Consider the following 57,671-nt stretch of genomic DNA (forward strand, 5'->3'; position numbering starts at 1 on the left):
TGTCATTACATACTACGTATATCGGTCTACGAAGTTGAAACGGCCCCGGTAGTTCTTTTAATTTTTCGAGCGCAATCCATACAAGCATTAATAATACTGTTGAATCTTTTCCTCCACTGAATCCTATAATCCATGGTCGGGTCGACTCATCAGCATACGCATACTGATCGAGAATCTCATCTATTACATATTCAACACGTTTATTTCTTATTTTAGGCTTTTTACATCCCATAATAAATCATACACTTTGTTTATCCGATGAAAATCCGCTCATTTCTTATCCGAAAAAATCTTCCAATTGTTCTAAAGAATGCACTCGATAAACGCGCCTTTCCATTTTCCTCTCCAAGTTTGTCTTTCCTGTCAAATTCTCACGCCCCGTCGAAACGATTCGTAAAACTTTTCTGTCTTCCGTAAAAACTCGTACACCTCCGTTTTCACCTATTTTAGAGATGCATCCAACTTAATCAGTTCGGCGGTTTCGGGGACGTCCTTGATGATTTGGGAGGGGAGCGGGCCGACGCCGATGTAGCGCAGGTTCGGGAGCGCGGGCGCGTCGGCGAGCTCGACGATGGTCTTCATCACGAAGGCGACGTAGCGCTTGGCGTTCGCGGGAAGATCGGCGAACGAGCGCACGCCGGAAATGTCCTCCGTCCAACCCGGGAGCGCCTCGTACACGGGAACGAGGGTCTGGCGCAGCGCGTCGTTGCGCGGGACGTGGCGGTAGATTTTTCCGTCGGGGCCCTTGTAGGCGACGCACACGAGCAGGTCGCCGCCCCGCCATTCGTCCGCGGGCGAGAGCGCGTCGAGCTTGTTGATGACGAGGTCCTGATAGCCGCCGTAGCGGAGCGCGTCCGCCTTTTCGACGCAGTCGCACCAGCCGACCATGCGCTGGCGCCCGGAGACGACGCCGAACTCGAGCTTCTTCAGGCGGCGGCACAGCGGGTGTTCGTCGTCCATCTGCGTGAGGAAGACGTGCGTGCCGACCTTCGTGTCGTAGGCCTTGCAGCAGCCCATCGTGTGGACGAGCTGGGCGGGAATTCCCGCGGACTGGAAAAATTCCGGCGTGAACGTGTGCGAGGCGGTGACGTTCGGCGGGAAGCCGTGGCGTTTGTCGAGCCAGTAGGCCTGGCCGAACTCGCCGATGACGTATTCGCCGCGCTTCATCGTGTCGAGCACGAGATCGCGCACGTCGCAGATCGCGGGAACGAGCTCCCGTCCCGCCGTCCAATAGACTTCGACGACCTTTTCGCGGTTGAAGCGGAAGGGCGTTCCCGCGTCGAACTGCGTGAAGTCGAAATCCGCCTCGGCGAAGACGCCGTCCCTGATCGCGGGCGCGTTCCCGCGGACTTCCGCCGCCGTGAGTTTTTTGAAAAATTCGCTCCACAGCTCCGGCGCGACGCGGCAGACGTGCTCGATCGTGCGTTCGGCGCGGTCGAGGCGCGCGTTCATTTTTTCGACGAAAATTTCCTTCGGGCCGAGAAAATCCGCGTAGGTGATCTGCCACTGTCCGACTTCGTCGCAGTACGCGGGCGTGATGCCGCGCCCCGTCGAGCCGCGCGGCAGGTGCTTGAGCACGTTCACGCGGTAATCCTCGAACGCGAGGTCGAGCATGCGGTGCGAGACGTCGCTGAGCATCGTGCGCTCGTCGATGCGCAGGCGCGGGTAAATCGGAATGCCCATTTTTTCGAGCGGGCGCGCCTCCCAGTGGAACTTGCGCGGGTCGGCGACGACGCCGGCGCCGATCGCGAGCACGGCGACGTCCTTTTCGATCACGCCCGCGGGCAGCAGGTTCAGCTTGAGCCCGCCGACCGTGTGCCCGGAATTCGCCCCGCCGTTCACCTTCATCACGACGGAGACGACGCCGCGCTTGCCGGTCTCGGCCTGAAGTTCGCGGATGACTTCGGGAATGAGGCGTCCCTTGCCTTCGTCTCCGGTGCTGATTCCGGTGTCGGCGATGAGTTGGCTGCGAAATTTTGTGAGTGCCATGGCGATTCAAAAAAAATGGTTTGTTCGGAGAAAATAAACGTGTTCCCGCAAAGATAGATGAAAACCCCCGCCGTGTGAATTCTATTTTCGCTCGCGCGGCGGGAAACTCCCGCGTTCCCGCGCGTTTTTGTCGTTGCGCCGGCGCGGCTTCTTTGGAAAATGAGAGACCTCACGTTTTTCCCCCATGATTTACGATTCCAAAAAATTCCTTCTCATCGCCGGTCCCTGCTCCCTCGAAAACGAATTCATCTGCCGTTGCGTCGCGCAGAAGCTCGACGTGCTTCGGCAGAAGTTCCCGCAGCTCAACATCGTCTTCAAGGGCTCGTTCGACAAGGCGAACCGCACCTCCATCAACGGCGCGCGCGGTCCCGGGCTCGAAGCCGGGCTGGAGCTGCTCGCCATGGTCAAACGCGAGTTCAAATTCCCCGTCCTCACCGATGTGCACCTGCCGGAACAGTGCGAAAAGGTCCGCCAGGTCTGCGACGTGCTCCAGATTCCCGCCTTCCTCTGCCGGCAGACGGACCTGCTCGTCGCCGCCGCGCACACCGGCCGCTGCGTCAACGTCAAGAAAGGCCAGTTCCTCTCCCCGCAGGAAATGCGCTACGTGAACGACAAGCTTTCCATCGCGGGCGCGCGCGAAATCTGGCTCACCGACCGCGGCACCGCGTTCGGCTACCAGAATCTCGTCGTGGACATGCGCTCCTTCCCGATCATGAACCGCCTCAACCGCCCCACGATCATGGACGCCACGCACAGCGTGCAGCTGCCGGGCGCGCTGCTGGGTTCCTCCGGCGGGCAGCGCGAATTCGTCCCCGCCCTCGCCCGCGCCGCCGTCGCCGCGGGAGCGTCCGGCCTCTTCCTCGAGACGCACCCCGAACCGGCGAAGGCGATTTCCGACTCCGCGACGCAGCTCCCGCTCACGGCGCTCGACGACCTGCTCGACGATTGCCTCAAGATCTGGGAACTCGTCGGCAAATCCGTCTCCAAGGTCGGCTGAAGAGCCTCGAGGACGTTCCCGCAGGAATTTTGCCGGAAGCGGCGGAAGCGCGAAGACTTCCGCCGCTTCCGGCAAAATCGTTTTTTGAAAACGCTCTTCGCCCCTCGTCCGGAATTTGACATGCTGTCAAACTTTTTTGGCTTTACCCGTCAAACAATATATGTCAGCTTTGTCAGACTTTCATTACGATTTTGTTAAAAATCTTCACTCAAAAACCAAAAGATCCTATGAAATCAGTCCTCCTCCCGACCGCGCTCCTCGCGGCAGCAATGACCGTTCCCGCGATCGCCGCGACGCCGACTTCCGGCGAAGCGCAGAATCTTCCGCCGGCGAAGACGGAAATGTCCGTCGCCGCCCTTCAGAAGATGCAGCAGACGATCGAAGCCGACGAAGCCATCATCGACGAACTCGAGCTCAGCTCGTGGACGCTCGAAGACCTCCCGCCGGACGAACAGTTCCGCGACATCGCCGCGGCGATCAACCGCAAATTCCCCGAAGGCGAAGGCCGCCGCGACGCGATCGCCAAAGTCTTCGGCGACGACTACGTGGACACCATGGCGGGAACGCTGGACAGCCCGGAAAAGACCGAATCCGTCGAAAAGCTGCTCGGCGAGGCGCACAAGCTCTTCCTCAGCTACGAAAACCGCAACGACGTCTCCGACTGGGGCTGGGGCGAAGCCTGGGGCGTCACGATCGCGCCGGACATCGGCACGCTCGGTCTCGGCATTCAGGTCGGCTACGAGTTCAACAAGTATTTCAAGATCCGCGCGCACTACGGCAGCGGCAAGATCAGCCACAAAGGAACGCTCTCCGACGCGACCTACGACACCTCGTGGAAAAACAACAACAATTTCGGTGTCTTCTTCGACTGGCACCCGCGCGGATCGCAGTTCCACGTCACGGCGGGTCTGATCCGCATGGATCCCCGCGTCCGCATCGAAGCGAAATATCACGGCACCTCCACGGCCTACCACACGCCGGTCGGAGGCGTTCCGACACCCGCGCGATACGACGTCTACTCCGACTATCTGATGGACGGCGAATGGGAAAACGACATTCAGCCTTATCTCGGTTTCGGCTGGTCCACGGACGGCGGACAGGCGCGCACGTTGTTCTTCACCATCGACATCGGCATCGCTTACCTTGGGGAAGGCTCCTACAAGGAATCCGGTCGTCCTAAATTCTATCGCGACGGCACGTGGATCGGTTCCGATCCGGGAGATTGGGCTGCCGGCGCCGCCGTTCCCGAGGCCGGCGACACGGACGCCATGAAAACCCTCAACAACCTCGACAAAAACGTCCGCGATGTCGTCAGCACTGTCGCAGATTTCCTCAACGACATGTATGTCTATCCGGTGATTCAGTTCGGCGGCGGCATCCGCTTCTGAGCGTTCCCGCGAACGTCCGCAAAAAAGCGTTCCCGCAGTTTTCGCGGGAACGCTTTTTTCGTGTCCGACGCGGCGGAGCGCCTCAGGCTCCGGGCTTCGCGGCGCGGAGGGTTGCTTCGGCGGCAACGCGGCGGGCGAGCGCGTCCGCGGCGAGCACGTCGTTCAGGTCGGCGGGTTCGCGGGCGGGGATTTTCGCCAGCGCGCCTTCGATGATTTCCGGAATCGCGAGATAGGGAATTTTTTCGTCGAGGAAGGCGGCGACCGCGACTTCGTTCGCGGCGTTGAAGACGGCGGGAGCGACGCCGCCCGCGCGGGAACAGGCGCGCGCAAGCCGCAGGCACTTGTATTTTTCGTAGTCCGGCGCGCGGAACTCGAGCGAGAGCGCCCGCGAAAAATCGAGCGACGGGCGCGTTCCCGCCGGGCGTTCCGGCCAGAAGATGCAGTGCTGAATCGGGAACGTCATCGACGGCGGCGCGAGCTGCGCGAGGATCGAGCCGTCCGTGAACTTCACCATCGAATGCACGACGCTCTGCGGATGCACGACGATGTCGATGCGCGATTCGGGAACGTCGAAAAGCCACGTCGCCTCGATGAGCTCGAGCCCTTTGTTCGCCATGCTCGAGGAATCGACGGTGACCTTCGGCCCCATGCTCCAGTTGGGATTCGTCAGCGCGTCGGCGGGCGAGACCTTCGCCATCTGCTCGAGCGTGAGGTCGCGGAAGGCGCCGCCGCTCGCGGTGAGGATGATGCGGTCCACGCGCCGCGCGGGCTCGGAGCCGATGCACTGGAAAATCGCGTTGTGCTCGCTGTCCATCGGCAGAATCTTCACGCCGCGTTCCCGCGCCGCCGCCATGACGAAGCGCCCCGCGAGCACGAGGATTTCCTTGCTCGCGACGGCGACGTCCTTGCCCGCGCGGATCGCCGCGAGCGTCGGTTTCAGCCCGAGCGTGCCGACGACGGCGGTGATCACGAGATTCGCCTCGGCGAGCGTCGCGATTTCCTCCAGCCCCTCGGCACCGACGAAAAAGCGCGTTCCCGTGGGGAAGTCTCCGGAGGCGCGCGCTTCCGCGGCGGCGGTTTCGTCGAAGATCGCGACGTTCCTCACGCCGTATTTTTTCGCGATCGCGGCGAGTTCGCGCCAGCGCACGTTCGCGGCGACGCCGACGAGCTCGACGGCGTCGCGGTGCGCGTCGACGACTTCGAGCGTGCTTTTTCCGATGGAGCCCGTCGCGCCCAGTAGAATGATTTTTCGCATGGAGGAAGAAAGGTTATGAAGGTTATGAGGTGGTGAGTTTCCGGATTTTCGGCGTCCGCCTCACGCCAGGCGGACCTGCCCCGTGCCGTCGATGAGATATTTGTAGGTCGTGAGCGCCTCCAGCCCCATCGGCCCGCGCGCGTGGAGTTTCTGCGTGGAAATGCCGATTTCGGCGCCGAAGCCGAACTGCCCGCCGTCGGTGAACGCCGTCGAGGCGTTCGCGTAAACGCAGGCGGCGTCCGCTTCGCGTTGGAAACGCGCGATCGCGGCGGGATCCTCGGCGACGATCGCCTCGCTGTGGCGCGAGCCGAAGCGCGCGACGTGCGCAAGCGCCTCGTCGATCGAGGCGACGACGCGGACGCTCATCTTGTAGTCCAGAAATTCGGTGCCGAAGCTCTCCGGCGTCGCGCGGCGCAGCAGGCGTTCCGGATACGTTCCCGCGAGCGCGGCGAAAGCCGTCTCGTCGGCGAAGATCTCGACGTTCTTTTCGGCGAGCTTTCCGCAGAGCTCGGGAAGATCCGCGACGCGCGCGGCGTGGACGAGCAGACAGTCCAGCGCGTTGCAGACGCCGACGCGGCGCGTCTTCGCGTTGAAGACGATTTCGCGCCCTTTCGCGACGTCGCCCGACGCGTCGAAATACGCGTGGCAGATGCCCGCGCCCGTCTCGATGACGGGAACGCGCGCGTTCTCGCGCACGAAATCGATCAGCGCGCGCGAGCCGCGGGGAATCGCCAGATCGACGCGCCCGACCGCGTGCAGCAGCGCGAAGGTCGCCTCGCGCGGCGTCGGCAGCAGCGCGCACGCCGCCGCGGGAACGCCGCTCCGCTCCAGCGTTTCGCGGACGATTCCGGCGAGCGCGGCGTTCGTCGCCTCCGCGTCGCGGGAGCCCTTCAGCAGGCAGACGTTCCCGCTCTTCAGGCACAGCGAAAAGACGTCGAGCGTCACGTTCGGGCGCGCTTCGTAAATTACGCCGATCACGCCGACGGGCACCGTCCATCTGCGGATGCGCAGGCCGTTCGGGCGGACGTCCTCGTAAATCACCTTGCCGAGCGGCGACGGGAGCGCGGCGACGCGACGCATGTCTTCGGCGATCGCGGCGAGGCGTTCCCGCGTCAGCAGCAGGCGGTCGTATTTCGGATCGTCGCGCGACATGCGCGCGCAGTCCTCGGCGTTGGCGGCGAGAATCGTTTCCGCGCGCGCCTCGACGGCGTCGGCGACGGCGCGGATCGCCGCCGAGCGCGTCGCGTCGTCCGCGCACGCGATCTTCACGCACGCGGCGCGGGCTTCGTCGAAAATTTTTTCGCAGATTTCTTCGATGGTCGGCATGGCGTTTCAGTCCAGGAAAAGGTAGTCGTAATGAACGATCTCGCGCGCTTCGGCGTGCGGATTTTCGAGCAGCGAAAGCAGCTCCGCGCCGCTGCAGAGCGCCTTGCCGTAGCCGATGACGGCGCCGTCCGCGTTCAGCACGCGCACGAGCTCGTCGCGGAAGAATTCGCCGCAGCAGCGCACGACGTCGTCGGAGCGCAGGCTGCGCGGGCGCCCGGCGCGAAGCTCGGCGAGCGCGGCGTCGGAGACGACGATTTCGCGGCGCGCGGGCGCGTCGGCTCCGCGCGGCGGCTTCGGCGCGGGAACGAAGCGCGTGCAGAGCGTTCCCGCGGGATCGTCGAGGAGGCGCAGCAGAATGTTCTCCGCCTTGCCGTCGGCGATGACGACGGGAATGCCCTCGGCGGCGACGCGGCGCGCGATGCCGCATTTCGTCAGCATTCCGCCGCGCCCGAACTGCGACTTGCCGCGCGTCACGCAGACGGAAAGGTCGGCGTCGTCGGGACGGATTTCGCGGATCACGCGCGAGCCCGGCGCCGCGGGATCGCCGTCGAAGATGCCGGCGACGTTCGAGAGAATGACGAGCATGTCGGACTCCGTCATCCGCGCGACGAGGCCGGAAAGCTCGTCGTTGTCCGTGAACATCAGCTCGGTGACGGAAATCGTGTCGTTCTCGTTCACGACGGGCACGACGCCGTTGGCGAGCATCACTTCCATGCAGCGCTTCTGGTTATCGTAGTGCGAGCGCGTCGCGAAAAATTCCTTCGTCGTGAGCACCTGCCCGCAGGCGCTGCCGTTCCCGCGGAAGAAGTCGAAATAGCGGTTCATCAGCTTCGCCTGGCCGACGGCGGAAAAGAGCTGGCGCGCGGAGACCGCGTCCAGCGAATCCGCGGGAACGCTCAGCTCGCTGCGCCCCGACGCGACCGCGCCGGAGGAGACGACGACGACCTGCACGCCGCGCCGGTTCAGCGCGACGACCTGATCGACGAGCGCGGACATGCGCGTGACGTCGAGCGTGCCGTCGGCGCGCGCGAGCACGTTGGAACCGATTTTTACCGTGATGCGTTTCATGCTGAAAGAGTTTGCATTCCTGTTTTCGGTGTTCTCTTGTCACCTGTCGCTTGCTTTTCCCGCCGCGGCGCGCAGACCGGCGACGACCGCGCTCGTGAAGCCCGCCGCCTCCATCGCGTTGAGCCCGCGGATGGTCACGCCGCCGGGCGTCGTCACGCGGTCGATTTCCGCTTCGGGGTGCGCCCCGCTCCGCTCCAGCACGGCGACGGCGCCGCGCAGCGTGCGCAGCACGATTTCGCGCGCCTCGTCCGGATAGAAGCCGAGCTCGACGCCGCCCTCGCACGCCGCGCGGACGTAGCGCATCGCGAAGGCGATTCCGCACGACGCGAGCGCGGCGGCAGCCGCCATCTTCGCTTCGGGAACGACGCGCGTCTCGCCGAGCGCGTCCAGGATTCCGCGGAGCTCGGCGAGGCGTTCCCGCGGCGCGCCCTCCGCCGCCGAGACGAACGTCGCGCTTTCGCCGCAGACGGCGGCGGTGTTGGGCATGACGCGGAAAACCGCGCGTCGGCGCGTCGGATCGTCTCCGCCGAGCGCCCGTTCGAGCTCGCCGAGCGAAACGCCGGCGGCGACGCTCGCGACGGCGGCGTCCGCGGGAAGCGCGTCGCGGATTTCGCGGCAGACGGCTTCGACGAGCCACGGCTTCACGCAGAGAAAGACCCAATCCGCGTCGGCGACGGCGGCGGCGTTGTCGAGCGAGACGCCGACGCCGGGCACGTCGCGCGCGAGCGCGTCGAGCGTCGAGCGCGTCCGCGCGGTGCAGATGATTTGCGCGGCGGGAACGATTCCCTTTCCGGCGAGGCCGCGGGCGATCGCTCCGCCCATGTTTCCGCTTCCGATGACGGCGATTTTCATAACGCCGCGAGGCTACCACTTCGCCCGCCTCCCCGCAAGAACTTCGCTCCGCGCGCGCCGGGCGCGAAGCGCGTTCCCGCCTCGGTCTAAATCACGTTCAGCATCGGGGCGCGGCGGCCGGGGCGCGGGAACTGCAGCGTCACGAGCGTGCCTTCGCCCGGCGTGCTGTCGATGCCGACCTGCCCGCCGTGTTCCCGCATGATGCGCATCACGATCATCATGCCGAGCCCGTGCCCGCCCTTCTTCGTCGTGAAGAACGGCTCGTAGATCCGCGAAATCGCGTCGCGCTCGATGCCGCAGCCCGTGTCGCGCACGCGCAGATAGACGAAAGCGTCGTCGCAGTCCGCCGCGAGATCGAGCGAGCCGCCGTCCTGCATCGCCTCCATCGCGTTCTTCGTCACGTTGAAGATCAGCTGCCGCAGCTGCGACTCGTCGCCGAGCACGACCGGCAGCTCCTTGCCCTGGCGCACCGAACAGCGGATGTTCCGGTTCTCCAGCTCCGCCTTCTGCACCGCGAGCACGTCGAAGACGATTTCCATGAGATTCGTCTTCGCGAGCATCGGTTTCTGCGGGCGGATCGCGCCGAGAAAATTCTTCAGAATCTCGTCGAGGCGCCCGATTTCCTCGAGGCAGACGCCGACGGAGTTTTTGAGCGCCTTCGTCTTCTCCGCGGGAACGTCGAGCTTCGCGAGCTTGCGCTTCATCAGCTCCAGATGGATCTTCATCGAGTTCAGCGGATTGCCGATTTCGTGCGCGACGCTCGCCGCGAGCGTGAAGACCGAATTGATCCGCTCGCTCTCGAGCATCGCCTCCGTGTTCTCGCGCTCGTCCGTGACGTCGCGCACGATCACGCCGAAGCGCGCCGCGTCCCCGCCGAGCATCAGCCGGGAAATCTGCAGGCGCACCCAGCGGTGCTCGGGATAAAAGATCTCGACGTCGCGGGCGACGTTCGGCGCGGGACCGTCCTCGCGCAGAAAATCGAGCGAGCGCCCCAGGTCCGGCACGAGCTTCCACAGCACGGCGGTGCCGACGTCCTTCGGGTTCAGCCCGATGATCGCCGCGCCCGCGCGGTTCGCGTAATCGACCGTTCCCGCCGCGTCGATGACCAGAATGCCTTCCTCGACCGCGTCGAAGACCGTCTCGAGCAGCGAGCGTTCGCGCGCGAGCCGCTGCACGAGAATCGTCAGATTCGTGGAATCCAAATCGTCAAGGCGTCCCAGAATCCGCTCGATGGAGGACGAGCGGCGGGACGCGCCGTTCTGTTTTTCTGAAATCATGCTGAAGACGGGGGTTTGCTTCAATCGTGCCGACTCGCGCCGTTCCCGCAAACTTTTTTTGACGCGAGTCGGCGAAAGAAAGGTGATGAAGTTATGAAGTTATGGAGGTTGATTGCGTTTCGCTTCGCGAAGCCGAGCGCAAAGAACTTTCATAACCTCCATAACCTCATCACCTCCATCACCTTCATAACCCCATCACCTTCCGCTCGAAGCGCGTTCTTTGCGTTTGAACTTCGGGACGCAGGGAAATACGCTCGGCGCCATGAAACTTCGCAGCGATTTTCCCGAAACGATCCGCAACGTCTTCTTCGACTTCGGCGGCGTGATCATGGACGTCGAGCTCTCCCGCACGGTGGAGGCCTTCCGCGCCATGGGCGTGACGCGCCTGAGCGTCGAGGAGACCCAGGTCGGCGCGGGAACGTTCTTCGAGGACCACGAGCGCGGCACGCTCTCGAGCGACGCCTTTCTCGCCAGGCTGCGGGAACGCATTCCCGGAGGCGACGCGATGCCCGCGGAGAAGATCTGGAGCGCGTGGAACCTGCTGCTCGGCGAATTCCTGCCCGAGCGCGTCGCCCTGCTGCGGACGCTCGCGCGGGAACGCCGCTACCGCATCTTCGTGCTCAGCAACACGAACCCGCCGCACCGCGCGCGCTTCCGCGAAATCTTCCGCGAGACCTGCGGCGGCGAATTCGACGCGCTTTTCGAAAAGACCTTCTACTCCGACGAGCTGCTCGCCGTGAAGCCCGAGCCGGAAATCTACGACCGCGCGGCGGCGCTCGCCGGCGTCCTTCCCGCGGAGACGCTCTTCATCGACGACAACCCGAAAAACGTCGCCGGAGCCCGCGCGCGCGGCTGGAACGCCTACCACCTGCGCGTCGGCGAAGAAAGCATCCTCGACCTCTTCGTCGAATGAACAGCCGCGACGGAGGACGACGCGCTGTGTTTTCTTCGCGCTTCAATTTCCCGATGACGCCCAACCGCTGGACGCGCGCGCTGCGCGAGGCCCGGGCGGAAGGCCGCGCCCTGCTCGACCTCGCGGTCTCCAACCCGACCGCCGCCGGGCTTTCGTGGGACGCGGGAACGCTCGCCGCCGCGCTCGCCGCGCCCGAAATCGCGCGCTACGACCCGAACCCGCGCGGAAGCCCCGCCGCCCGCGAGGCCGTCGCCGCGTTTTACGCCGAGACGCACGGCGCGCGCGTCGATCCCGCGGAAATCCATCTCACGGCGAGCACGAGCGAAGCCTACGCCTGGCTGCTGAAGCTGCTCTGCGAGCCCGGCGACGCCGTCGCGATGCCCGTGCCCTCGTACCCGCTCATCCCGTTTCTGTGCCGTATGGAAAATACGGATACGCGCGAATACGCGCTCGTCCGGGACGACGCGCGGGAACGCTGGACGCCGGATTTCGACTCGCTCGCGCGCGCCGCGGACGACCCGCGCGTGAAGGCGATCTTCTGCGTGAACCCGAACAACCCGACCGGCTCCGTGTTCTCCGCGGAAGAACGCGCGCGCCTCGAAGCCTTCGCGCGGGAACGCGGCCTGCCGCTCGTCGTCGACGAAGTCTTTCTCGAATACATGTGCGACGGCGCGGCGGCGGAAAGCTTCGCGACGGCGGAAGGCGGCTCGGTCTTCGTCCTCGGCGGACTTTCCAAGACGGCGGCGCTCCCGCAGATCAAGGCGGGATGGATTCTCACGCGCGGCGACGCGGATTTCCGCCGCGAAGCGACGAGGCGCCTCGACTTCGTCGCCGACACGTTTCTTTCCGTGAGCACGCCCGCGCAGGCGGCACTCCCGGCGCTGCTGCGCGACGCGCCCGCCGTGCGGGAACGCGTCCGCGCGCGTCTCGACGCGAACGAGGCGCGGCTCGCCGCGTGGTGCGCGCGTTCCCGCGACCTGAAGCTGCTGCGCCGCGAAGGCGGCTGGTACGGCGTCGTGCGCCTGCCGCGAGGCGTCGAAGAGGAATCGCTCGCGACGGATCTGCTGCGCCGCGAAGGCGTCGTCGCGCACCCGGGCTATTTCTACGATCTGGAATGCGCGCCCGCGCCGCACCTGGTGTTTTCGCTGCTCGCGCCGGAAGCGGCTTTCGACGCGGCGTTCCCGCGCCTCGACGCCGCCCTGCTCCGCAACTGAACGCGCTCCCGACGATCACTTTTTTTTTGCCTCGCGCGGGCGCGTGCTGTTTCATTTTCGGCATGAGCTCACCTTTCCTCATCATCGCCGTGGACGGCGGCGCCGCGTCCGGAAAATCCTCGACGTCGCGCGCGCTCGCGGCGCGCTTCAACCTGCTCCACGTGGACACGGGAGCGCACTACCGCACGATCGCGCTTTCGCTGCTGGAAAACGGCGTGACGTCGCCCGAAGCCTTCGCCGCCGCGGGAGACGGCGTGCTCGCCGCGCTGAAGACGGGCACGCGGATCGACGGCAACGAGGCGCAGATGAGCATCGGCGGGCGCGTTCCCGCGAGCGCGGAAATCCGCAACGACGCCGTGAACGCGGTCGTGTCCAAATTCGCCGCGATCCCCGCCGTGCGTCGTTTTCTTTTCGACTACCAGCGCGCGCAGGCGGACGTCGCGCGGGAACACGGATTCGCCGGGCTCATCATGGACGGCCGCGACATCGGCTCCGTCATTTTCCCCGACGCGGATCTGCGCGTTTTCCTGACGGCGGACGCCGCCGCGCGGGAACGCCGCCGCGCCGCGGAAGGCATCGCCGACTCAATCGCCGAGCGCGACCGCCTCGATTCCGCGCGCAAGACGGCGCCGCTCGCCTGCCCCGAAGGCGCGACGCTGATCGACAGCACCTTCCTGAATCTGGAGCAGGTCGTCGAAAAGATCTCCGCGATGATCCTCGAAAAAATCCGCGCCGAGGCCTGAACGCTCTCACCCAAAAAAATCCCCCGAAAACCATGAAAGAACTTTTCACCGACAAACTCGTTTACTCGCTGATTTACTATTCCGCCCGCGCGTTCATGAACACGTTCGGCCGGCTCGACGTCTACGGCGAAGAAAACATCCCCGAAGGCGGCTGCCTCTTCGCGGGCAACCACATGAGCTTCATCGATCCGCCGCTGATCGGCTGCTGCATTCCGCACGAGATGTTCTTTCTCGCGCGCAAGACGCTGAACGACAATCCCGTGCTCGCGCGCGTGCTGCCCCACTGCAACGTGATTCCCGTGGACCGCGACGGCGGCTCGGACGTCGCGGCATTCAAGAAGATGTTCCGCGTGCTGCGCGAAGGCCACGCGATTCTGGTGTTCCCGGAAGGCACGCGCAGCAAGGACGGCAAGCTCGGCAAGGCGCAGGGCGGCGCGGGGCTGATCGCGTGCAAGGCGCGTGTTCCCGTCGTGCCGGTGCGGCTTTTCGGCACGAATCAGGTGCTGCAGCGCGGAACCTTCCTGCCGAAGCGCGCGAACCTGGCGGTCTGCTTCGGCAAGCCGATGTCTCCGGAGGAATTCGATCCCGGCAAGGACTGCCCCGACCGTTTCCGCGAGGCCTCCCGCCGCGTCATGGCGCGCATCGCCGCCATGAAGGAACCCGCCCCCTCGAAATACTGAGCCGCGGCGGGAACGCCCGGCGCGTCAGCGCGAGATCCTGAAGCCGAGCGCGAGGATGAGGCGGATCGTCTCCAGCGCCGTGTTGCGGTCGAAGGTTTTTTCGTCTTCGGAGAGCTCTTCGTAGGGGATCAGGCACGGATGGAGCTTCCGCGCGTCGTCGCGCGTCTCGCCCCAACGCCAGCCCTGTTCGAGGCGCGTCCGCGCCCAGACTTCGTGCGTGTTCTTCGAGAGCATTTCGGCGAGCTCGGCGAGTTCGCGCGGAATTTCGACCGCGCGCGTGTCCGCCGGCGCGGGAACGTATTCATTTTTCGGATTCATTCTTCCTCCTCCGAAATTCTGATGAATTCGTAGCCTTCGTCCTTGAGCAGGACGGGCGCGTTCACGATCGGCGCGATGTCCTTCCTCAAGACGGCGAACGGGAGCGCGCTCGTCTTCCGAATGCAGTTGTGGAGACGATAGAGCTTGTCCTGCACCGTGTCGCCGCTTTCGTCGTCGGGGAACGGCTTGTCCCAGAAGCGCGTTCCCGAGAGGGTGCGTTCGGCGAGCCAGCGCCGGTGCTCCATGTCGGCGATCCGGGATTCCGCTTCTCCGGTGAAGGAGGGAAGCGCCTCGCCCCCGCCCGCGGAATTTTTCTGCCGCTTCCGCGCGAAGAATCCCAGCATGCGCAGGTAAATTCTGTAGGAATCCACCTGAAAGCGGTTGCTCCAGCGCTTGTATTCTTCCAGTTTCAGCCACGACGCGTGCATTCCCTCCTTCAGCTCCTTTTTTTCGTCTTGAGAAAGGTTCACGAGATCCTGCCATTTGCCGTAAAGGGCGTTCACGAGCTTGGGCATGTCGTCCCGGATGAATTCCGATTCGAATTCCGGATTGGCGTAGCCGAAGCGGCGGACGTATTTGTAGCGGTCGCCGTCGCGGTCGAGCTTGCGGGAAATTTCGCTGCGCCGCGCCTGGCGGATCAGCACGGTGTTCCCGCCCGGCTTCATGCTCCGATGCTTCGCGTCGTCGTCGCGGTGCTCGAAGACGACGTCCGGCAGGCTGAGCCCCGCGGCGAGCGCGGCGTCGTCGCTTTCGAAACAGATCGCGACGGTGAGCAGGCAATGCCGTTCCCGCGCGCTCGACGAAATCAGCTCGCGGACCTCGGGAGACTCCACCGACGCGCAGACGAAATCGACGTCCACGTCGTAGATCTGCGCGAGATTCGGATAATTCGCTTCGAAGAAAAGCTTGCGCGCGGGATCGCGGTCGACGACGGTGACGCGCGTCTTCGGACCGCCGGCGTTCTCGTCGAAGTTCGCGTAATGGCAGATGCGGAGCGCCTCGAGCACGAGCGCGAGCCCCATCTGATTCAGCCCGACGACGACGAGGTGCACGTGATGCGGGTCGTCTGCCGCGCGGATCGCCAGATAGTCCAGATCGCGGTAATGATACGCGCCGCCGTCGCGCTGTCCGAAAAATCCCCACAGCCGCCGCGCCCAGGTTTCGTAGAAATTGAAGATGCGCGGCGCGACGTGAAGAAAGACGTCGCCGCGGTCGCCGCGGTCGAAGTTGTCCAGTTTCTGAATCGCGCTGTAGGTGGAGACGCTGCAGATCTGCACGTTCACGGGAATGCGTTTCACGGAAGCGCACGCGTTCCCGCGGCGCCTGCCGACGATGTCGTCGAGGAGGCGCATCGCGGACATGTTGCGCACGTCGCGCCCGGAAAGGTCGTCCGCGTCGCCGAGCACGAAAATCTCCCGCGCGTTCCACGGCGCCAAATCGCGCAGACATTCCTTCGAGTCCAGGTCGCCGTAGTAGAAGACGATTCCGCGTCGGTTTTCCCTCTCGCTCGCGAGTTCGGAAAGCAGGCGTTCCCGCGCGCTCTCGACGTCCGCATGCGTCATAATCACAATGTATTCGCCCGCGTAGGCGCCGAACTCTCCCTTGAAGATCGCGCAGATCAGCGCCTCCGTCTCCTCGCCGTTGCCGATGATGACGAAGTGATCCCGGAAGAAGCCGCGGCGATAGCGGAAGAGCCCGCGCGTCCGCTCGTCGCTGATGCTCAGAAACAGGTTCGTGACCGCGGAGATGAAGACGCCGCCGAAGAAGACCAGTCCCGCCAGACGCACGAAAAACGCGGCGGCGAAAAGCCGCGAGGACGAGCCGTAGCGATCTTCGCCGAGGTCGGGAATCCAGTCCGTCCCCGACGTGAATTCGCCCCAGCATTCCGCGAGATGCTTCCAGCCGACGGCGCCGCCGACCAGACAATACAGCGCGAACAGCGCCGCGAAAATCAGCACGGCCCAGCCCGCAAGCTTCAGCACGGTCCGCCAATACCGCCCCGTCGTCAGCACGGACGCCGGAAACGCGCAGGAGCGGAGAATTTTTGAAAACGCACTTTTCGGAGAAATCATGGGAAGATTAAAACTATAATAAGTAGTTTAACCATGAAACGCGCCGCGCGGACTTTTGGCAAGCGCGGAAAGCGGATAGTGGATAGTGGATAATGGACAATTGATAATGAATAGTTGATAGTGAATAATGGATACGTGATGCGGGTTTGCGGCGTCCGCGGGACACATGGGAGCGGAGACGTCCACGTCTCCGTCGCGGGGCGCGGGAACGCCGCGCGAAGAAAATGCGTCTCCTTGCGTCCGGATGGCGCGGGAACGAAGGCAGGAATGCCTTCGCCCCCAAAAAGTAGGTTTTAACCTGCGGGGAAAACGCGAAGCCCCATGCGCGCCGTAAGTGCGCGATTGCGGGAACGCGCGGACGCAAAAAAAAACGCGGGAACGCCGCAAAGCGTTCCCGCGTCTTTCGAATGCGGAATCGTCGAGATTACGCGCCGACGACGTTGCAGACCTTCTCGTCCGCGTTGTAGCGGAGCTCGACGGCTTCGCCGGTCGTCAGATTCGTCGCCTTGACGGAACCGTCCGCCTGCTTCGCGAGCAGGTATTCCGTGCCGTCCGCGTCGGAAATCGTCGTTTCGGCGAGGAGCGGGTTTTCGCCCGTCCAGAACTGAATCGAGTTGAAGATGATGACGTCGAGGAAGCCGCCGATGCCGTAGCAGATGCCGCCCGGGATGATGAAGAGGATTTCGTTCACCCACTTGTTCTTGGAGATTTCCCCGGTGTTGTACTTGTAGACCGTCTTGACGCACGCGAAAGTGCCGGACGTCTTGTTGGAATCACCGAGGCAGCCCGAGAGAACGAGCGCGGAAGCAACGGCCGTGGCGATGATGGCAATTTTCTTTTTCATGTTTTTTTGTTTTTATAGGTTTGTTGTTTCAGTTAACGAAGAAAATGCTTCAGATCAGCGGGTAGCCCGTGAACGGCGAGGGCTCGCCCTTGTTGCGGCGGCGGATGGATTCGAGATACTCGTCGCGGAACTTCGCGATGCCGCCCTGCACCGGCCAGGCTTCGCCTTCGCCGTGCGCGCAGATCGTGCGCCCGCAGATGGTGTCCGCCACGTCCTTGAGCGTGTCGATGTCCTCGGGCGCGCCGTTCCCGTCGCAGATGCGCTTGGTGATGCGCGCCATCCACATCGAGCCTTCGCGGCAGGGCGTGCACTGGCCGCAGGATTCGTGCTTGTAGAACGCGTTGAGGTTCGCGAGCGCCTGGATCATCTCGACGGAATCGTCGAACACGATCATGCCGCCCGTGCCGATGGAGGAGCCGCACGCCATGAGGCTCGCGGCGTCGAGCGGCACGTCTTCGAGCGAGACTTCCTTCTCGTTGCCGGCGGCGTCCTTGATCTTGTATTTTTCGTCGAAGCGCAGCGGCTTCATCGACGAGCCGCCGGGAATGATCGCCTTGAACTTGCGCCCCGGAAGCGGGCCGCCGCACATGTCGTTGAGCAGTTCGCCGACCGTGACCGTTCCCGTGGCGATTTCGAAGACGCCCGGCTTCGCGACGAGCCCGGAAACGTTCATGATGCGCGTTCCCGCGTCGCCCTTCACGCCGATCTTCGCGTAGTTTTCGCCGCCCATGTCGATCGCGTTCAGACACTGGCAGACGGTCTCGACGTTGTTCACGACCGTCGGGCAGTTGTAAAGGCCGAGCACCGCCGGGAAGTAAGGCGGCTTGATGCGCGGCTGGCCGCGCTTGCCTTCGAGCGCTTCGAGCAGGCCCGTCTCCTCGCCGCAGACGTACGCGCCCGCGCCGCGGTGCACGACGATTTCAAGCGAGAAGCCGCTGCCGAGAATGTTCTCGCCGACGAGATTCTTCGCGCGCGCCTCCTCGATCGCCTTTTCGAGAATCTTCGCGCCGTGAATGAACTCGCCGCGGATGAAGATGAACGCCTGCTTCGCCTGCGTCGCGTAGGAGCAGAGCACGATGCCCTCGATGAGCTGGTGCGGGTCGTAGTAGATGACCCAGCGGTCCTTGTGCGTGCCGGGCTCGGATTCGTCCGCGTTGACGACGAAGTAGATCGGCTTGCCGGACTTGCGGTCGAGGAATTTCCACTTCATGCCCGCGGGGAAGCCCGCGCCGCCGCGGCCCTTGATGCCCGCCTTTTCGACCTCGGCGCAGAGCGCGGCGGGATCGCCCGCCTTCATCGCCTTCTTCAGCGTCTCGTAGCCGCCGTTTCTGATGTAGCAGTCGATGTCGGTCGTGTAGCCCGGCGTCCCGATGCGTTTGTAAATGATGCGTGTTTCTTTTGCGTGAGGCATGAGAAATGAAATTTTGCGCGCATGCTAACACCTTCCCGCGGATTTGGGAAGCGGAAAGAGCGCCGCGCGAGGCGCGCTTCGCGCGGAAGGTGATGAGGTTATGAAGTTGATTGCGTTCGGCTTCGCCGAAAGGATTTCCGAAAAACTCTTTCGCGCAGCGAAACGCAAAGAACCTTCATAACCTCCATAACTCCATCACTTCGCTACCTCCAGCGGCGGGAACGCTTCAAAAAAATCTTCAATGCGCGGAGGGTTTTCTTTATGATGAGGCGATAAATTGAACAGCATGAACGAACATCCTTTTCTCTCTTACGAAACAGTCCGCGATATCGCGAAGCGCTTCGGCACGCCGATTTACGTTTACGACGAAAATTCGCTGCGGTGCAACGCAGAGGCGTGCCTCGCGTTCCCGAACGCGTTCGGGCTCACGGTCCGTTTCGCGATGAAGGCCTGCCCGACCGCCGCCGTGCTCCGGCTCTTCGATTCGATGGGGCTGCATTTCGACGCCTCTTCGATCTATGAAGTGCGCCGCGCGATGCGCGCCGGAATCGCGCCGGAAAAGATTTCGCTCTCGACGCAGGAGCTGCCGGAGGATTTCGCCGACGAGATCAAGGCGGGCATCCGCTTCAACGCGTGTTCGCTCGACCAACTCGACCGTTACGGCAAGGCGTTTCCGGGCACGCGCGTCGGCGTGCGCTTCAATCCGGGCATCGGCTCGGGCGCGACGGGCAAGACGAACGTCGGCGGTCCGGATTCCTCTTTCGGCGTCTGGCACGAATACGCGGACGCGGTGAAATGCATTTTGGGCAAGCACGGGCTGACGCTGGAGCGCATCCACACGCACATCGGTTCGGGCAGCGATCCCGCCGTGTGGCAGCGCGCCGCGATTTCCTCGCTCGACATGGTACGGCGCTTCCCGACCGTGGAGACGCTGGACTTCGGCGGCGGCTACAAGGTCGCGCGCGTTCCCGGCGAAAAGACGACCGACCTGCAGGCGTGCGGCGCTCCCGTGCGCGACGCGATCGCGAAGCTCGCCGAAGAGACCGGTCGCCGGCTCCACTTCGAGATCGAGCCGGGCACGTATCTCGTCGCGAACGCGGGCTCGATCGTCGCGCGCGTGCAGGACGTGACGGACACGGGCAAGTTCGGCCGCAGCTTCATCAAGCTCGACATGGGCATGACCGACCTGCTCCGCCCGAGCCTCTACGGCGCGCAGCATCCGACGATGCTCGTGCCGAGTCTGCTGCGCCCGAACACGCCGCCGCGCCCGGTCGTGAACTACGTGCTCGTGGGGCACTGCTGCGAGTCCGGCGACCTCGTCTCGTGCGCGCCCGGCGAGCCGGAAAAGCTCGCGACGCGCGCGTTTCATCAGGTGGAAATCGGCGATCTGTGCGTCATCGGCGGCGCGGGAGCGTACTGCGCGGGCATGTCCGCGAAGAACTACAACAGCTTCCCCGAAGCGGCGGAAGTCCTGATCGGCGCCGACGGGAACGCGCGGCTGATCCGCCGCCGCCAGACGCTCGACCAGATCGTGCAGAACGAAATTTTCTGAACCGGCGCGGGAACGCCATTCGCTCATGGATCCTTCCGAAATCAATCTGCGCACGCATCACACGCTCGCCTGCATCTGGGACTTCGACAAGACGCTGACTCCCGGCTACATGCAGGTGCCGCTGTTCGAGGAATACGGCATCGACGAGACGAAATTCTGGATCGAGGTGAACCGCCTGCCGGAGCTCTACGCGCGGCGCGGCATCCACGTCTCCAAGGACACGGTCTATCTGAACCACCTGCTCAGCTACGTCAAGAACGGGCCGCTGCGCGGGCTCACGAACAAGAAGCTCCGCGAGCTCGGCGCGCGCATCCCGCTCTGCCCCGGCGTTCCCGAGGTGTTCGGCAAGCTCCGCGACTACGCGAAGAAGCTCGGCGAAGAGCGCAGTCTCGACATCGATCTCGAGCACTACATCGTGAGCACCGGCCTCGCGGAGATGATCCGCGGGAGCGCCGTCGCGCCGCACGTAGACGGCATTTACGGCTGCGAGTTCATCGAACAGCCGCTCCCGCCGCACTACACGGAGCAGGACGAGCTCGCGCTCGAACTGCCGTCGGAGATTTCCCAGATCGGCGTCATGGTGGACAACACGATCAAGACGCGCTTCATTTTCGAAATCAACAAGGGCTCGAACAAGAATCCCGAAATCGACGTGAACGCCGTCGTGCGCCCGCAGGACCGCCGCGTGCCGTTCGAAAACATGGTGTACGTCGCGGACGGCCCGAGCGACGTTCCCGTGTTCTCCGTCGTGCGCAAGGGCGGCGGCTTCGCCTACGCGGTGTACTCGCGCGAGTCCCGCGCCGAGCGCCGCCAGAACGACACGCTGCAGGAATGCAAGCGCGTGAACGGCTACGGCCCGAACGACTACCGCGACACGGACTTCACGTTCGACTGGCTCTGCATGCGCCTCGAAGACATGGTGAACCGCATCCGCAAGGAGCGCGACTACGCGCTGCAGTCGCAGATCGCCCAGCCGCCGCGCCACCTGCACGCGGGCGCGCTCGCCGGAAGCGCCGCCGCGCGCCCGCAGACCGATCCCGAACCGCCCCCGCCGCAACAACCGTCGCTTTTCTGAAAAAATGCCCGCTCCCAAAAAACGCCCGCGTTCCCGCAACGGCCGCGACGCGGACAACGGCAGGCGCCCGCCCGCGGACGCCGCCGCCGTCTCCGCGCCCAAAGGCGGCCTCGCCGCCGAGCCGCGCCCGGCGCTCTTTCTCGTCTTTCTGCTGCTGGGCGCGTTCACGCTCACGGCTCTGGCGTCGTTCTCGCCCCGCCAGGAATTTTTCTTCAGCGAAAGCCTGCTCGACGGCTTCGTGCTCGAAAGCCCGCTCACGGACGGCAATCTGTGCGGCAAGCTCGGCGCGACCTTCGCCGTGCTCGCCTTCAACTTCTTCGGCGTCGGCGCGTTCATGCTGCCGTTCTTCGCGTTTCTCATCGCGTTCTGGATGCTGCGTTCCCGCGCGGACGCCTCAATGTACTGGAAGTGCACGCTGATGTTCTTCCTGCTCGCCTCGGGAACGCTGCTGCTGACGCTTTTCTTCGACGAGACGACACGCTTCGCCGTCATGCCCGAGGGCGTCGGCGGCGGCTTCGGCAGGCTGCTTTTCGGCGATCTCTGTCGCCCGCTCCTCGGCGTCGCGGGAACGGCGTGCCTCGGCGCGGTCGTGTACCTGCTCTGCCTGACGTCGCTGCTCGTCGCGCCGCCGCAGCGCATTCTCGCGAAGCTCACGGACGCCGTCGCCGCCGCGCTGAGCCGCCGCCGCGAACGCGCGCGCGCGCTCCGCGAAGAGCGCCGCCGCCTGATCGAGGCGCGACGCCGCAACGCGCTCGCGCTCCGCGAACAGCTGCGCGAGGCGCAGATCGAAGCCAGCAGCGCCGTGCCCATGCGCGCGGGCGCGCCCGTCGCCGTGCTTCCCGAAAAATCTTCCGACGACGACGAAATCGATTTTTCCGACGTTCCCGTCCGCGAAAACGCCGTGCCCGAATGCGCCGCGGGAATGCCCGAAAGCGCTCCCGAACCCGAAGCGCCCGCGGAGACGGACGCCGCCGACGCGGAAGAGGAACGCGCTCCCGAGCCGGAAAAAATCCTCGGCACGCTGCGCCCGTTCCCGCGCGAAGAGACGGAAGCCCCCGCGCCCGTTCCCGCCGCCGAAGCCGAAACCGCCTCTCCCGAGGAGACGCCGCCGCCGCGCGAAACGCCCGTTCCCGCGCCCGCCGCGAAGGAAGCGCCCGCCGAATTCCGCGTCATCGAGAACGACGCGATCGAGCGCGCGGAGCTCGCCGATGAACCGCTCCGCCGCGGCGCGTACAAGTTCCCGCCGATGGAGCTGCTCAAGGCGCCGCCGGAGGAAAAGATTTCCGAAGCCAGCCACGAGGAATTCCGCGAACGCGGCGAGCAGATTGTCTCCGCGCTCGCGAAGTTCAAGATCTCGTCGGAGCTCACCACCGTCCAGGTCGGTCCGACGATCACGCGCTACGAAATCACGCCGCAGGACGACGTCCGCGTCGAAAAGATTCTCAGCCTGCAGAACAACATCGCGATGCGGCTGAAGGTGCAGAGCGCGCGCCTCGCGCTCGTTCCCGAGCACGGCACGGTCGGCATCGAGGTGCCGAACCGCAAGCCGAAGCCCGTCTTCATCCGCGAAATTCTCGAATCCAAGGCCTGGCATGAAAACGACATGGAAATCCCGATCGTGCTCGGCAAGGACGTCACCGGCAAGCCCGTGCTGATGGATCTGGCGAAAATGCCGCACGGACTCATCGCGGGCTCCACGGGCTCGGGCAAATCCGTCTGCATCAACGGCATCGTCACCTCGATTCTTTATTCCGCGTCCCCGGAGGACGTGCGCCTCGTCATGGTGGACCCGAAGGCGGTCGAACTGCAGATGTACAACAAGGTGCCGCACATGCTCATTCCCGTCATCACCGACGCGAAGAAGGTGGCCGGCGCGCTCAAGTGGCTCATCAACGAAATGGAGCGCCGCTACCAGTTGCTGAAGGCGGCGAACGTCCGCAACATCGTCGGCTTCAACGCCAAACTCATCAAGGACCGCGAAGAAGCCGCCGCCGCGCGGGAACGCGCCGCCGCGATCGAAAAGGAACTTTCCGCCGAAGAGCGCGCCGCGATCGCCGAAGGCGAGGAAACGCGCGCGGAGCTCTCCGTCCCGCGCGACGAAGGCGTGCTCGACGAGCTCGCCGCCAAGCGGAAAATGTCCTACATCGTCTGCATCATAGACGAATTCGCGGACCTCATGCAGGTCGTCGGACCCGAAATCGACTCCGCCATCCAACGCCTCACGGCGAAGGCGCGCGCGGCGGGAATCCATCTCATTCTCGCGACGCAGCGGCCGGACGCGAAGGTCGTCACCGGCGTCATCAAGGCGAACCTGCCCGTGCGCGTCGCGTTCAAGGTCACGTCCGCCGTGAACAGCAAGATCATTCTCGACGAAGTCGGCGCCGAATCGCTCATCGGCAAGGGCGACATGCTCATCCTCCCGCCGGGAACGTCCGTCCTGAGCCGCGCGCAGGGTTCCTTCGTCTCCGAAAACGAAATCGACGCCATCGTCAATTACCTGTACGACGAGAACGGCGCACCCCAATACGCGCAGGAGGTGCAGGAGGCCATCGACCGCGCCGCCGAAGAGGCGGAGGCGGAAAAGAACGGCGGCAAGGGCGCCGACGAGGACGACGTGGACATCAACGACGACGAGGCGCTCGCCGACAAGGCGTGGGAGATCATCCGCACGACCAAGCGCGCGTCCACGTCGTGGCTGCAGACGAAGCTGCGCATCGGCTACGGCCGCGCCACGCGCGTCATGGACGTTCTCGAGGAACGCGGCTGGATCGGCCCGCCGCAGACCGGCTCGAAGACGCGAGACATCCTCCGCGACGACTGATCCCGCCGCCGGAGCGGAAAAGACGGGGCGCGGCGTTTTCGTCGCGCCCCGCTTCGCGTTCCCGCGGAGCGCGCTAACGCAAATCTAACAATTCCCGAATCGCTTCCGAATTTTTTCCGCGCATAATCGCGGAAGAAAGAATTTGTTATGGCGACGAAAATCCTCATCGTTGAAGACGACGAAGCGATCCGCGACGTGATCCGCTTCACGCTGGAAAACAACGGCTACAAGAACGTGCTGACCGCCGGCGACGGCGAGGCGGGGCTCGCGCTCGCGCGGCGGGAGCTGCCCTCGCTCGTGCTTCTGGACCTGATGATGCCGAAGCTGGACGGGCTGAGCGTGTGCCGCGAGCTGAAGCGGGACGAGGCGACGCGCGGCATTCCCGTGATCATGCTCACCGCCAAGGGCGAGGAAAGCGACATCGTGCTCGGGCTCGAGATGGGCGCGAACGACTACGTCACCAAGCCGTTCAGCAACAAGGTGCTCGTCGCGCGCGTCCGCGCCCAGCTGCGCCAGGGATTCGAGATGGACCACAGCGGCGAAATCCGCTGCGACGCGCTCGTGATGAACACGCTGGAGCACACGGCGAAGCTCGACGGAAAGCCGATCGAGCTCACGTTCACGGAATACGGCATTCTGCAGCTGCTCGCGAAGCGTCCGGGGCGCGTCTTCACGCGCGACCAGATCGTCTCCAAGGTGAAAGGCGACGACTATCCCGTGACCGACCGCGCGATCGACGTGCAGATCGTCGGGCTGCGGCGCAAGCTCGGCGCCTGGGGCGCGAACATCGAGACCGTGCGCGGCGTCGGCTACCGCATGAAGCACTGCGAGCTCTGAGCGCGTGGGAACGCATTTTCCAAAAAAAACGGAGATCTCCGGCATGAAGAATCGGGACAAAATTCTTTTCGCGGTGCCGCTGCTCGCGGCGCTCGGCGTCGCGGCGCTCGCGTGCGCGCTTTTCTGGCACACGTCCGAATTCGAACGGGCTTATCTGCGCGAGGCGCAGGGCGAGCTGCTCGACGGCGAATCGCGGCTCGCGGAAGCCGCCGTCCGCCCGGCGCTGGAACGCGGCGACGTGCTCGCCGCCGTCGAATTCTGCAACGGCTTCAAGGACGCGAAGACGCGCCTCACGCTCGTGAACGCCGCGGGCGAGGTGCTCGCGGACTCTTCCGTCGAAGGCGAAGCGACGATGGACAACCACCGTTCCCGCCCGGAGATCGACGCCGCGCTCGCGGGAACGCCGAACTCGACGCAGCGCTACAGCGCGACGCTCGACGCGTGGATGATCTACGCGGCGATTCCCGTCCGCACGACCGCGGGCGATCTCTACGCGCTGCGCGTCGCGAAGAGCTCGCACGACGTCTCCCGCGTGCTTTCGCTGGGCAAGGCGAACACGGCGCTCGCGCTCGTGCTCGGCGGCGCGATCGTGCTGCTGCTCACGTCCTACATCCTACTGAAGGTGCGCCGCCCGCTGGAAACGCTGCAGCGGGAAGCCTCCGCGATCGCGGCGGGCGAGCTGAAACGCAAGATTGTCGTGCCCGAAAGCGGCATCGCGCGCGAGCTCGCGCAGACGATTTCGCGCATGGCGGAACAGCTCAAGACGCAGATCCGCGAAATCACGGCGGAGCGCAACGAACGCGAATTCATCTTCAATTCGCTGACCGAGGGCGCGATGCAGATCGAACGCGACGGGAACGTCGTGCTCTGCAACGAGGAGGCGAGAAAACTCTTCGCGCCCTACCCCAACGCGCAGAAAATCAACATCTTCCGCTGCGGCTCGCCGGACCTGATCCGGCTCGTCCACAAGGCGTTCCTGACGGGCGCGAAGATCGACCGCGAAATCGAGACGGAAACGAACGGCCTGCGCCGCACGCTGCTCGCGCAGGGCGGCATCATCGAGCGCGGCGGCGAGCGCTTCCTGCTGCTCACCGTCACGGATCTGACGAATCTGCGCCGCCTCGAATCCTTCCGCAGCGACTTCATCGCCAACGTCTCCCACGAAATCAAGACGCCGCTGACGAGCATCCTCAGCGCCGTCGAATCGCTGCAGGACGGCGCGCTGCGCTCGCCCGAAAACGCCGCGAAGTTCCTGAAGATTCTCCACGGGCAGTCGAAGCGCCTCAACGCGCTCGTGCGCGACATTCTCAGCCTCGCCGCGCTCGAACGCCGCGAAGTCTCCGGCGAAAAGGAATTCACGCCCGTGCAGCTGGACGCGACGCTCGAAAACGCCGTGAACGCGTGCCGCGACCTCGCGGACGCCGCGGGATTCCGCCTCGAAATCACGCGCAACGACGCCGTCGAGCTCAACGGCGACTCCCAGCTCATCGAACAGGCGATCGTGAATCTCGTCGGCAACGCCGTGAAATACAGCGGCGGCGACCGCGCGGAAATCTCGCTCGAGCGCCGCGGGAACGTCGCCGTCGTCTCCGTGCGCGATTTCGGCGTCGGCATCGCGGCGGAGCACCTGCCGCGCCTTTTCGAGCGCTTCTACCGCGTGCACAAGGAACGCTCGCAGAAGCTCGGCGGCACGGGACTCGGCCTCGCGATCGTGAAGCACGTCGCGCAGCTGCACGGCGGGAACGCCGCCGTCGAAAGCACGCCCGGCGCGGGAACGTGCTTCCGCATCGAGCTCCCGCTCTGAGTCCCGCGCTCAGACGGAGACGGGAAAATCCGTTTCGAAGTTCGGACGGAAAAAGCCCGCCGTCGTTTCGCCGGAAACGCGCAGCGCCCACGTTCCCGCCGCGCGAAGATTCTCGGGAACGGCGAACGGCGCCTCGCCCGAACGCAGCCCCGCGCGGGAACGCGTTTCGGCGACGACGATTTCCTCGTCGATCTTCATTTCCGGTCTGCCGTTCACGACGGTCCCGCTCGGCTCCAAAAGCACGAGCGCGATTTTCAGCGAACGCATCTTCGCGGGATCGCCACGCACGACGCGCCACGACACGAGCGCGTTTCCGCCGCGCGGCAGCGGTCCCGAGGGCGCGAGCGTCAGCGCGTAGCGCGGATTGAAAGAACCGGCGATCGCCCGCAGCGCCGCGGCCGCGAGACCGATTCCGACGAGCACGAACGGAATCAGGAAAAAGTGCACGGAGGAAAATCCGGTTTCTTCGAAACGAGAAAACGCGAAGACGAGAAACACGGAAATCAGCGTGTTCCACATCACGGCGAAGACGATCATGGCGAACGGGCTCGAAGAAGACGCCGCCGGCTCGAGCTCGCCGAGCGCGCGGGAACGCTCCCGCGGCCTCCTTTCGCGGGAACGCCCGCCGATGTGCGGAAGCACGGCGAAACCCGCGCCGAAGACCGCGAACGCCGCGCCGAAAAGAGGCGTGATCATCTTCCTCGCCGCGAAGCCGCCTTCGGGCCGTTTCAGCGAACACTCGCCCGGATTTTCCGGATCGTGCCAGCAGTTTTTCAGCTTACGGAAGCGCTCCAGCCGCGCCGCCTCGGCGGCACGATCGTTCGACGAGACGTCGCCCGTGAAAAAGATTTTGTCGCCGCGGAACGTCTTTCCGCCGACGGAAAACTCGAAGACGATTTCCGGCGCATACGTCGTCCCGCCTTTTTCGCTCGTGTGCCTTTTCAGCTTCGAGGAAACGATGCGGCAGGGCGCGGGAACCCACGTCGCCGCGGCGTCGTTTTCGGCGAGGCAAGTCTTCACGCCGGACGCGATGAAGCAGATTCCGACGACGCAGAAAACCGCCCCGAAAACACTGAAGACGATTTTCGGAGCGAGCGACGGATTTTCCGCCGCGCGCTCCGCCTCCTCCGCGTTTTCCTCGCCGCGGAAAGGATTCGGCGCGGAGGCGGCATCCGGCGCGTCCTCCGCCGGCGCTTCGGCGGGAACGCTCCCGCACGGCGGCGCGGTGAAGACGAGATGCAGCACGCGGACCGCTAAAATCGCGAAGCGGAGAAAAAACGCGACTACGCCGAGACCGAACGCTACCGCGAGAACGAGGAACAGCACGTTGCCCTTCGAGCCTTCCGCGCCGAACAGCCCGACGAAATCTTCCCCTAACCTGCAAACGGCCGCGACGCCGAAACCCGTCGCGAAAAGCGCGGGAACGAGCGGAAGTCCGGCGATGAACGCGCGCGCGATGCGCGTCCGCGCCGCGAGATACTCGCGACGGACGTCCTCGAAACTTTCGCGGCCTTTCCCGCGCGAAGAAAAAGAGAAACGCATAGGCGGAGCATCATGCCTTCAAAGCCGCGAAAACTGAAACCGAAAACGCGGCGAAGCCCCGTCGCGGAAAAAAATTATTTGAACAAACGTTCGACAAAGATAAAATCGGACGCATGAATCTGATTCAAAAACACAGGAACGCGCTCGCGGACGCGGCAGTCTTCGTCGGCTGCGTCGCGGCGACGGCGCTGATCGCGAACCTGACGCTGTGGGCGGATCTTCGCCTCGGCATCATCCGCAGCGAAATGTCGTTCACCGAAAACGCGCAGCTGCTCTTCGTCGCGCTCACGATCTTCACGTTCGTCCGCTTCATGCGGGAACGGCCGGAGTTCCGGCACGCGTGCGCGCTCGTCGTCGGCTTCTTCTGCGCGATCTTCGTCCGGGAATGCGACGGCTATCTGGACGCGGTCGTGCACGGCTTCTGGGTCGTTCCCGCGCTGTGCGCGACGGCGGTCGCGCTGTTCTTCGGGCTTCGGGACCGGCGCGCCTGTCTGCGGGAGGGGCTGGCGCTGCTCGCCTCGCCGATGCTCGTGGTCGTCGCCGGGGTCGTGCTGCTGCTCGTCTGGTCGCGTCTTTTCGGCATGAGCGGCTTCTGGCGCGCGCTGATGGGCGAAAGCTACATGCGGGAAGTCAAGGTCGTCGCGGAGGAAGGGGCGGAACTGCTTTCCTACGGCGTGATTCTCACGGGCGCGATTCTGCTGCGGCGCCGGTTCCGGCGGCGCGTTCCCGCGGAGGCGTGAAAAAAGACCTGTCCGACGAGCGGACAGGCCTTTCGGGGAAAAAACAAGCGTAAAGCTTATTTCGTCTTGGCGGCGACGGCCTTGAGCGCGGAACCGGCCTTGAATTTGACCGACTTCGACGCCTTGATCTTGATCTTCTCACCCGTCTTCGGATTGACGCCCTGACGCGCGGCGCGCGCGGCGACCGAGAACGTGCCGAAGCCGATGATCTGGACGGCCTTGTCCGCCTTGATGCCGGCCTTGATCGCGTCAAGAACGGCTTCGACGGCGCGTTCCGCGGCGGCTTTGGAGGTATCTCCGCCGAGGCTCGCTTTTACTTTTTCGATGAGTTCACCTTTGTTCATAATTATGATGGTAAGTATTGTTGTAGGTCGTTAACGTTTTGTTAACGCAGATAAATACAGGCTTGAACGGCGATTGCGTCAACAGTTTTCCTCCGCGGGAACGCAAAAAAAATAATGCGCCGGGCGCGAAAAAAACGCTTGTGCTCCGCCCGTCTTCATGCTTGCGCGCGTTCCCGCTCTCCGCCTCGCGCGGAAAGACGAAAACGCCGCGAATCCCTTTAAAATACGGGCATTCGCGGCGTCTCTCGCGCGGGAACGCGTGCGCGCTCACTCGAAAGGCTTTTCCTTCGTCTCGGTCGGAATCACGTTGTCCGTCGGCAGCAGGAACGCCGCCTCCTTGTTCTTCACCCAGACGTTCTGGTCCTTGAAGAACTTGGCGGGAACGAACTCGCACGCTTCGGAAATGCTCTTCACGGGGTTGCGGCGGCCTTTGCGCGTGCGGTTGTATTCGTAGGCGGCGACGATGATCTTTTCGGTCGCGGTGAACTCGCTGTCCTCCTCGGGAATCTGCACGACGTAGCCCGTGAGCTCGACGCCGTCGAGCGCGCCTTCGGGGTCGCACGCGACGAAGACGAACTTCTTCTTCGCGGCGGGAACCTTGTTCTCCTTGTTCTCGAGCTGCTCGAGCTTGATCTCCTCCTGAATCTCGGAGATGATCTTCGCCGTCATGCGCGCGTCCACCTTGTTGCGCGTGAGCACGAGCTGTAAAATGTCCAGATCTACTTTTGCCATGACCGAGCATCACAACCTTTTTTCGCGGGAACGGCAAAATTTTTTTCCCGTGTCTCCCTTCCTTTGCCGTTCACAAGCCGCGCGTTTCGTGCTTCCATAACGGGCATGACGATTTCGGAAAAAATCAGACAATGCGCCGCGCGCGTCGAAGCCGCGTTCGCGCTTCACGTTCCCGCGGAGGACGCGCGCCCCGCGCCGATTCACCGCGCGATGCTCTACAGCCTGCGCGCCGGCGGGAAACGCGTCCGCCCCGTGCTCCTGCTCGCGGCGTTCGAGGCGTTCCCGTCCGACAACGATCCGCTGCCCGCCGCCGTCGCGATCGAGTGCCTGCACACGTATTCGCTGATTCACGACGACCTGCCGTGCATGGACGATTCCGACCTGCGCCGCGGCAAGCCCACCTGCCACAAGCAGTTCGACGAACCGCTCGCGCTCCTCGCCGGCGACGCGCTGCTCACGCACGCGCTGACGCTGCTCGCCGACGCCTACGCGTCGAAGCCGGAGCTCGCCGTCGCGCTCGTCCGCACGCTCGGCGACGCCGCGGGCTCCCGCCGGCTCATCGGCGGCCAGGTGGAGGACATGCTCGGCGAGCGCGGCGAGGCTTCCGCCGAGCGCCTCGACTTCATCCACGAAAACAAGACCGCCGCGCTGATTTCCGCCGCGCTGGAGATGGGATTCCGCCTCGGGAACGCGCCCGCCGAAGCCGTCGCCGCCGTGCGCGGAATCGGCCGCGACGTCGGCGTCGCCTTTCAGATCGTCGACGACGTGCTCGACGAGACCAGCGACGCCGAAACGATGGGCAAGCCCGTGCGCGCCGACGTCGGCAACCGCAAGCTGACGTATCCGCGCTTCCACGGCATGGAAAAATCGCGGGAACGCGCGCGGGAGCTTTCCGAGCGCGCCGTCGCCGCCTGCGAAAAGCTCGGCGGGAACACGGAATTCCTCGTCGGCATCATCCGCGCGATGGCGGAGCGCGTCCGCTGACGCAGGCGGGAACGCGACGCGCGAAACGCATCCGAAATTCAATTACACGAAAAAGACATGGCGACCTCGCGCAGTCTCTGGACGCAGAAGATCCTCGGCGGCGGCAAGCCCGGCGGGAACGCCGCCTCGCCGCGCACGAATCTCGTGGACCGCCTTCCCGAAAGCCGCAGCCGCGCGCGCTCCGCGCCGGCGCTTCCCGGCGCGCGGACGCCCTTCGAAGGCTTCGTGCTCGGCGTCGACCCGAGTCTGCGCGGGAGCGGCTTCGCCGTCGTCGAATTCGCGCGCGGAAGCGAGCCCAGGCTGCATTTTTCGCGCACGCTCCGGCTCGCCCGCGAGCTGCCGTTCGCGGACTGCCTCGGCGAAATCTACAAGCTCTGCTCCGACTGCTGCTACGAATATCCCGTGCGCCACGTCTCGCTCGAAGAGACGATCTACGTCAACAACTTCAAGGTCGCGCAGGTGCTGGGCGCGGCGCGCGGCGCGGCGATCGCCGCCGCGAACGTGATCGGCATCCCGATCTTCGAATACCCGCCGCTGCGCATCAAGCAGGCGGTCGTCGGCTTCGGGCGCGCGGGCAAGGCGCAGGTCGCGGGCATGACGAAGCAGATTCTCCGCCTCGCCGAATCGCTCCCGTTCGACGAGTCCGACGCCGCCGCCGCCGCGCTCTGCCACGCCTACACGTTCCGCGAAGCGCCGTCGCCGCGCGGCTGACGAAAACGCCATGGCGACCTATCGCGGCAGAATCGCTCCGACGCCGACCGGGCTGCTCCATCTCGGGCACGCGCGGACGTTCGCGCTCGCCGCGCGGCGCTGCCGCGAAGCCGCGGGAACGCTCGTCCTGCGCATCGAAGATCTGGATACGCTGCGCTGCAGAAAGGAGTTCGCCGACGCCGCGATCGAGGACCTGCGCCTGCTCGGAATCGCGTGGGACGAAGGTCCCGACGTCAGCGGCCCGTGCGCGCCCTACGTGCAGTCCGAAAACCTGCCGTATTTTCTGAAAATCTGGGAACGCCTGAAGAACGCCGGCGCGATTTATCCCTGCCGCCGTTCCCGCAAGGACGTCGCCGCCGCCGCGCGCGCGCCGCACGCGGAGGACGAGACCGCCGAGCCGATCTTTCCGCCCGAATGGCGCCCGCCCGCGGGCACGGGAACGGAGCTCGACGCGCCCGGCGATTACAACTGGCGCTTCCGCGTGCCCGACGGCGAGGCGATCGAGTTCTTCGACGCGCTCCAGGGGCCGCAGCGCTTCGTCGCGGGAGAGGATTTCGGCGATTTCGTCGTGTGGCGGCGCGACGGCGTTCCCGCGTACGAGCTCGCCGTCGTCGCCGACGACGTCCGCATGGGAATCACGGAAGTCGTGCGCGGCGCGGATCTGCTGAAATCGACGGCGCGGCAGATCCTGATCTACCGCGCGCTCGGCGCCGCCGTTCCCGCGTGGGCGCACGCGCCGCTCGTGCTCGACGAGCACGGCCGCCGCCTCGCCAAGCGCTCCGACGCGCTCTCGCTCCGCGCCCTCCGCGCCCGCGGCGAAAAGATAATCTGACGCGCGCCTCCGACGTTCCCGCGCAGACGCGGAGAGCGCGCCCGCCCGCGCGCGCCTACGCGCTTGCGCCGGGGCGGGGAAAAGCTTAGAATCTCTCTTTTCAAAATTATTCGTCATGAGTCAAGATTCCGAAAAACCCAAGTTCATCAACGAAAAATCCGTTCCCGCGGGAACGCCCATGCGCGGCGCCGACGTCGTCGTCCGTTGCCTTGAAAAGCTGGGCGTGGACACGGTTTTCGCGTATCCGGGCGGCTCGGCGATAGAGCTCAACCAGGCGCTCACGCGCTCGACGAAGATCCGCACGATTCTGCCGCGCCACGAACAGGGCGGCGGCTTCATGGCGGGCGGCTACGCGCGTTCCACGGGCAAGTGCGGCGTGTGCTTCGCGACGAGCGGACCGGGCGCGACGAATCTCGTCACGACGATCGCCGACGCGTTCATGGACAGCATTCCCGTCGTCTTCATCACGGGGCAGGTGTTCTCGCAGTTCATCGGCAAGCAGGCGTTTCAGGAAACGGACTTCTACGGCATGACGCTGCCCGTCGTGAAGCACAGCTTCCTCGTGCTGAAGGCGGAGGATCTGCCGCGCGTGATGTTCCGCGCGTTCAAGATCGCGACGAGCGGGCGCCCCGGCCCCGTCGTCGTGGACATTCCGAAGGACGTGCAGCAGGCGATGTTCGTGCCGCAGTTCCCCGCCTCGACGGACGACCTCGCGCCGCGCATTCCCGGCAAGCTGCACGCGATGGACGACGAGCTGAAGCTCGTGCTCGACCTCATTTCCTCGGCGAAGAAGCCCGTGCTCTACATCGGCGGCGGCGTGATCTCGTCCGAATCCTCCGAGCTGCTGCGCGAGTTCGCGCGCCTCACGGGCATTCCCGTCGCCTCGACGCTGATGGGCGTCGGCGCGTTCCCGGCGGAAGATCCGCAGTCGCTCTACTGGTTCGGCATGCACGGCACCGTCGTCGGCAACTGGGCGGTCTATTATTCAGACCTGCTCATCGCGATGGGCGCGCGCTTCGACGACCGCATCACGGGAACGGTCGAAAAATTCGCGCCCAACGCCACGATCGTCCATTTCGACATCGACCGCTCCGAGCACAACAAGAACAAGAAGGTGCAGTTCCCGATCGAGGGCGAGCTGCACGACGCGCTCACGCGCCTCATCGACCTCATCAAACGCACGGGCTTCCGCAAGCCCGACCTTTCCGCGTGGTACGCGACCATCGACGGCTGGAAGAAGGAACACGGCTTCCCGTTCCGCTACGACCGCGGCGACTGCCCGCACATTCTCCCGCAGGAGGCGGTCGAGACGCTCTACGAAGAGACGAAGGGCGAGGCGATCGTCTGCACGGGCGTCGGCCAGCACCAGATGTGGACGCCGCAGTATTACAAGTTCAACAAGCCGCGCACGTTCATCTCCTCGCTCGGCGCGGGAACGATGGGCTTCGGCTTCGCGGCCGCGTGCGGCGTCGCCGCGGCGCATCCGGACAAGACCGTCGTCAACGTGGACGGCGACGGCTCCGTGCTGATGAACATTCAGGAACTCGGCACGATGGCGATCGAAAAGCTCGCCGTCAAAACGATGATTCTCAACAACCAGCACCTCGGCATGGTCGCGCAGTGGGAAGACTGCTTCTACGGCTCCAACCGCGGGCAGACTCTGCTCGGCGACGTGAACAACGTCGGCTCGCCCGACAATCCCGGCGGGCTCTACCCGGACTTCGTGACGATCGCCAAGGGCTTCGGCGTCAAGGGCCGCCGCGTGATGAAGCGCGAGGAGCTCCGCGACGCGATCCGCGAGATGCTCGACACGCCCGGACCGTTCGTGCTCGACGTCGTCGTGCCCTACGGGCCGCACGTGCTGCCGTTCATCCCGCAGAAATGCTCCGCGCTCGACATCATGACGACGCAGAAGGTGGACGCCTGCCGCCAGTGCGGCAAGTGCCCGTGGCAGATCAAGTGAACGCGCCCGCGCGCCCGCGCCGAAAACCGCCGGTCTCCTCCGGCGGTTTTTCGTTTTGCGGAGACGCGGCTTTTGCGTTCAAATGGACGCAGAATCCGCCATGGAAAAAATTCTCGTCATCAAACCCTCGTCGCTCGGCGACATTCTCCACGCGCTGCAGGTCGTCGAAACTCTGCGCGAAAACCGCGGACGCGGGAACGTCGAAATCACCTGGCTCGTGCGCGACATCTTCGAGCCGCTGCTGAACGTGTGCGCGACGGTGGACCGCACGATCGTCTTCGAGCGCGGCAAGGGGCTGCGCGGCATCTGGGAAACGGGCATGCGGCTGCGGCGGGAACGCTTCGACCTCGTGCTCGACATGCAGGGGCTGGCGCGCTCGGCGTTCTGGGCGCTCTGCGCGCGCGCGCCGAGAAAAATCGGACGCGGCGACGGGCGCGAAGGCTCGCGGCTCTGTTTCCGCGAGCTCGCGGGAGCGCCCGCGGCGGGCTTCGGAAACGCGCACGCGGTGGAAATCCTGCTCCAGTTTCTCCCGAAACTCGGACTGCCCGCGGAGCCGCGCGGCAAGGTCGAATTCCCCGGCGCGAAACTTTCCGACGCGATTGCCGAACGCCTCGCCGCGACGGGAACGGACGAGGCGCCGATTCTGCTTTTCCCGGATTCGCGCCGCGCCGAAAAGGAATGGAAGGGCTTCGTCGCGCTGACGCCGCTGCTGCTGGAACGCTTCCCGAAGACGCCCGTCGTCTGGGTCGGACAGAGCGCGCTGCGGAGCGATCCCGCGTGGGACGCGAACCCGCGCTTCGTGAATCTGATGGGCAAGACGCGCCTCGCGGACGTGATCGCGCTGATCGCGCGCGCACGCCGCTGCGTCACGAACGACAGCGGGCCGATGCACATCGCGGCGGCGATGGGCGTTCCCGTGCTCGGGCTTTTCGGGCCGACTTCGCCGCGCCTCTACGGGCCGTTCCCGCTCTCGCGCCCCGGCAACCGCGTGCTCGTCGCGCCCGACGGCGACCTCGCGAAGCTCTCCCCGCAGACCGTCCTCGAAGCCGTCTGAGGTAAAAGCCGTCCGCCCTTCCCTTTCGCACAAACTTTCCCGAGGATCTCGCGGATTTCACGGGAGGGTAAGCGTCCCGCTTGCTCCCGAAATCCTTCCCGCAGAAACTTCCCGCCAGGACGCAAAGGCACAAAGAAAAACCGCGAAGTCAAAGAAAGTTAAAGAAAAGTTTTTAAAGGGGAAGCGACATGGTTCCACGCTTCGCTTACTTGTCGCTTTTCGGAATCCGCGAACGCAAACTTCCCTTTAAGCTTTACCCCTTTAAGCTTTAAGCTCTTTAACACAGAGGAACGAAGAAACAGGGGAACGCAGGGCAAGCGTCCCGCTTGCCCTGCGAAAAACCGCGAACGGAAACTTCACCGCCCCGACGGGGCGAAACAAACATAACCCCATGCGCGCGACAACGCGCGCGCTTGGGGAAAAACCGCATATGCGCCGCGCCTGAAAGGCGCAACCGCCCGAAACGTTCGACGTTTTCCCGGTACGCCGTTCCCGCGGGAGTGAATCCAATCCCTTAAAATCCCCGAAATCCCTGTTCCTTTGCGCGCGCCGCCGCGACGGAGACGCGGACGTCTCCGCTCCCAAGGCGCACAAAAAAACGTCCCCGAGGATTTCTCCCCGGGGACGCACACACTAACTAACACACACTATGAAAAAATGGATGAGAAAAAGTCGAGGAGTAGAGAAGATTTAAAAAGTTGAAAAGTAATTACCTTTTAAACTCCTCCACTCCTAAACTTTTAAGCTTTCTTCCGGCGACGGCGCGTTCCCGCGAGCGCGAGCGCCCCGAGCCCCGCCAACAGCCCGAACACCGACGGCTCCGGAATCGTCAGCGTCAGCTGCAGCGTGTTGCCGTCAAGCGTCCACTTCGCACTGTTGAGCCACGCTTCGTCTCCGTTGAGGAGCTCCCACGCGTCCGCCATCCTCGTCGTCACGTCATCTCCGGAAAGCGTGGTCCCGTAAATCGAGAACACCGCCGCCGTCATGATGGCGAACGTCCGCTCTTCCGCGCCCGCGGGAAGATCGACGCCCGCGAAATCAATCACGAGCTTCGCGCCTTCCGCAATCGTCACAGTCGTGCTGTTTGCCGTCGAAACGGTCACGTTCATGCCGGCTTTCACCTGCAGTTTCGCATCGCTGTTCACCGTCACCGGCCCCGTCCCGAGCGCGCTCGTGTTCGCCGCGATCAGCGTTCCCGCCTCGACCGTCGTCCCACCCGTGTAGGTGTTCGCCTGCGTCAGCTTCAGCGAACCAGTTCCTTGCTTCTTGAGAATGGCGGAAACGATTTTATTGTCGGCTTGAACATCCGCAGCTCCGTAATTGTAAACGACGGAGCAGTTGTTCCCCCACTCGATGTTGCCTTTTCCGGAAACGGAGCTCTGTCCTTCGGAAAGTTGAGGCGTTCCAGAAAAAGTCAGAACGACGTTGGTATTGGCGCCCGAAGTCTTTCCAGTGTTGGAAAACTTTCCCTCGAACTCGGAAACGTTTCCGGTGAAAGTGAACGCCGTTCCCGTGCCCCACGCCATCACGATATCGCCGGTGCCGGTAATCTTTCCCGCGAAAGTCACGGCGCCGGTCGAAGTTCCGTTCGTGACCTTGTAGCCGTAATTTTTACCGTTCGTAGTCGAATTGACGAGATGCAGATTGGCATTCACCGTTTCGGCGAATTCGGCGAAAACGCCGTCCACGCCCGAGAACTCAATCGTCGACCCCGTCGTGCCGTAATTCGCCATGAAAAACGCAGTATGAGTAATCGTTCTGTCCTTGAACGCCACCGTTCCCATCCAATTGTTGAACTTTGTCGAATCGGACAGACTCAGCGTTCCCGTCGAGCCGAGGTCGATTCTTCCCGAGCCGGAAAGCTGCGTCGCGGAAACCGCAACCGAGCTCGTCAGCGTGCCGTCCACGCTCAGCGCACTCGACGTCGTCACGGCAGCATTGACGTTCAGCGTGCCGCCGTTCTGCACGACGAAACCGCCGCCAAGGCTACCGAGCACGCCGCCGTTCAGATTCATCGTCGCTCCGCTTTCGACCGACACTGCGCCCGTAGAGAAAATCTTTCCGCCGCCCGACGCCGCGTCGAACGTATACGTTCCCGAAGAAACCTTCATCGTATCGACTGTGACGTTCCCCTCCACGGAAACCGTTCCCGCATTGGAGCTCGTGAACTCGACGCTGTCGCCGACCTGGAAAGTCTCGGCGCTCCCGGACGTCGTCACACTCCAACCGCTTCCGTTCGCCTTCCACGTGCCGGAATCTCCGCCCGCCCAAGTGAGCGCGAGCGCGTTCTGCGTCACGGAATCGATCGCGAGCACGCCGTCGGTGTTGGAAACCGTTAAATTCGTTCGATTTCCGAAAACATTGCCGTTCAGGAGGAAGTTCGCCAAAGAGGGCGTCGCGGAGCCGTCGCCGAACGTCACCGTTCCCGCCGAAATCAGCATTCCGGTTTCAAGAGCGCTGAGATTGAAAATCGTTCCCGCGTCGAGCGTCACGGCGCCCGTCACGGCGAACGCCGCCGTGCCCGCGTTCAGCGCGCCGGTCGAAAGAATCGCCGCGCCGTTCGTCGTCAGTGTACCGCCGATCGCCACGGAGCCGCTTGTCAATCCGCGCGCAAGCGTCGCGCCGTCCGCGACGACAACGTTGCCCCTGCCGAGCGCGGACGCGTTGCCCGCGACAAGCGTGCCCGCAGAAACAGTCGTCTGCCCCGTGTACATGTTCGTGCCCGCGAGCGTCACCGTGCCCAAGCCAGTTTTCGTAAGCTCGCCCGCACCGGAAATCACGTTGGAAACCGTTCCCGTCGCAGCGGCGAGTTCGAGCGTTCCCGCGTTTGCGATTGCCCCCGAGCCGAGCGCGCCCGCGCTCGCCGCGACGAGCTTGCCGGCGGAAATCTCCAGCGAGCGATATGTGTTCCTGCCGGAAAGCGTCAGCGTTCCAGCGCCCTGCTTGACGATTTTCGCGTTGGTGTTGTTTGTCTTTACGATATCGCCGCTCACCGCCAAATCCGCGGCAACGTCAAACGTCAGCGTATCCTTTATCCGAATGTTGGCGGAAATCTGCGATCTGGTCGCCCCGACTTCCGTGGCGATTGTGCCGCTACCAAAATAATCCAAGGAGACGGTCTGATTATTATTCTGCCCCCCCGTTCCCGTAATCGTGCCGCCCGAAAGAACGATTTTCTTTCCGGATCCCATCGACCAACGCGCGTCCAAATGCAACGTGCCGAGAACGTTGAGAATCTGAGATGCAGCAGAATTATGCCACGTGACGGCATCCGTCGTCGCGCTGTAGAGCGTCGCGCCCGAGGCGATGACGACGTTACCGTTGAGCTTTTCGACGCCCGTGACGTTCGTCACGCCGCCGGAAATATTCAGTGTTCCGCCGTTATTGAGCGTGCCCGAAAACACGTTCGCGCCCGTAAGCGTTCCAGCGCCGCTTGCTCCGACGGAAATCGTGCCGCCTTCGGCGATTTCGAGCGTCGCGCCCGAGGAAATCGTGCCCGAGTAGGTCAGCGCACTCGCGCCGGTTTTCTTGACCACGCCGGAAGTGATGTTGGTCGCGAGAGTCTTTGCGGCCGCAAGATTCACGGTCGCCGTCTTGCCCATGGCGACGGCGATGGAAGTCGCGGCGAGCGAGCCGTCCGTGCCGACGGCGAAAGTGTAATTGTCCGCGACGGAAATCGTTCCCGCCCTGACGTCGGAATCGATCGCCACGGTCTTCGCGAGCGCGTCGTCCGAGCCGAAATAGACGTTCCCGTCGTTCACGAACGCAGAAGCGTTCCCGGACAAAGTCCAATTCGTGTTCGTGTCCGTCGTGTTCCACGCATTGTTTGAGCCCGTTCCCGCCCAGAAATACGACGTCGAGCTCGTGTCCGTCCCCGTCGCGACGATGGACATCGCGCTCGTCATATCGGAGGGTTCGAGCTTGGAATTGAACCAGTAAAGATTGGAATACTGCACGCCTGCAAGCCTCTTGGCCAAGCCGATGGAAGTGATGTTGCCGGAGCCCTTGAGACCGCTGTAGGTCTTCACCCCGTCCTTCCCGTAAACATAAAGATTCGTTCCGCCGTTATCGAACGAAATGCCGATGGTGATCAGACCATTGACGGCCCAATCGCTATCAATCGCAATCGGCGTATTGCTAGTATCGTTATCCCAAACCTCGTTCTCCCAAGCCCCGGCGAGCCCTCCGCTTTTCAGAGCCGCGCCCGTGGTTCCGGTATTCGTGCCCGCAAGAAGAACCGCGTCGCTGTTCGAACTGGAAAAAACGCTCGCGTCCACCGTGAATATCGCGGAATAAGTGTAGCGGTTGGTGTTTCCGCTCGGCATATTCGTCGTAAGCGACGCGCCGGACGTTCCCGCGGAAATCGTCGCCTGCGTGCCGGTCGAAGTATAAATGCCGGTATCCGATCCCGAGATGCCGGAGAGACTCCAGCCAAGATCGGTGATGCTGTTGATCGTCTCCGTATCAAAGGAATCGATGAACAGCGTCGCGTCCGTCAGCGAGGTCGCATACGCGGGAACGGCGCTCATCGCGGCGGCGGCGAGGAGGGAGGTGATAAACAGTTTTGAGGGTTTCATTGCGTGATTGTGGATTTGTGCGGTTATTCTGTAAGTTTTGGGCGCGATTATGTGCGGTTTCAGAGACCGAGGAGAAGACGCCGTCCAGACCGCTTGAACAAAAGGATTTGCCCCAAAATCGAATTGCGCGGGATTCGGCAGCATTTCGAGGCGTCCGCGAACGCGGGCGAACAAGGGCTGACCGCGGGGCGACGGCACCTTCCCGAAATCTGCGCTCATCCGCGACATCTGCGGCTAAAAATTTGCACAGCGTCACGGAAAAAAAATTCGTGAAATTCGTGCAATTCGTGGACTTAAAATTCTTTGCGTCTTTGCGCCTTGGCGGGAAAACTTGCATGGAAAGGCTTTCGAGGAAGCGGCAAGAACGTCGCATTTGCTGGAAATTCCGGATCTTTCCGTGTATTCCGTGGTCAAAAACTCCCTTGCCTCGGTCTCTGAAACCGAGGGGTAAACGCCGCGAAGCCCTTTATTCATCAAGGTTTGCCACGACAAATAAATATCAGTCTTGTTTTTGAACACGGGAACGGCGTTCTTTCCCTGATAAAATCTGGGCTCGGAGGCGAAATCGGCGGGGAAACTTGCTGCGGACGGATTTTCGAGGAAGCGACAAGAATGTCGCCTCTCCACTAATAAACTTTTCTTTAATATAAGATTTAAAATCTTTGCGTCTTGTCGCCTTGGCGGGAAAATTTTCTTCGGGAGATTTCAAGGGCAAGCGGGACGCTCGCCCTCCTTTGCGTTCCCGCCGAAAAATCCCTGAAAATCCCCGTAATCCCTGTTGATTTCGGGAGGCGCGCGAGACGCTCAGCTCCCGTAAAAACCTGCGGGAGCGGGAAGCTCAGAACCACTTCTTCACGCGGAAGAAAATCACGGAACCGATGAAGAAGAGCGCCATGAGGCCGCCGACGACGTAAACGCCCGCCTCGGATTCCAGCCCGGGAATGTGCGTGAAGTTCATGCCGAAGAATCCGGTGATGAACGTCGTCGGGATGAACATGAAGGTGATGACGGTGAGGAAGCGGATGATCTCGCTGGTGCGCCGCTCGTGCTCGGAGTGGTAGAAATCCTGCAGTTCCTGGAGAATGATGCGGGAATGCTCGATGCGGTCGAACGCCCGCAGCGTGTGGTCGTAGAGGTCGGAAAAATACATGTCCATTTCCGGCGGGAGCAGCGGATGGTCGTAGCGCTCGAACGTGCGGACCATGTCGCGCAGCGGGTAGATCATGCGGCCGATGCGCACGACGAGGCGCTTCAGGTGGTAGATCGTGCGGATGTCCTCGCCGTCGCTGTCGCCGTCGGCGGCGCGCACCGTCTCGTCCTCCAGGTCCGAAATCGCGTCCTCGATTTCTTCGGTGAGGTAAAGAATGCGGTCCACGAGCGTGTCGATGAGGGTGTAAAGCAGGTAGGGCGAGCCCCACTTGCGGATCTTGCCGGAGTTTTCCGCGATGCGCCGTTCGATGCTTTCGAAGACGAGCTCGCGTTTTTCGTGGAAGGAGATCAGGAAGTTCTTTCCCGCGACGAAAGAAATCTGCTGGCCTTTGGGCTGCATTTCCTCGACACCGAGGCGGACGGCGCGCGCGACCGCGAGAATGATGTCGTCGCCGTATTCCTCGAATTTCGGGCGCGACCAGACGTTGAGGACGTCTTCCTGCGCGAGCATCGGGATGTTGAAGAGCGCGCCGACGACGTGCACCAGCTGCGGATCCTTCATGCCCATCATCTGCACCCAGACGATGCCCTTTTCGGCTTCGGCGTATTTCGCGAGGCGATCGACGTCGGTGAATTCCTCCAGCGAATAGCCGTTTTCGTCGTAGCAGATGACGCGGAACTGCGCGGATTCGAGATTGTCGAACGGCGATTCGACGGGCAGCTGCCCCGGCTCGCGCCCGATTTCGAACATGTCCTCGTCGTCGTCGATTTCTTCGGAGACGGCGGGGCGCGACACGAACGGGAACACGCGGAGCAGCGCCTTGCGGGAACGCGACCAGAAGCGCGAAATCTCCCGGAAAAACTTCGCGCGCGCGATGCGGTGCCTGTTCTTCGCCATGGTCGCGTCTTCCTTTCCTCAAATCGTCCGCGAGGCGGAGCGTTCCAACAGCACGATGGGTTCGCCGTGCCGAAAAAGCGTGATTTGGCCGGACGCGGAAACGACGACGGCGGCGCAGTCCACAGCCTTGGAGATCGCCCACGCCGCGGCGTGGCGCGTGCCGTAGCCGCTCGCGAGCGGCGGCTTCGCGCCCGGATACGTCGCCGTGATCTGGCTGCCCGCGGAATCGATCACGCCGTCGTGGTCGATGACGAACGCGCCGTCGATGAGCGCGAGTTCCTTGACCGTCTCCTCGACGAAGGCGCCCGTGATGTTGCGGTCCTCGCGCGCGAAGCCGCTCAGCGGATTCAGCAGCAGCGGGCGCGTGTGCGGACGGATCTTTTCGCATTCGCCGACGACGAACATCGTGCCGACGGGCTTGCCTTCGCGGCCCTCGACGGCGAGCTCGGTCGCGAGCGCGATCGTGCGTTCCAGCACTTCGGGGCGCACTTTCTGCGGCACGAGATCGTTCGCGCGCGAAGTCATGACGGTCGGAAATTCGTTGGCGACGTCGATGACGAGCACCGAGTCGAGGCGGTTGCTGCGGCTCGTCCCGCCGATGCAGCAGACGCGGTCGCTCGGGCGGATGATGCCGCGCATCAGCCCGATGAACATCGCCGCGCGCAGCTGCGACATGCGGTGATTGCCGAAGGAGCGCACCGTGATGACTTCGGGCTTCTCGCCCGCGTCGGAATGAAAATCGTAGTTCTCCTCGGAGACGATGACGACCTTGAACGTCGGATAGACGAAGTGCTCCAGCAGCGGCGGCGTGCGGAACGTGTCCGCGAACATCAGCATCACGGAGCATTTCGTGCCGCGCGCGAGGCGCTGCGCCGCCTTGCCGATCAGGCGGTTCATGCCCGACTCGTGGTCCTGCGCCTGCCTGGAGACGCCCTTCAGCAGCTTCGAAATTTCGGCGCGGAAATCCTTCAGCGACGCCGCGCCGCGGATCCGCGTCAGAAAATCGGCGTCCGCGAGCGCGTGCGCGATTTCGGAAAGCACGCGGTGATACATGCGCGTCTTCGACGAGGCGAGCACGAGAAAAATGATGCGCGGCCCGGCGTTGAGCGTTCCCGCGACGGGCGCGCGCGGCGCGGCTTCCGCGGGCGGAACCGCGGGAACGGGCGCGCCTTCGGCGGGAGCCGGCGCGGCGGGCTCGGGCGCGGGAACGACGGGCTCCGCATCCGGCAGCCGGCCGACGGCGAACACGAACGGCGGATCGATCATCGCGACCACGTTCGGCACGGTGATGTAGTTCCCGCCGACGCTCGTCGGCATCGACGCCTGGCGCTCCTCCAGCGTCCTGCGCAGCGTGTCGCGCATCGCCGCGGGCGTTCCCGCGGGCAGCGCGACGTCCAGAAGCTCGCCCAGCGCGGCCGCGAAATCACGGCTCTTCAGCTCGATGATGCGGTTCTGCGATAAGAATCGGTCGATGCGCATGGGGCGAACGGTTTGGGGTCAAAAAGGTGTCGAGACAAAAAAAGCAGGTGCCGCGCGCCTGCTTTCTTTCGGCGTCAGCGCTCCCAGTCCAGCGCTCCTTTCTTCACTTCGTACCAGAGGCCGAAAATCACGATGCCCAGGAACACCGCCACCGTCCAGACCACGGGAACGCCGGCCCCGAGAAATTCGCGGTAGATCAGCGCCGCCGGAATCAGGAAGACCACCTCGATGTCGAAGAGGATGAAGAGCATCGCCGTCAGATAAAAACGCACGGAAAAGCGCGGATGGACGGTGCCTTCGCCCTTGAGCCCGCATTCGTAGGGCAGTTTCTGGGAACGGTTCGAGCGTCCGGACTGTCCCGTGATGTGGCTCGCGACGATGATCAGAATCGGGAGACAGATCCCGATGAGCGCCTGAATGAGAATGGGCAGATAATTTTCCTGCATAATGCTTGAGAAGATATTTGCGCCCGCGCGTTTTGGCAAGGCGAAACGGGAGGCGATAAAGGTGAGGAGGTAATGAAGGTTACGAGGTTATGAAGGTTGATTGCGTTTCGCTTCGCGAAAAATTTTTCGAAATCCTTTCGGCGAAGCCGAGCGCAAAGAACCTTCATAACTCCATAACTTCATCACCTCATCACCTTCCGCGCGCATCACCTCATCACCTTCCGCGCGCCGCGCGGCCGTGCGAAATTTGGAGCTTTTCAGGCGCGGGAACAATCGGTAACATCGGCGCTTTCATTTTTCAGATCTCCCACCCATGAACAAAGCAAAATTCGTCAAGGCCGTCATCGCGATCGCGCTCGCCGTCGGCTGTCTCTTCCTGCCTTATGAATCGCTCGGGCTGGTCGGCGCTCACGCCGTCAACGCCGTCGAAATCCGCGTCATCGCGATTTTCGTTCTCGCGGCGCTGTTCTGGATTCTCGAGCCGTTCCCGATCTGGACGACCTCGATGCTCGTCATCGTGCTGATGCTGCTCACGGTGTCGGACAAGGCGCTGATGTTCAGCGCGGGCGGGGACACGCTGTTCTCCTTCCAGACCGATCCCGCGACGGGAGAGAAGTTCGCCAATCTCGTGAACTACAAGGGCATCATGGCGACGTTCGCGGACCCGATCATCATGCTCTTCCTCGGCGGGTTCTTCCTCGCCGCGGCGGCGACGAAATACAAGCTCGACATGAATCTCGCGCGCTTCCTGCTGAAGCCCTTCGGCACGAATCCGAAGTTCGTCCTGCTCGGGCTCATGGCGATCACGGCGCTTTTCTCGATGTTCATGTCGAACACGGCGACGGCGGCGATGATGCTCGCGATTCTCGCGCCGGTGCTCTCGCTTTTCGACGAAGACGACAAGGGACGCGCGGCGTTCGCGCTCGCGATTCCGATCGCCGCGAACGTCGGCGGCATGGGCACGCCAATCGGCACGCCGCCGAACGCGATCGCGCTCAAGGCGCTCGGCGACATGAACGCGACCGTCTCCTTCGGCAAATGGATGGCGTTCGGCATTCCCTACGTGATCATTCTCATTCTCGCGGCGTGGGCGCTGCTGCTGTGGATGTTCCCGATTTCCAAAAAGAAGATGGAGCTGAACGTCGGCGGAGAATTTCTCAAGACGCCCAAGGCGATCATCGTCTACGTCACGTTCGCGGTAACGGTGCTGCTCTGGGTGCTCGGCAAGGACATCGTCGGCATCGACTCAAACATGGTCGCGATGATTCCGATGGCCGTCTTCGCGCTGACGCAGGTCATCACGAAGAAGGACCTCAACGGCATGAGCTGGGACGTGCTCTGGCTCGTCGCGGGCGGCTTCGCGCTCGGTCTCGGCCTGCAGAAGACGGGGCTCGCGGCTCACCTGATCGGCGCGATTCCGTTCGACACGTGGCCGGCGTTCGGCCTGATGGTCGGCGCGGGCGTGATCTGCCTTTTCATGGCGAACTTCATGTCGCACACGGCGACGGCTTCCCTGCTCGTCCCGATTATCGCGGTCGTGGGCGTGAACGTCGGCGCTTCGATGGACGCGCTCGGCGGCGTGGTCGCCCTGCTCGTTTCCGTGGCGTTCGCCTCGTCGCTCGGCATGGCGCTTCCGATTTCGACTCCGCCGAACGCGCTCGCGCACGCGACCGGACTCGTGGACACGAAGGGCATGGCGAAGACGGGCGTCATCATCGGCCTGCTCGGCATGCTGCTGACCTACGCGATGATGATTCTGCTCGCGTATCTCGGCGTGTTCACGCCCATCCGCGCGGAAGGCTCGGTGCACGAGGTCGCGGCGGAAAAGGTGTCCATGCTCGCCCCGGAAAACGTCGAAGTCGAAAAGAACGGGGAGGCGCACGCCGTTCCCGCGCCTCCCGTGGACGTGTTCGCGCCCGGTTCCGTCGAAAAGGACGCGCCCGAGCAGGACGCCTCCGCTTCCGCCGCCGTCCCGGCGAAATAAGCGTTCCCGCGTTCCGCACGAAAAACGTTCCCGCTCAATCCCGCGGGAACGTTTTTTTGCGTCCGAAGCGTTTTTTGGAGGCGAAGTTTTCGTAGGGTAAAAAAACTACGCTGAGCGATTTCGTCCCGTCGGGGCTTCTGCGCTCATCCGCGGCATCTGCGGCGAAAGCGACGGATTTTCACTCGCGGGATTTTCGGAAAAAATCTTAAAATCGCGCTCACGAAAGGAAAATTTTCGCCATGAAGTCACGCAGCCGTTCTTCAAACTTTTTCAGTTCCGTCGCGCGCTCGCGACGCACCGTCGCCGCGGGCGTTCCCGCGTTCCTGCTCGCGGCCGCCATCGCGCTCGGCGTTTCCGCCGTTCCCGCGCGCGCCGCGAACGTCACCGTCTATGAATCCGACGGCACGACGGAGCGCGCTTCGGGCGACTCGCTCGGCGACGTCGCGGCTTCCGTCCAAAACGGCGACGTCGTCGAATTCTCGAGCGGCCGGGTGAGCGGCGGCTCGCTCTCGTTCACGGGAGACACGACGCTCACGCTGCAGTCCGCCGTCGCGGGGACGCAGGTCGAGGCGTCGGGGATTTCCGTCGACACCGGCGCGCTGACGCTGAATCTGAAAGATCTCTCGCTCACGAGCTACGCGACCAACCCGTTCGCGCAGACCTCTTGGGACGGAATCAGAATCGTCGGCGACAACGCGACGATTCAGAACTGCGCTTCTTCGAATCGCGGCGGCGCGGTTTTCGCCGACGTGGGCGACGTCGCCGTTTCGAGCACGACGACTTTCTCGAACAACAAGGCGCAGTCGAATGTGTGGGGCAGCGGCGGCGCGATTCTCGCGTACGCCGGAAACGTTTCCGTTTCGGGCACGACGACTTTCACGAACAACAAGACGACCCAGCCCAACGGCGTCTCTTACGGCGGCGCGATCTGCGCGATTCGAACATTCGTCATGTTCCCGTCCGGTCTTTTCGGCGACGTGGGCGGCGACGTCACCGTCTCGGGCGAGACGCTCTTCTCCGGCAACAAGGCGGCGACCGCCGGCGGCGCGATTTTCGCCTACCGGAACGTCCTCGTCTCGGGCAAGACGACTTTCGAAAACAACACGGCGGCAACCGCCGGCGGCGCGATTTACGCGGAAGGCTACGTCAAATTTTGGGGCGACGGCTCCGAGTCGACGTTTTCGGGCAACACCGCGGACGGCGAGGCGAACGACCTGCGCGCGCTCTACGTCGTCATCACGGACGCGGGAACGTATTCCTTCGGCGGCGGCGTCGAGCTCGTGCCCTCGAGCGGAGCCGGAGGCACGCTCGAAATCAGCGGCGGCGCGCAAGTCACGTTCACCGGAGGCGCGGTCAATTACGTCGGCGGCACGGCGACGGTGAAAGGCGCGGAAACGACGGCGAAGTTCGAAAACGCAGGCGCGGCGTCCAACACGTTCGACGGCGGGTTCAAGCTTCTCGACGGCGCGACGGTCGAGCTCTCCGGCTCGGGCGTGACGCTGAACGTCAAAAACTGGACGGACGACGCGACGAGCGCGCTGACGCTCGGCGCGGGAACGAAACTCGCGCTGACGTCGGACTCCTCGGCGACGACGATCCGCTCCGCGCTGACGCTCGACGGCGACCTCGACGCGGGAACGGACGCGCTGACGCTCGCGGGAACGACGAACGCGGGCGGCGAAATCGTCGCGGGAACGCTCGCCGTTTCCGGCACGGCGACGCTTTCGGGCGCGGTCTCCGCGGGCGCGACGGAAGTTTCCGGCACGCTGACGCTCGACGGCGCGGCGGGCGTTTCGCGCGAACTCGGCAACGTGACGATGAGCTCGGGCGGCATGTTCGAAGTGAACACGGACGCGACGGCGGACGTCGTTTTCGCGGCGGACTCGACGGGCGCGACGGTGAGCGTTTCCGGCGCGACGCTGACCGGGAACGTGACGCTGAGCGGCGACGCGACGAACGCGCTGAATCTCTCGAACGCGACGATCGCGGGAACGCTGACGGCGACGGGCGGCACGCTCTCGCTCGACGGCGAGAACGCGGCGGACCGCGTCAGAATCGGCTCGGGCGCGGTCGTGACGCAGACCGAAGGCGCGACGCTGAGCGCGACGGCGGTGGACGTCGTCGATTCGACCTTCGTTCTGGAACGCGGCGCGAGCATCGGCGCGGCGGTTTACGTCGAAAGCGGCAGGGCGGAAATCGCGGGAACGATCGCGAATCACCTCGAGCTGACGAACGGCTCAACGCTGACGGCGTCGGCGGACTCGACCGTCCGCTCGCTCTACGCGGAAAATTCGAGCGTGAATCTCGCGGGCGAGGCGGAGACGGTGCGCGTCGTACGCGACGAGAACGCGGCGGAAGACCTCGCGGCGAGCGAGATTTCCGGCTCCGTGAGCGGGCGGCTTTCCGTGGTGAACGCGGAGGCGACGCTTTCCGGAAGCGCGGCGAACGTGAGCGTCGCCGGCTCGGGCGCGAACTTCACGCAGACGGCGGACGGCGCGATTTCCGGCACGCTTGACGCGTCGCACGGCGCGACGGCGACGCTCGCGGGGACGGTTTCGAAAATCCGGATCAACGCCTTTGATCAAAACGCCGCCGAGGAAGGCACGACGACCGTGACGCTCGAGGCGGCGGGCACGACGCTCGAAGCGCTGGAGATTCACGGCGACGCGCTGCTGACGGCGAAGACCGGCGAAGGTGAAGGCACGACGTGGAACGCGCTTGAAGTGACGACCGCGATCGCGGACGGCGCGGGCAAGATCAAGGGCGGCGACGTGACGCTGAACGGACTTTCGGGGACGACGGCGGTCACCGCCATGGGCACGCTGACGCTGAACGGCGCGACGCGCACGAGCGGCGACGTCGTCGCGAACGGGAAGCTGGTGATTTCCTCCGGCGCGGAAGCGACGCTGAGCGGTCAGGTCGGCGCGGGCGAAGCGCGGATCGACGGCACGCTGACGCTCACGGGAACGGACTGGGAGCAGAGCGACGGACTCGGCGCCCTGATTTCGGTCGGCGAGAACGGCGCGTTCGTCGTCGATTACATCGCGGCATCGACGATCCGCGTGGATTCCGCGAGCACGATTTCGCTGAAGAACGGCGCGTGGCTTTCGGCGGCGCTTTCGTTCAAGACGAAGACGCTCGAGCTGAGCGGCGGCGCGAAGCTCCACAACGCGTTCCGCAACGAGGATCAGACGCTCGAAGTCGTCGAAAAGATCGAAGACGGCGACGGCACGATCGAAGGCGGCACGGTGACGCTGCACGGCGGCGTGAGCGGGAACGTGAACGTTTCAGCAATGAAGGATCTGAATCTCGGCGGCGAAACGAAGACGACGGGAACGCTCTCGGCGGACACGATTCGGTTGCTTTCGGACGCTGCGCTGACGGCGGACTTTTCCAAGGTTTCCGTGGGCGAGTCGCTCACCGTGAACATGGACGCGACGGCGACGCTGACGATCGACACGGCAGGCGCGGTCGTGGACAAGCTGCAGGTGGACGGCGCGGTGACGCTGACGGGCGGGAACGCGTTTTCGCTCGAAACTCTGCGCGGCTCGGGAACGGTCGAAAAGACGGGCGCGGGCGCGCTGACGCTCGGCGCGAGCGCGGATTTCGCAGGAACGTTGAAGATTTCCGCGGGCGCGGCGACGCTGAGCGCAGGCGCGACGTTCGGCGGCTCGCTCGGATTTTTCTCAGAAAATGAAACGCTGACCGCTCACGACGGCGCGACGATCGCGGGAACGCTGACGCTGGGCTCGGGAACGACGCTCGAGCTCGGCGGGCACGACGCGAAGGCGACGGTTTCCGTGGGCGCGCTCGTGCAGGGCGGCGCTTCCGCGCAGGCGTTTTCGCTGCGCGCGCGGAACGCTTCCGCGGGAACGACGACGATCGTGCACGACGTGTATTCGGCGAACGAATACGACGTGCTGCGCGTCGGCTCCGGCGCGGATCTGAGCTTCGCGACGGCGCTCCTGCGCGCGGGAACGGGGCTCGACGTGAACGCGCTCGCCGCCGCGCCGGACGGCGTGACGCTGACGCTCGTCGAGGGCGACGTGGCGCACGGCTACGGCGCGCTGGTTTTGGCGGACGAGTTCGACCTGGTGAATATCGCGCTGAGCGCGGACGGCACGACGGCTTCGGCGGGCTTGGGCGCGGCCGCGCTCGCGGCGGGCGTTTTCCCGCTCGAGACGACGTCGGCGCAGCGCGCGACGGCGCAGGCGGCGACGCTCGCGGGAACGGCTTCGGGCTACGGCGCGGCGCTGAACGCGCTGACGAATCCGCACGACACGCTCGCGGCGCTCGACGCGCTCGGGGCGGCGCACGCGGCGTCGATGATGCCGGCGCAGATTGACGGGGCGTGGAACCGTCTGCGCGGCGTGATGAACGCGGCAGGAACGGGCGCGCGCCTCGGCGCGGAGACGGAGCTCGCGGCGTGGGCGCAGTACGCGGGCAGCTGGACGGACGTGGACGCGTCGCGGGAACGCGCCTCGTGGACGCGTCGGATGCACGGCGCGCACGTGGGCGTGGAGGGCGCGTTCGCGTCCGGTTGGACGGCGGGCGCGGCGCTCGGCTACGAGGATTCCGAGCAGAAAGTCGGCGGGGCGAAGATCGCGGACGACGCGCTTTCGGCGAGTTTCTACGCGCGGCGGGAAGAAGGTCCGCTCACGCAGACGGCGGCGCTTTCGTTCGCGCGTCACGATTACGAGACGCGTCGCGCGGTCGCGTTCCCGGGCTACGCGGGGCGGACGCGCGGGGACACGCTCGGTTTCACGGCGGCGCTGAGCTACGAGGCGTCGTACGCGTTCGCGGTCGCGGACTGGGCGAAAGTTTCGCCGGTGGCGAGCCTGAGCGCGGCGTGGAACACGATCGAAGGCTGGACGGAAAGCGGCGCGGACGCGGCGCTGCGCATCGGCGACCAGGACGCGCTCACGTGGCTCGCGGGCGCGGGCGCTCGCGCGGATTTCGAGTTCGCGAATCCGTTCACGGACGCGGCGAAGGCGCGCGTGGGCGCGTACGCGCTGTTCACGGCGGAGTTCGGCGAGCGCAGCTGCGGCGTGGACGCTTCGTTCGCGGACACGGGCGAGGGCTTCAGGCAGGGCTACGACGATCCTTCGCGCTATGCGCTTCAGCTGGGCGCGACGGCGTCGCTTCCGCTGAGCGGGAACACGGCTCTCTTCGGCGGCGTTTCGACGGAGCTCCGCGAAGACGAGACGAACCTGAACGCGAACGTCGGCGTGCGCTTCACGTGGTGAGGCGCGCGCGTTCGCGCGCTTTTGGAGAAGCGACATTCTTGTCGCTTTTCGGAATCCTTCAAAGAAAATTTCCTTAAAAAAAACTTCAACAAGCGACTGGAAAGTCGCTTCCCAAAAAGGCAACGGGAACGCTGATCAACAGCCGCCCCGTCGGGACCTGTGCCATCCACTATTCACTATTCATTATCCACTATCCGTTATCCACCATCCGTTATCTTCCGGGTCAAGACGCCGTGAAGAACTTCAGGGCGTGCGCGAAGGCTTCGGGAGAGCGCCGCAGCGCCGCGTGCCCGCAGGGCGCGGAGACGACGCGCGCGGGAACGCCGGGAAGCGGCAGAAACTGCGGCGCGACCTTCGCGTCGCGTTCGCCGCGCACGATCAGCAGCGGCGGGAACGCTCCGTTTTTCGGAAGCGGAATCCGGCGCAGCGGCGAATCTTCCGTGTGGCGCAGATCCGGCAGGCAGCGGCACAGAAAGCGCGCGGGCGGGAAGATTTTCCGCACGCGTTCCGGCCAGAAGGAGCCCTGATTCGGCGGCGCGAACATCGCGACCGCGGCGACGCGCGCGAGCTCTTCCCGCGAAAACTCCGAAAGCGCCACGCGCAGCAGAATTCCGCCCATGCTGTGCGTCGCGAAAAAGATCTTCTCTCCCGCCGGCATTTTTTCGAAAAGCGCGCGGAGCCGTTCCCGCAGGATCTCTCCGTGACGGAAAACGCCGAGCCGGCTGGTCGGATAATCGTAGGCGAACGCGCGGAAACCCGCCGCGGCGAAGCGTTCCGCGAGCAGGTTCATGGACGGAGCGCGCATCAGCAGGCCGTGAATCAGCACGACGGTTCCGCGCGCGGGAACGTCCGAAGCCGCCGGAAATTCCTCGAACGCGAAACCCCGCCGAAAATAGCCGCGCACGTCGAAAAGCGTTCCCGCGCGGGAACGCTTCGCGGCGCGCTTTTCGTCGGCGGACGCCTTCACGAGCAGAAGACGAGAATGAGCAGCTGCGCCGTGAGCACGCGCAGGAACATCGTGAGCGGATAGACGGTCGCGTAGGCGACGTTCGGCGCTTCGTTCTGCGCGACGCTGTTCGCGTAGGCGAGCGCGGGCGGGTCCGTCGTCGCGCCCGCGACGAGTCCCATCACGGAATAATAGTTCAGTCTGAAAACGCCGCGCGCCACGAAGCCCACGACGAGCAGCGGCACCGTCGTGATGCAGAAGCCGATCAGCACCCACCAGTAGCCGCCGCCGATCACCGCCTGCAGAAAGCCGTCGCCCGCGCCGAGCCCGACGCTCGCGAGAAAGAGCAGAATGCCGATTTCGCGGATCATCAGATTCGCCGCGATCGGCGTGTAGGTGACGAGGTGAGACTTGTAGCCCCAGCAGCTGATCAGAATCGCGATGATGAGCGGACCGCCCGCGAGCCCCAGCTTCAGCGGCTGCGAAAGCCCGGGAACGGCGAACGGAATACTCCCGAAAAAGACGCCCAGCGCGATGCCGAGGAAGATCGAGACGAGGTTCGGGTGGTCGAGCCGCTTCAGCTCATTGCCGAGCACTTTTTCCACTTCGTTCACCGCGTGCTCGGGACCGACGACGTTCACGCGGTCGCCTATCTGCAGGCGCAGCGTCGGCGAGGCGACCTGCACGACGCCCGCGCGGTTGATGCGCGTGATCGCCACGCCCATCGCCGTGTAGGCGGCGAGGCGCGAAAGCGGGCGCCCGTTCATGTTCTCGCGCGTCACGATGATGCGCCGGCGCACGATGGCGGACTTGATGTGCTCCCAGTCCTCGACGCCCCAGTTGATGACCTTGCCGAAGAACGCGCCGACCATTTCCGCGTCTTCCTTGAAGACGATGACGAAGAGGCGGTCGCCCGCGGCGAGCACGGTGTCGCCCGTGGCGACCGTCGGCGCGTTCTCGCCGCGACGATGGCGCGAGATGACGAACGGGCGGCTGAACAGGCGCGTGATTTCGGAAATCTTCTTGCCGATGATCGCCGGATTCTGCACCTCCAGCGAAATCGCGGCGGACGTGTCGCCCTGCTCCTTTTCGAGCGCCTTGATCGCAGCGGTCTCCTTGTCGAGGGAAATCTTGAAGACCGCGCGCACGACGATCAGCGAAAGAATGATGCCCACGACGCCGAGCGGATACGCGCACGCGTAGCCCTGCCCGAGCGTTCCCGCGAGCCGCTCGATCGCGCCGTCCGTCGCCTCCGGATTCGTCTTCACGATTTCCGCGAGCGCCTGCTGCGCCGCGCCGAGTCCGGGCGTGTTCGTGATCGCGCCGGAAAGCACGCCGACCATCGTCGGCATCGGAATGCCCGTCAGAAAATGGAAGACGATCGTCAGCAGCACGCCGAGCAGCACGACGGACGCCGCGAGCCCGTTCATCAGCATTCCGCCCTTCTTGAACGAGGCGAAAAAGCCCGGTCCGACCTGAAGCCCGATCGTGAACACGAACAGAATCAGTCCGAATTCCTTGACGAAATGGAGCACGTTCCCGTTGACGGAAAAGCCGAGCTGCCCGAGCAGAATCGCCACGAAGAGCACCAGCGTGATGCCCAACGAAATGCCGAAGACCTTGATGCGTCCCAAGGGAATGCCGATCGCGATCGCGATGCAGAAAAGCAGCACCGTGTGCGCGACTCCGTTCGTGTCCGCGTAAAACAGGTTGATGATCCAGTCCATACGAAAAAAACTTGCGCGCGAAAATACTCCTTCGCGCCCCGCGAAACAATTTTATTTTCCCGCGCCGACGTGCGCCCGCCGAATCGCGAAAAAAAAGCGTTCCCGCGGGTTTTGCGGGAACGCTTCGTCTTGCGGAAGAATCCGTGAAATCAGCGGCGCGGGCGGCGCGGTCCGCGGTCGCGGTCACCGCCGCGGCGGGGGCGGTCGCCTCCGCGCGGTTCAGCGGCGCGCGGCTCGTAGGGGCGGCCTTCCTTTTCCGCGATCGCGGCGCGGCGGGAGAGGCGGACGCGGCCCTTTTCGTCGATGCCGACGCACTTCACGATGATTTCGTCGCCGAGCTTGCAGAGGTCTTCGACCTTGTCGAGGCGTTCGTCCGTGAGCTCGGAAATGTGCACGAGACCTTCCTGGCCCGGCAGGCACTCGACGAAGCAGCCGAATTCCTTGATCGAGCGGACGATGCCCTTGTAGGTCTTGCCGACTTCGATCTGCGCCGCGACGAGGTTGATTTCCGAAATCGCGAGCTGCATGGATTCCTCGCTCGTCGCGAAGATGTCCACGCGGCCGGAATTGTCCTCGTTGATGTCGATCTGCGCGCCGGAGAGCTCGCAGATGCGGCGGATGTTCTTGCCGCCCGGCCCGATGAGCGCGCCGATCTTGTCCGGCGGGATCATGACGGTGTGGATGCGCGGCGCGGTGGGCTTGACGGTCGCGTTCGGCGCCGCCTTGGCTTCGGTGATCATGCCGAGAATCTTGTCGCGAGCGACGCGGTTCTGGCGGATCGCCTCCTTGGCGATTTCAATCGGCAGGCCGTGAATCTTGAGGTCGAGCTGGAAGCCCGTGATGCCCGCGGCGGTGCCGCAGATCTTGAAGTCCATGTCGCCGAAGTGGTCTTCCGCGCCGATGATGTCGGTGAGGACGACGTGCTTGACAATCTTGCCGTTTTCGTCCGGGAGCGTCACGAGGCCGCAGGAGATGCCCGCGACGGGCGCGGAGATCGGAACGCCGGCGTCCATGAGCGCGAGCGTGCCGCCGCAGACGGAAGCCATCGAGGTCGAGCCGTTCGATTCCATGATTTCGGAGGAAAGGCGGATCGAGTACGGGAAGTCCTCTTCGCTCGGGAGCACGGGAACGAGAGAGCGTTCCGCGAGCGCGCCGTGGCCGATTTCGCGGCGACCGGGCGAGCCGAACTTGCCGCATTCGCCGACCGAGAACGGCGGGAAGTTGTAGTGCAGAATGAAGGTCTTGGACTTCGGGCCGCCGGCGAGGCCGTCGAGCTCCTGCGCGTCCTTGCCCGTGCCGAGCGTCGCGATGACGAGCGCCTGCGTTTCGCCGCGCTGGAAGAGCCCCGTGCCGTGGACGCTCGGGAGCACGTCCGTCTTGCACGAGATCGGGCGCAGCTGGTCGAGCGCGCGGCCGTCCGCGCGGACGCCCTTGTTCAGAATGCCTTCGCGATAGACTTTTTCCTGCAGTTCCTCAAACGCGATGTTGACGTGGCGCGGATCGACGTTGTCTTCGCCGAACGCCGCGAGCACGGCTTCCTTGGCTTCCGCCTTGACGGCGTCCACCGCGGCGTTGCGCTCGAGCTTGCCCGGCAGATAGACCGCCTTGGCGAGCTTGTCGTCCGTGTTCGCGATCTTTTCGCAGAGCTCAAAGACCTTCGGGTCGCAGATGACGAGCGGGAACTCCTTTTTCGGCTTGCCGCATTTGGCGGCGAGCTCGCGCTGCGCGGCGATGATCTTCTGAATCGCCTTCTGCGCGAATTCGAGGGCTTCGATGAAGCGCTCGTCCGGCAGCTGGTCGGCGGAGCCTTCGATCATCATCATGTCCTGCTCGTTGCCGACGTAAACGAGGTCGAGCGCGGATTCGTCCATCTGCGCGTGCGTTGGGTTGACGACGAACTCGCCGTCGACTTCGCCGATGCGCACGCCGGCGATCGGGCCGTTCCACGGAATGTCCGAGCAGAGCAGCGCGGCGGACGCGCCGTTGATCATGAGGATGTCCGGATCCGTCGTCTTGTCCGTCGCGAGGAGCAGACCGATGACCTGCACTTCGTTCATGAATCCCTTGGGGAAGAGCGGACGCAGCGGGCGGTCCACCTGGCGCGACGTCAGGATTTCCTTTTCCGAGGGGCGCCCTTCGCGCTTGAAGTAGCCGCCCGGGAAGCGCCCGGCGGCGGCGAATTTTTCGCGGTAATCGACCGTGAGCGGGAAGAAATCCTGGTCGGGAGAGCGCAGCTCGTTGGCGGCGGTCGCCGTGACGAGCACTTCCGTTCCGCCGACCGAGACGGTGACGGAGCCGTTGGCTTGGCGGGCGATGGAGCCCGTGCTGATCGTGAGACCGTATTCTTCGATCGTCACACTGTATTCTTGTTGCATATCGTTTTTTGTTTTCTTTGTGTCCCCGCGGGATTGCGGGAACGGGGGTTGTTTCTTTTGTTTGGAAAAAAGGGAGCGGGGAGAGAGAAGAGAGCGGCGCGCGCGGCGCGGAGAGAAAAATCAAAAAGCGTTCCCGCGAGCTTTTGAATTCTCGCGGGAACGCTTTTTTGCGCTTATCGGCGGAGACCGAGTTTCTGAATGATCGCCTCGTAAGCTTCGAGCTTGTTCTTCTTCAGATAGTTCAGGAGCTTGCGGCGGCGGTTCGTCATCGCGATCAGACCGTGGCGGCTGTGGAAGTCTTTCTTGTGCGTGCGGAGGTGCTCGGTGAGGTGAGCGATGCGCGCGGAAAGAAGAGCGATCTGGACTTCGGAGGAGCCGGTGTCCTTTTCGCTGAGTTTATAATTGCTGATGATTTCGGATTTGTCGTACATGTTCGTTGTTTTGTTTTCAGAGCTGAAAGACGCGCCCGAAGGGGAACGCCGCGTCCCGGACCCGAAAGTCTGAAACGCCGTCTCACGGCGGTCGCCCGCCGCAACTCCGGCTCCGCGAGGCTCACACCCCGCGAAACTCGACGAATTAGGGAGTAATGATGGACTTTCCCGCGCCTCCCCGCAAGCGAAAATTCCCGATCTCGATTCGCGCGCGATGCGCGGGGAAGGTGATGAGGTGATGAAGTTATGGAGTTATGAAGGTTGATTGCGTTTCGCTTCGCGAAAAAGATTTTTTGAAATCCTTTCGGCGGAGCCGAGCGCAAAGAACTTCCATAACCTCATAACCTTCATAACCTCGTCACTTCCGTCAGCGCCTTCATCTTCACGATTCGGCGTTCCCGCCCGAGCTCCGGGATTTTTCGCCGCGGTCCTGCTTCGGCTTGCCGACGAAGTCGAACTTCACGGGAACGCCGCCGAGATCGAACGCCGCGTAGAACTTCGAAATCAGGTAGCGCTCGTAGGCCTCGTCGAGCTTCTCCTCCGAATTGCAGAAGAGGCGGACGCGCAGCGGCTTGTTGCCCGTCTGCACCGCGTAGTAGCACTTGAAGCGGCGGCCGCTGATCATGCGCGGCGGCTGCGCCTCCATCGCGTCGTGAATCGCGCGGTTGATCTGCGCCGTCGGCAGCTGCACGTTCATGCGCGCGTGGAGCGCAATCGCCTCGGCGAGCATCGTCTGCACGCGGAAGTTCTCCTTGGCGGACGCGAAGATGATCTTGGAGCCGGGCAGGAAAAAGAGCTCGCGGTTCACGGCGGCGGCGAAGGCGCGGCGGAACTCCTCCTCGCCCGAATAACCGCCGACGGGCGTTCCCGCCGCGAAATGCTTCCGCGCCAGGTCCCACTTGTTCACGACGACGACGAGCCCCGTGCCGAGCTTCACGAGCTGCCCCGCGAGCTGCTTGTCGAGCCGCGTCACGCCCGTCTCCGCGTCGATGACGAGAAAGCACACGTCCGCGCGGCTCATCGCGTCGTCCGTGCGCAGCGCGGAAAAATACTCCAGCGTGTCGAACTTGTTCTT

Annotated in this window: 41 protein-coding genes and 1 pseudogene (1 of these 42 running past the window's edge); 19 read left to right on the forward strand and 23 right to left on the reverse strand. The window is 64.0% G+C overall.

The features are described from left to right. Nucleotides 1–211, reverse strand: a pseudogene (locus ACQREB_RS07530) (DNA phosphorothioation system sulfurtransferase DndC); the annotation flags it as partial. Nucleotides 212–441: 230 nt separating this feature from the next. Continuing rightward, a complete protein-coding gene (locus tag ACQREB_RS07535) occupies nucleotides 442–1,989 on the reverse strand; it encodes an adenylosuccinate synthetase (RefSeq protein WP_427767238.1) in 1,548 nt (515 codons plus the stop codon). A gap of 184 nt (nucleotides 1,990–2,173) precedes the next feature. Between ACQREB_RS07535 and kdsA the strand changes: the two genes are divergently transcribed. Then, complete coding sequence (kdsA, locus tag ACQREB_RS07540; RefSeq protein ID WP_427767240.1) at nucleotides 2,174–2,986, forward strand: 3-deoxy-8-phosphooctulonate synthase; 813 nt, start codon at nucleotides 2,174–2,176, stop codon at nucleotides 2,984–2,986. A 227-nt stretch (nucleotides 2,987–3,213) separates the two neighbouring features. Beyond that, on the forward strand, nucleotides 3,214–4,374 hold the full coding sequence (locus tag ACQREB_RS07545) for a hypothetical protein (RefSeq protein WP_427767243.1): 1,161 nt from the start codon (nucleotides 3,214–3,216) through the stop codon (nucleotides 4,372–4,374). Between the two features lie 82 nt (nucleotides 4,375–4,456). Here ACQREB_RS07545 and dxr read toward each other — a convergent pair whose 3' ends face one another. From dxr to ACQREB_RS07570, 5 genes are all read right to left on the reverse strand, one after another. Continuing rightward, nucleotides 4,457–5,629 carry a 1-deoxy-D-xylulose-5-phosphate reductoisomerase gene (gene dxr, locus ACQREB_RS07550; protein WP_427767245.1) on the reverse strand — a complete coding sequence of 391 codons (1,173 nt, stop codon included), beginning with the start codon at nucleotides 5,627–5,629 and terminating at the stop codon, nucleotides 4,457–4,459. A gap of 60 nt (nucleotides 5,630–5,689) precedes the next feature. Beyond that, a complete protein-coding gene (locus ACQREB_RS07555) occupies nucleotides 5,690–6,955 on the reverse strand; it encodes a glutamate-5-semialdehyde dehydrogenase (RefSeq protein ID WP_427767246.1) in 1,266 nt (421 codons plus the stop codon). Between the two features lie 6 nt (nucleotides 6,956–6,961). Next, complete coding sequence (gene proB / locus ACQREB_RS07560) at nucleotides 6,962–8,023, reverse strand: glutamate 5-kinase (RefSeq protein WP_427767249.1); 1,062 nt, start codon at nucleotides 8,021–8,023, stop codon at nucleotides 6,962–6,964. 39 nt (nucleotides 8,024–8,062) lie between these two features. After that, the gene (gene proC / locus ACQREB_RS07565; RefSeq protein WP_427767252.1) at nucleotides 8,063–8,875 is read right to left on the reverse strand and encodes a pyrroline-5-carboxylate reductase; all 813 of its coding nucleotides are present in this window, start codon (nucleotides 8,873–8,875) and stop codon (nucleotides 8,063–8,065) included. Between the two features lie 86 nt (nucleotides 8,876–8,961). Further along, complete coding sequence (locus tag ACQREB_RS07570) at nucleotides 8,962–10,152, reverse strand: two-component system sensor histidine kinase NtrB (RefSeq protein ID WP_427767255.1); 1,191 nt, start codon at nucleotides 10,150–10,152, stop codon at nucleotides 8,962–8,964. Nucleotides 10,153–10,414: 262 nt separating this feature from the next. On the opposite strand from ACQREB_RS07570, the gene ACQREB_RS07575 reads away from it, so the two are divergent. From ACQREB_RS07575 to ACQREB_RS07590, 4 genes are all read left to right on the forward strand, one after another. Then, nucleotides 10,415–11,065 (forward strand): HAD family hydrolase, encoded by a 651-nt coding sequence (locus ACQREB_RS07575; RefSeq protein WP_427767258.1) that lies wholly within the window; start codon nucleotides 10,415–10,417, stop codon nucleotides 11,063–11,065. A gap of 53 nt (nucleotides 11,066–11,118) precedes the next feature. Continuing rightward, the gene (locus ACQREB_RS07580; protein WP_427767260.1) at nucleotides 11,119–12,279 is read left to right on the forward strand and encodes a pyridoxal phosphate-dependent aminotransferase; all 1,161 of its coding nucleotides are present in this window, start codon (nucleotides 11,119–11,121) and stop codon (nucleotides 12,277–12,279) included. Between the two features lie 62 nt (nucleotides 12,280–12,341). After that, nucleotides 12,342–13,022, forward strand: coding sequence for a (d)CMP kinase (locus tag ACQREB_RS07585; protein WP_427767262.1), 681 nt, complete (start codon nucleotides 12,342–12,344; stop codon nucleotides 13,020–13,022). 32 nt (nucleotides 13,023–13,054) lie between these two features. Then, nucleotides 13,055–13,702, forward strand: coding sequence for a lysophospholipid acyltransferase family protein (locus ACQREB_RS07590; protein WP_427767264.1), 648 nt, complete (start codon nucleotides 13,055–13,057; stop codon nucleotides 13,700–13,702). 24 nt (nucleotides 13,703–13,726) lie between these two features. On the opposite strand, the gene ACQREB_RS07595 is transcribed toward ACQREB_RS07590, so the two are convergent. The 4 genes from ACQREB_RS07595 to nuoF all read right to left on the reverse strand — a co-directional run bounded on the left by ACQREB_RS07595 (nucleotide 13,727) and on the right by nuoF (nucleotide 18,347). Further along, the gene (locus ACQREB_RS07595; RefSeq protein ID WP_427767265.1) at nucleotides 13,727–14,020 is read right to left on the reverse strand and encodes a RyR domain-containing protein; all 294 of its coding nucleotides are present in this window, start codon (nucleotides 14,018–14,020) and stop codon (nucleotides 13,727–13,729) included. Continuing rightward, nucleotides 14,017–16,092, reverse strand: a complete 2,076-nt coding sequence (locus tag ACQREB_RS07600) for a hypothetical protein (protein WP_427767267.1) — start codon at nucleotides 16,090–16,092, stop codon at nucleotides 14,017–14,019. Before ACQREB_RS07600 ends, ACQREB_RS07595 begins: the two co-directional genes overlap by 4 nt. 424 nt (nucleotides 16,093–16,516) lie before the next feature. Beyond that, a complete protein-coding gene (locus ACQREB_RS07605) occupies nucleotides 16,517–16,936 on the reverse strand; it encodes a DUF3332 family protein (protein ID WP_427767269.1) in 420 nt (139 codons plus the stop codon). A 49-nt stretch (nucleotides 16,937–16,985) separates the two neighbouring features. Then, complete coding sequence (nuoF, locus tag ACQREB_RS07610; RefSeq protein WP_427767271.1) at nucleotides 16,986–18,347, reverse strand: NADH-quinone oxidoreductase subunit NuoF; 1,362 nt, start codon at nucleotides 18,345–18,347, stop codon at nucleotides 16,986–16,988. Between the two features lie 277 nt (nucleotides 18,348–18,624). On the opposite strand from nuoF, the gene ACQREB_RS07615 reads away from it, so the two are divergent. From ACQREB_RS07615 to ACQREB_RS07635, 5 genes are all read left to right on the forward strand, one after another. Continuing rightward, on the forward strand, nucleotides 18,625–19,899 hold the full coding sequence (locus ACQREB_RS07615) for a diaminopimelate decarboxylase (RefSeq protein ID WP_427767273.1): 1,275 nt from the start codon (nucleotides 18,625–18,627) through the stop codon (nucleotides 19,897–19,899). A 25-nt stretch (nucleotides 19,900–19,924) separates the two neighbouring features. Beyond that, entirely contained in the window at nucleotides 19,925–20,974 is a 1,050-nt protein-coding gene (locus tag ACQREB_RS07620) for an HAD family hydrolase (RefSeq protein WP_427767276.1), read from the forward strand. 4 nt (nucleotides 20,975–20,978) lie between these two features. After that, nucleotides 20,979–23,795 carry a DNA translocase FtsK 4TM domain-containing protein gene (locus tag ACQREB_RS07625; protein ID WP_427767278.1) on the forward strand — a complete coding sequence of 939 codons (2,817 nt, stop codon included), beginning with the start codon at nucleotides 20,979–20,981 and terminating at the stop codon, nucleotides 23,793–23,795. Between the two features lie 147 nt (nucleotides 23,796–23,942). Next, complete coding sequence (locus ACQREB_RS07630; protein ID WP_427767280.1) at nucleotides 23,943–24,632, forward strand: response regulator; 690 nt, start codon at nucleotides 23,943–23,945, stop codon at nucleotides 24,630–24,632. A 43-nt stretch (nucleotides 24,633–24,675) separates the two neighbouring features. After that, nucleotides 24,676–26,436: an ATP-binding protein gene (locus ACQREB_RS07635; protein WP_427767283.1), complete on the forward strand. Its 1,761-nt coding sequence runs from the start codon at nucleotides 24,676–24,678 to the stop codon at nucleotides 26,434–26,436. 9 nt (nucleotides 26,437–26,445) lie between these two features. Here ACQREB_RS07635 and ACQREB_RS07640 read toward each other — a convergent pair whose 3' ends face one another. Continuing rightward, on the reverse strand, nucleotides 26,446–27,978 hold the full coding sequence (locus ACQREB_RS07640; protein ID WP_427767285.1) for a DUF3592 domain-containing protein: 1,533 nt from the start codon (nucleotides 27,976–27,978) through the stop codon (nucleotides 26,446–26,448). A gap of 113 nt (nucleotides 27,979–28,091) precedes the next feature. Here ACQREB_RS07640 and ACQREB_RS07645 point away from each other — a divergent pair, with 113 nt between their 5' ends. After that, the gene (locus ACQREB_RS07645) at nucleotides 28,092–28,718 is read left to right on the forward strand and encodes a hypothetical protein (protein ID WP_427767288.1); all 627 of its coding nucleotides are present in this window, start codon (nucleotides 28,092–28,094) and stop codon (nucleotides 28,716–28,718) included. 56 nt (nucleotides 28,719–28,774) lie between these two features. Here the strand turns inward: ACQREB_RS07645 and ACQREB_RS07650 are convergent, their stop codons facing one another. Then, on the reverse strand, nucleotides 28,775–29,062 hold the full coding sequence (locus ACQREB_RS07650; protein ID WP_427767291.1) for an HU family DNA-binding protein: 288 nt from the start codon (nucleotides 29,060–29,062) through the stop codon (nucleotides 28,775–28,777). A gap of 267 nt (nucleotides 29,063–29,329) precedes the next feature. Further along, the gene (locus ACQREB_RS07655) at nucleotides 29,330–29,794 is read right to left on the reverse strand and encodes a hypothetical protein (protein ID WP_427767293.1); all 465 of its coding nucleotides are present in this window, start codon (nucleotides 29,792–29,794) and stop codon (nucleotides 29,330–29,332) included. Nucleotides 29,795–29,899: 105 nt separating this feature from the next. Here ACQREB_RS07655 and ACQREB_RS07660 point away from each other — a divergent pair, with 105 nt between their 5' ends. The 5 genes from ACQREB_RS07660 to ACQREB_RS07680 all read left to right on the forward strand — a co-directional run bounded on the left by ACQREB_RS07660 (nucleotide 29,900) and on the right by ACQREB_RS07680 (nucleotide 35,338). Then, the gene (locus ACQREB_RS07660) at nucleotides 29,900–30,778 is read left to right on the forward strand and encodes a polyprenyl synthetase family protein (RefSeq protein ID WP_427767295.1); all 879 of its coding nucleotides are present in this window, start codon (nucleotides 29,900–29,902) and stop codon (nucleotides 30,776–30,778) included. A gap of 57 nt (nucleotides 30,779–30,835) precedes the next feature. Beyond that, a complete protein-coding gene (locus ACQREB_RS07665) occupies nucleotides 30,836–31,489 on the forward strand; it encodes a crossover junction endodeoxyribonuclease RuvC (protein ID WP_427767298.1) in 654 nt (217 codons plus the stop codon). Nucleotides 31,490–31,499: 10 nt separating this feature from the next. Then, entirely contained in the window at nucleotides 31,500–32,321 is an 822-nt protein-coding gene (locus ACQREB_RS07670) for a glutamate--tRNA ligase family protein (protein WP_427767300.1), read from the forward strand. A gap of 115 nt (nucleotides 32,322–32,436) precedes the next feature. After that, nucleotides 32,437–34,284: a biosynthetic-type acetolactate synthase large subunit gene (ilvB, locus tag ACQREB_RS07675; protein WP_427767302.1), complete on the forward strand. Its 1,848-nt coding sequence runs from the start codon at nucleotides 32,437–32,439 to the stop codon at nucleotides 34,282–34,284. A gap of 82 nt (nucleotides 34,285–34,366) precedes the next feature. Next, nucleotides 34,367–35,338: a glycosyltransferase family 9 protein gene (locus ACQREB_RS07680; RefSeq protein ID WP_427767304.1), complete on the forward strand. Its 972-nt coding sequence runs from the start codon at nucleotides 34,367–34,369 to the stop codon at nucleotides 35,336–35,338. Nucleotides 35,339–36,078: 740 nt separating this feature from the next. On the opposite strand, the gene ACQREB_RS07685 is transcribed toward ACQREB_RS07680, so the two are convergent. From ACQREB_RS07685 to ACQREB_RS07700, 4 genes are all read right to left on the reverse strand, one after another. Continuing rightward, the gene (locus tag ACQREB_RS07685) at nucleotides 36,079–39,915 is read right to left on the reverse strand and encodes a beta strand repeat-containing protein (RefSeq protein ID WP_427767307.1); all 3,837 of its coding nucleotides are present in this window, start codon (nucleotides 39,913–39,915) and stop codon (nucleotides 36,079–36,081) included. Between the two features lie 838 nt (nucleotides 39,916–40,753). Then, complete coding sequence (gene corA, locus ACQREB_RS07690) at nucleotides 40,754–41,962, reverse strand: magnesium/cobalt transporter CorA (RefSeq protein ID WP_427767309.1); 1,209 nt, start codon at nucleotides 41,960–41,962, stop codon at nucleotides 40,754–40,756. Nucleotides 41,963–41,980: 18 nt separating this feature from the next. Continuing rightward, on the reverse strand, nucleotides 41,981–43,441 hold the full coding sequence (locus ACQREB_RS07695; protein ID WP_427767311.1) for a diadenylate cyclase: 1,461 nt from the start codon (nucleotides 43,439–43,441) through the stop codon (nucleotides 41,981–41,983). Nucleotides 43,442–43,515: 74 nt separating this feature from the next. Continuing rightward, complete coding sequence (locus ACQREB_RS07700) at nucleotides 43,516–43,887, reverse strand: NADH-quinone oxidoreductase subunit A (RefSeq protein ID WP_427767313.1); 372 nt, start codon at nucleotides 43,885–43,887, stop codon at nucleotides 43,516–43,518. A gap of 313 nt (nucleotides 43,888–44,200) precedes the next feature. On the opposite strand from ACQREB_RS07700, the gene ACQREB_RS07705 reads away from it, so the two are divergent. Both ACQREB_RS07705 and ACQREB_RS07710 read left to right on the forward strand, forming a co-directional pair. Further along, a complete protein-coding gene (locus ACQREB_RS07705) occupies nucleotides 44,201–45,871 on the forward strand; it encodes an SLC13 family permease (protein WP_427767314.1) in 1,671 nt (556 codons plus the stop codon). 239 nt (nucleotides 45,872–46,110) lie between these two features. Beyond that, nucleotides 46,111–51,117 (forward strand): autotransporter domain-containing protein, encoded by a 5,007-nt coding sequence (locus ACQREB_RS07710; RefSeq protein WP_427767317.1) that lies wholly within the window; start codon nucleotides 46,111–46,113, stop codon nucleotides 51,115–51,117. A gap of 223 nt (nucleotides 51,118–51,340) precedes the next feature. On the opposite strand, the gene ACQREB_RS07715 is transcribed toward ACQREB_RS07710, so the two are convergent. From ACQREB_RS07715 to der, 5 genes are all read right to left on the reverse strand, one after another. After that, nucleotides 51,341–52,084, reverse strand: a complete 744-nt coding sequence (locus ACQREB_RS07715) for an esterase/lipase family protein (protein ID WP_427767319.1) — start codon at nucleotides 52,082–52,084, stop codon at nucleotides 51,341–51,343. Continuing rightward, entirely contained in the window at nucleotides 52,081–53,790 is a 1,710-nt protein-coding gene (locus tag ACQREB_RS07720) for a putative transporter (protein ID WP_427767322.1), read from the reverse strand. The genes ACQREB_RS07715 and ACQREB_RS07720 overlap by 4 nt, the downstream gene beginning before the upstream one ends. A 149-nt stretch (nucleotides 53,791–53,939) precedes the next feature. Then, nucleotides 53,940–56,165, reverse strand: coding sequence for a polyribonucleotide nucleotidyltransferase (locus ACQREB_RS07725; RefSeq protein ID WP_427767324.1), 2,226 nt, complete (start codon nucleotides 56,163–56,165; stop codon nucleotides 53,940–53,942). Nucleotides 56,166–56,338: 173 nt separating this feature from the next. After that, on the reverse strand, nucleotides 56,339–56,596 hold the full coding sequence (gene rpsO / locus ACQREB_RS07730; RefSeq protein ID WP_427767327.1) for a 30S ribosomal protein S15: 258 nt from the start codon (nucleotides 56,594–56,596) through the stop codon (nucleotides 56,339–56,341). A gap of 382 nt (nucleotides 56,597–56,978) precedes the next feature. After that, nucleotides 56,979–57,671, reverse strand: partial view of a ribosome biogenesis GTPase Der gene (der, locus tag ACQREB_RS07735; RefSeq protein WP_427767329.1) — the end only. 762 nt of this gene lie beyond the right edge of the window; only the last 693 of its 1,455 coding nucleotides appear in the window; the start codon falls outside the window, past its right edge — the gene reads right to left on this strand; the stop codon is at nucleotides 56,979–56,981.

Origin of the sequence: Candidatus Spyradosoma sp. SGI.093, assembly GCF_050314555.1 — a bacterium.
Lineage (GTDB): Bacteria > Verrucomicrobiota > Verrucomicrobiia > Opitutales > UBA953 > Spyradosoma.

Excerpts from the sequence above, each read along its gene's own strand:
- ACQREB_RS07710 (WP_427767317.1), top strand. The coding sequence starts at position 46,111 with ATGAAGTCACGCAGCCGTTCTTCAAACTTTTTCAGTTCCGTCGCGCGC.
- ACQREB_RS07640 (WP_427767285.1), bottom strand. The coding sequence starts at position 27,978 with ATGCGTTTCTCTTTTTCTTCGCGCGGGAAAGGCCGCGAAAGTTTCGAG.
- ACQREB_RS07585 (WP_427767262.1), top strand. The coding sequence starts at position 12,342 with ATGAGCTCACCTTTCCTCATCATCGCCGTGGACGGCGGCGCCGCGTCC.
- ACQREB_RS07635 (WP_427767283.1), top strand. The coding sequence starts at position 24,676 with ATGAAGAATCGGGACAAAATTCTTTTCGCGGTGCCGCTGCTCGCGGCG.
- nuoF (WP_427767271.1), bottom strand. The coding sequence starts at position 18,347 with ATGCCTCACGCAAAAGAAACACGCATCATTTACAAACGCATCGGGACG.
- ACQREB_RS07545 (WP_427767243.1), top strand. The coding sequence starts at position 3,214 with ATGAAATCAGTCCTCCTCCCGACCGCGCTCCTCGCGGCAGCAATGACC.
- ACQREB_RS07570 (WP_427767255.1), bottom strand. The coding sequence starts at position 10,152 with ATGATTTCAGAAAAACAGAACGGCGCGTCCCGCCGCTCGTCCTCCATC.
- ACQREB_RS07650 (WP_427767291.1), bottom strand. The coding sequence starts at position 29,062 with ATGAACAAAGGTGAACTCATCGAAAAAGTAAAAGCGAGCCTCGGCGGA.
- ACQREB_RS07625 (WP_427767278.1), top strand. The coding sequence starts at position 20,979 with ATGCCCGCTCCCAAAAAACGCCCGCGTTCCCGCAACGGCCGCGACGCG.
- ACQREB_RS07665 (WP_427767298.1), top strand. The coding sequence starts at position 30,836 with ATGGCGACCTCGCGCAGTCTCTGGACGCAGAAGATCCTCGGCGGCGGC.
- ACQREB_RS07695 (WP_427767311.1), bottom strand. The coding sequence starts at position 43,441 with ATGCGCATCGACCGATTCTTATCGCAGAACCGCATCATCGAGCTGAAG.
- ilvB (WP_427767302.1), top strand. The coding sequence starts at position 32,437 with ATGAGTCAAGATTCCGAAAAACCCAAGTTCATCAACGAAAAATCCGTT.
- ACQREB_RS07535 (WP_427767238.1), bottom strand. The coding sequence starts at position 1,989 with ATGGCACTCACAAAATTTCGCAGCCAACTCATCGCCGACACCGGAATC.
- ACQREB_RS07705 (WP_427767314.1), top strand. The coding sequence starts at position 44,201 with ATGAACAAAGCAAAATTCGTCAAGGCCGTCATCGCGATCGCGCTCGCC.
- ACQREB_RS07685 (WP_427767307.1), bottom strand. The coding sequence starts at position 39,915 with ATGAAACCCTCAAAACTGTTTATCACCTCCCTCCTCGCCGCCGCCGCG.
- ACQREB_RS07725 (WP_427767324.1), bottom strand. The coding sequence starts at position 56,165 with ATGCAACAAGAATACAGTGTGACGATCGAAGAATACGGTCTCACGATC.
- ACQREB_RS07660 (WP_427767295.1), top strand. The coding sequence starts at position 29,900 with ATGACGATTTCGGAAAAAATCAGACAATGCGCCGCGCGCGTCGAAGCC.
- ACQREB_RS07645 (WP_427767288.1), top strand. The coding sequence starts at position 28,092 with ATGAATCTGATTCAAAAACACAGGAACGCGCTCGCGGACGCGGCAGTC.
- ACQREB_RS07630 (WP_427767280.1), top strand. The coding sequence starts at position 23,943 with ATGGCGACGAAAATCCTCATCGTTGAAGACGACGAAGCGATCCGCGAC.
- ACQREB_RS07720 (WP_427767322.1), bottom strand. The coding sequence starts at position 53,790 with ATGGACTGGATCATCAACCTGTTTTACGCGGACACGAACGGAGTCGCG.
- rpsO (WP_427767327.1), bottom strand. The coding sequence starts at position 56,596 with ATGTACGACAAATCCGAAATCATCAGCAATTATAAACTCAGCGAAAAG.
- ACQREB_RS07590 (WP_427767264.1), top strand. The coding sequence starts at position 13,055 with ATGAAAGAACTTTTCACCGACAAACTCGTTTACTCGCTGATTTACTAT.
- proB (WP_427767249.1), bottom strand. The coding sequence starts at position 8,023 with ATGAAACGCATCACGGTAAAAATCGGTTCCAACGTGCTCGCGCGCGCC.
- ACQREB_RS07680 (WP_427767304.1), top strand. The coding sequence starts at position 34,367 with ATGGACGCAGAATCCGCCATGGAAAAAATTCTCGTCATCAAACCCTCG.
- corA (WP_427767309.1), bottom strand. The coding sequence starts at position 41,962 with ATGGCGAAGAACAGGCACCGCATCGCGCGCGCGAAGTTTTTCCGGGAG.
- proC (WP_427767252.1), bottom strand. The coding sequence starts at position 8,875 with ATGAAAATCGCCGTCATCGGAAGCGGAAACATGGGCGGAGCGATCGCC.
- kdsA (WP_427767240.1), top strand. The coding sequence starts at position 2,174 with ATGATTTACGATTCCAAAAAATTCCTTCTCATCGCCGGTCCCTGCTCC.
- ACQREB_RS07575 (WP_427767258.1), top strand. The coding sequence starts at position 10,415 with ATGAAACTTCGCAGCGATTTTCCCGAAACGATCCGCAACGTCTTCTTC.
- ACQREB_RS07620 (WP_427767276.1), top strand. The coding sequence starts at position 19,925 with ATGGATCCTTCCGAAATCAATCTGCGCACGCATCACACGCTCGCCTGC.
- ACQREB_RS07655 (WP_427767293.1), bottom strand. The coding sequence starts at position 29,794 with ATGGCAAAAGTAGATCTGGACATTTTACAGCTCGTGCTCACGCGCAAC.
- ACQREB_RS07595 (WP_427767265.1), bottom strand. The coding sequence starts at position 14,020 with ATGAATCCGAAAAATGAATACGTTCCCGCGCCGGCGGACACGCGCGCG.
- ACQREB_RS07580 (WP_427767260.1), top strand. The coding sequence starts at position 11,119 with ATGACGCCCAACCGCTGGACGCGCGCGCTGCGCGAGGCCCGGGCGGAA.
- ACQREB_RS07555 (WP_427767246.1), bottom strand. The coding sequence starts at position 6,955 with ATGCCGACCATCGAAGAAATCTGCGAAAAAATTTTCGACGAAGCCCGC.
- ACQREB_RS07700 (WP_427767313.1), bottom strand. The coding sequence starts at position 43,887 with ATGCAGGAAAATTATCTGCCCATTCTCATTCAGGCGCTCATCGGGATC.
- ACQREB_RS07605 (WP_427767269.1), bottom strand. The coding sequence starts at position 16,936 with ATGAAAAAGAAAATTGCCATCATCGCCACGGCCGTTGCTTCCGCGCTC.
- dxr (WP_427767245.1), bottom strand. The coding sequence starts at position 5,629 with ATGCGAAAAATCATTCTACTGGGCGCGACGGGCTCCATCGGAAAAAGC.
- ACQREB_RS07670 (WP_427767300.1), top strand. The coding sequence starts at position 31,500 with ATGGCGACCTATCGCGGCAGAATCGCTCCGACGCCGACCGGGCTGCTC.
- ACQREB_RS07600 (WP_427767267.1), bottom strand. The coding sequence starts at position 16,092 with ATGATTTCTCCGAAAAGTGCGTTTTCAAAAATTCTCCGCTCCTGCGCG.